This is a genomic window from Nocardia stercoris (genome assembly GCF_003696265.1).
Lineage (GTDB): Bacteria > Actinomycetota > Actinomycetes > Mycobacteriales > Mycobacteriaceae > Nocardia > Nocardia stercoris.
The window spans coordinates 1-57,671 of record NZ_RFFH01000013.1; the positions used below are offsets into that span (position 1 = coordinate 1).

The 57,671-nt window shown below is 69.0% G+C and carries 52 protein-coding genes and 4 tRNA genes (1 of these 56 running past the window's edge); 34 read left to right on the forward strand and 22 right to left on the reverse strand.

Annotation, left to right across the window (positions count from 1 at the left end; genetic code table 11):
* The first annotated feature begins 194 nt into the window (after positions 1-194).
* The 3 genes from EBN03_RS24550 (at position 195) to EBN03_RS24560 (ending at position 5,134) form a co-directional block, all read left to right on the forward strand.
* Entirely contained in the window at positions 195-2,414 is a 2,220-nt protein-coding gene (locus EBN03_RS24550) for a S9 family peptidase (RefSeq protein ID WP_122190497.1), read from the forward strand.
* A gap of 478 nt (positions 2,415-2,892) precedes the next feature.
* Positions 2,893-3,597, forward strand: coding sequence for a DUF2334 domain-containing protein (locus tag EBN03_RS24555; RefSeq protein ID WP_122190498.1), 705 nt, complete (start codon positions 2,893-2,895; stop codon positions 3,595-3,597).
* Between the two features lie 166 nt (positions 3,598-3,763).
* The gene (locus tag EBN03_RS24560) at positions 3,764-5,134 is read left to right on the forward strand and encodes a dipeptidase (RefSeq protein ID WP_122190499.1); all 1,371 of its coding nucleotides are present in this window, start codon (positions 3,764-3,766) and stop codon (positions 5,132-5,134) included.
* Positions 5,135-5,168: 34 nt separating this feature from the next.
* Here EBN03_RS24560 and EBN03_RS24565 read toward each other — a convergent pair whose 3' ends face one another.
* Positions 5,169-5,813 carry an MBL fold metallo-hydrolase gene (locus EBN03_RS24565; RefSeq protein WP_122190500.1) on the reverse strand — a complete coding sequence of 215 codons (645 nt, stop codon included), beginning with the start codon at positions 5,811-5,813 and terminating at the stop codon, positions 5,169-5,171.
* A 184-nt stretch (positions 5,814-5,997) separates the two neighbouring features.
* On the opposite strand from EBN03_RS24565, the gene purS reads away from it, so the two are divergent.
* The 4 genes from purS to EBN03_RS24585 all read left to right on the forward strand — a co-directional run bounded on the left by purS (position 5,998) and on the right by EBN03_RS24585 (position 9,147).
* Entirely contained in the window at positions 5,998-6,234 is a 237-nt protein-coding gene (gene purS / locus EBN03_RS24570; RefSeq protein WP_122190501.1) for a phosphoribosylformylglycinamidine synthase subunit PurS, read from the forward strand.
* A complete protein-coding gene (purQ, locus tag EBN03_RS24575; protein ID WP_122190502.1) occupies positions 6,231-6,905 on the forward strand; it encodes a phosphoribosylformylglycinamidine synthase subunit PurQ in 675 nt (224 codons plus the stop codon). The genes purS and purQ overlap by 4 nt, the downstream gene beginning before the upstream one ends.
* 377 nt (positions 6,906-7,282) lie before the next feature.
* Positions 7,283-7,720, forward strand: a complete 438-nt coding sequence (locus EBN03_RS24580) for a MarR family winged helix-turn-helix transcriptional regulator (protein WP_122190503.1) — start codon at positions 7,283-7,285, stop codon at positions 7,718-7,720.
* A gap of 131 nt (positions 7,721-7,851) precedes the next feature.
* On the forward strand, positions 7,852-9,147 hold the full coding sequence (locus EBN03_RS24585) for a M18 family aminopeptidase (protein WP_122190504.1): 1,296 nt from the start codon (positions 7,852-7,854) through the stop codon (positions 9,145-9,147).
* A 13-nt stretch (positions 9,148-9,160) separates the two neighbouring features.
* Here EBN03_RS24585 and EBN03_RS24590 read toward each other — a convergent pair whose 3' ends face one another.
* A complete protein-coding gene (locus tag EBN03_RS24590) occupies positions 9,161-10,459 on the reverse strand; it encodes a glycosyltransferase 87 family protein (protein WP_233608605.1) in 1,299 nt (432 codons plus the stop codon).
* A 194-nt stretch (positions 10,460-10,653) separates the two neighbouring features.
* Here EBN03_RS24590 and purL point away from each other — a divergent pair, with 194 nt between their 5' ends.
* Positions 10,654-12,948 carry a phosphoribosylformylglycinamidine synthase subunit PurL gene (gene purL, locus EBN03_RS24595; protein ID WP_122190505.1) on the forward strand — a complete coding sequence of 765 codons (2,295 nt, stop codon included), beginning with the start codon at positions 10,654-10,656 and terminating at the stop codon, positions 12,946-12,948.
* Between the two features lie 93 nt (positions 12,949-13,041).
* On the opposite strand, the gene EBN03_RS24600 is transcribed toward purL, so the two are convergent.
* Positions 13,042-13,335 carry a YiaA/YiaB family inner membrane protein gene (locus tag EBN03_RS24600; protein ID WP_122190620.1) on the reverse strand — a complete coding sequence of 98 codons (294 nt, stop codon included), beginning with the start codon at positions 13,333-13,335 and terminating at the stop codon, positions 13,042-13,044.
* 166 nt (positions 13,336-13,501) lie between these two features.
* Between EBN03_RS24600 and EBN03_RS24605 the strand changes: the two genes are divergently transcribed.
* The 3 genes from EBN03_RS24605 to purM all read left to right on the forward strand — a co-directional run bounded on the left by EBN03_RS24605 (position 13,502) and on the right by purM (position 16,965).
* Positions 13,502-13,888, forward strand: a complete 387-nt coding sequence (locus tag EBN03_RS24605; RefSeq protein ID WP_122190506.1) for a sterol carrier family protein — start codon at positions 13,502-13,504, stop codon at positions 13,886-13,888.
* 210 nt (positions 13,889-14,098) lie between these two features.
* The gene (purF, locus tag EBN03_RS24610) at positions 14,099-15,682 is read left to right on the forward strand and encodes an amidophosphoribosyltransferase (RefSeq protein WP_233608606.1); all 1,584 of its coding nucleotides are present in this window, start codon (positions 14,099-14,101) and stop codon (positions 15,680-15,682) included.
* A 164-nt stretch (positions 15,683-15,846) separates the two neighbouring features.
* Complete coding sequence (gene purM / locus EBN03_RS24615; protein ID WP_233608607.1) at positions 15,847-16,965, forward strand: phosphoribosylformylglycinamidine cyclo-ligase; 1,119 nt, start codon at positions 15,847-15,849, stop codon at positions 16,963-16,965.
* A gap of 174 nt (positions 16,966-17,139) precedes the next feature.
* Here purM and EBN03_RS24620 read toward each other — a convergent pair whose 3' ends face one another.
* The 5 genes from EBN03_RS24620 to ygfZ form a co-directional block, all read right to left on the reverse strand.
* Positions 17,140-17,355, reverse strand: a complete 216-nt coding sequence (locus EBN03_RS24620; RefSeq protein ID WP_122190508.1) for a DUF3073 domain-containing protein — start codon at positions 17,353-17,355, stop codon at positions 17,140-17,142.
* A 164-nt stretch (positions 17,356-17,519) separates the two neighbouring features.
* Positions 17,520-18,491, reverse strand: coding sequence for an asparaginase (locus EBN03_RS24625; RefSeq protein ID WP_122190509.1), 972 nt, complete (start codon positions 18,489-18,491; stop codon positions 17,520-17,522).
* Positions 18,488-18,616 carry a hypothetical protein gene (locus EBN03_RS35610; RefSeq protein ID WP_267899308.1) on the reverse strand — a complete coding sequence of 43 codons (129 nt, stop codon included), beginning with the start codon at positions 18,614-18,616 and terminating at the stop codon, positions 18,488-18,490. Before EBN03_RS35610 ends, EBN03_RS24625 begins: the two co-directional genes overlap by 4 nt.
* A complete protein-coding gene (locus EBN03_RS24630; RefSeq protein ID WP_122190510.1) occupies positions 18,613-19,290 on the reverse strand; it encodes an MOSC domain-containing protein in 678 nt (225 codons plus the stop codon). Before EBN03_RS24630 ends, EBN03_RS35610 begins: the two co-directional genes overlap by 4 nt.
* Complete coding sequence (ygfZ, locus tag EBN03_RS24635; RefSeq protein WP_407671235.1) at positions 19,287-20,399, reverse strand: CAF17-like 4Fe-4S cluster assembly/insertion protein YgfZ; 1,113 nt, start codon at positions 20,397-20,399, stop codon at positions 19,287-19,289. The genes EBN03_RS24630 and ygfZ overlap by 4 nt, the downstream gene beginning before the upstream one ends.
* Positions 20,400-20,584: 185 nt before the next feature.
* Between ygfZ and EBN03_RS24640 the strand changes: the two genes are divergently transcribed.
* From EBN03_RS24640 to EBN03_RS35875, 4 genes are all read left to right on the forward strand, one after another.
* On the forward strand, positions 20,585-21,499 hold the full coding sequence (locus EBN03_RS24640; RefSeq protein WP_122190512.1) for an aminodeoxychorismate lyase: 915 nt from the start codon (positions 20,585-20,587) through the stop codon (positions 21,497-21,499).
* A 117-nt stretch (positions 21,500-21,616) separates the two neighbouring features.
* Complete coding sequence (locus EBN03_RS24645; RefSeq protein WP_122190513.1) at positions 21,617-23,077, forward strand: cytochrome ubiquinol oxidase subunit I; 1,461 nt, start codon at positions 21,617-21,619, stop codon at positions 23,075-23,077.
* An 11-nt stretch (positions 23,078-23,088) separates the two neighbouring features.
* Complete coding sequence (cydB, locus tag EBN03_RS24650; protein WP_122190514.1) at positions 23,089-24,147, forward strand: cytochrome d ubiquinol oxidase subunit II; 1,059 nt, start codon at positions 23,089-23,091, stop codon at positions 24,145-24,147.
* Between the two features lie 44 nt (positions 24,148-24,191).
* Positions 24,192-28,880, forward strand: a complete 4,689-nt coding sequence (locus EBN03_RS35875; protein WP_407671230.1) for an ATP-binding cassette domain-containing protein — start codon at positions 24,192-24,194, stop codon at positions 28,878-28,880.
* Between the two features lie 229 nt (positions 28,881-29,109).
* On the opposite strand, the gene EBN03_RS24665 is transcribed toward EBN03_RS35875, so the two are convergent.
* From EBN03_RS24665 to EBN03_RS24700, 8 genes are all read right to left on the reverse strand, one after another.
* Positions 29,110-30,783 carry an FUSC family protein gene (locus EBN03_RS24665; RefSeq protein WP_147471687.1) on the reverse strand — a complete coding sequence of 558 codons (1,674 nt, stop codon included), beginning with the start codon at positions 30,781-30,783 and terminating at the stop codon, positions 29,110-29,112.
* 75 nt (positions 30,784-30,858) lie between these two features.
* Positions 30,859-31,365, reverse strand: a complete 507-nt coding sequence (locus EBN03_RS24670) for a protein-tyrosine phosphatase family protein (protein WP_199742952.1) — start codon at positions 31,363-31,365, stop codon at positions 30,859-30,861.
* 214 nt (positions 31,366-31,579) lie between these two features.
* A complete protein-coding gene (locus EBN03_RS24675; RefSeq protein WP_122190517.1) occupies positions 31,580-32,317 on the reverse strand; it encodes an FABP family protein in 738 nt (245 codons plus the stop codon).
* A 177-nt stretch (positions 32,318-32,494) separates the two neighbouring features.
* Positions 32,495-32,800, reverse strand: a complete 306-nt coding sequence (locus tag EBN03_RS24680; RefSeq protein ID WP_122190518.1) for a DUF1416 domain-containing protein — start codon at positions 32,798-32,800, stop codon at positions 32,495-32,497.
* Between the two features lie 5 nt (positions 32,801-32,805).
* Positions 32,806-33,639: a sulfurtransferase gene (locus EBN03_RS24685; RefSeq protein WP_122190519.1), complete on the reverse strand. Its 834-nt coding sequence runs from the start codon at positions 33,637-33,639 to the stop codon at positions 32,806-32,808.
* A 68-nt stretch (positions 33,640-33,707) separates the two neighbouring features.
* On the reverse strand, positions 33,708-34,190 hold the full coding sequence (locus EBN03_RS24690) for a DUF4395 domain-containing protein (RefSeq protein WP_122190520.1): 483 nt from the start codon (positions 34,188-34,190) through the stop codon (positions 33,708-33,710).
* 277 nt (positions 34,191-34,467) lie between these two features.
* Positions 34,468-34,908 carry a thioredoxin family protein gene (locus EBN03_RS24695; protein WP_122190521.1) on the reverse strand — a complete coding sequence of 147 codons (441 nt, stop codon included), beginning with the start codon at positions 34,906-34,908 and terminating at the stop codon, positions 34,468-34,470.
* Positions 34,905-35,855, reverse strand: a complete 951-nt coding sequence (locus EBN03_RS24700) for an LmeA family phospholipid-binding protein (protein ID WP_233608608.1) — start codon at positions 35,853-35,855, stop codon at positions 34,905-34,907. Before EBN03_RS24700 ends, EBN03_RS24695 begins: the two co-directional genes overlap by 4 nt.
* A 221-nt stretch (positions 35,856-36,076) precedes the next feature.
* Here EBN03_RS24700 and EBN03_RS24705 point away from each other — a divergent pair, with 221 nt between their 5' ends.
* The 6 genes from EBN03_RS24705 to pstB all read left to right on the forward strand — a co-directional run bounded on the left by EBN03_RS24705 (position 36,077) and on the right by pstB (position 41,884).
* Positions 36,077-36,844: a winged helix-turn-helix transcriptional regulator gene (locus EBN03_RS24705; RefSeq protein WP_122190522.1), complete on the forward strand. Its 768-nt coding sequence runs from the start codon at positions 36,077-36,079 to the stop codon at positions 36,842-36,844.
* Positions 36,841-37,752 carry a mycothiol synthase gene (mshD, locus tag EBN03_RS24710; RefSeq protein WP_407671231.1) on the forward strand — a complete coding sequence of 304 codons (912 nt, stop codon included), beginning with the start codon at positions 36,841-36,843 and terminating at the stop codon, positions 37,750-37,752. The genes EBN03_RS24705 and mshD overlap by 4 nt, the downstream gene beginning before the upstream one ends.
* A gap of 253 nt (positions 37,753-38,005) precedes the next feature.
* Positions 38,006-39,127 (forward strand): phosphate ABC transporter substrate-binding protein PstS, encoded by a 1,122-nt coding sequence (pstS, locus tag EBN03_RS24715; RefSeq protein WP_122190625.1) that lies wholly within the window; start codon positions 38,006-38,008, stop codon positions 39,125-39,127.
* Between the two features lie 85 nt (positions 39,128-39,212).
* Positions 39,213-40,184 (forward strand): phosphate ABC transporter permease subunit PstC, encoded by a 972-nt coding sequence (gene pstC, locus EBN03_RS24720; protein WP_233608609.1) that lies wholly within the window; start codon positions 39,213-39,215, stop codon positions 40,182-40,184.
* A complete protein-coding gene (gene pstA, locus EBN03_RS24725) occupies positions 40,184-41,086 on the forward strand; it encodes a phosphate ABC transporter permease PstA (RefSeq protein WP_199742953.1) in 903 nt (300 codons plus the stop codon). The genes pstC and pstA overlap by 1 nt, the downstream gene beginning before the upstream one ends.
* 21 nt (positions 41,087-41,107) lie before the next feature.
* A complete protein-coding gene (gene pstB, locus EBN03_RS24730) occupies positions 41,108-41,884 on the forward strand; it encodes a phosphate ABC transporter ATP-binding protein PstB (RefSeq protein WP_122190525.1) in 777 nt (258 codons plus the stop codon).
* Between the two features lie 70 nt (positions 41,885-41,954).
* Here pstB and phoU read toward each other — a convergent pair whose 3' ends face one another.
* The gene (phoU, locus tag EBN03_RS24735; RefSeq protein WP_122190526.1) at positions 41,955-42,620 is read right to left on the reverse strand and encodes a phosphate signaling complex protein PhoU; all 666 of its coding nucleotides are present in this window, start codon (positions 42,618-42,620) and stop codon (positions 41,955-41,957) included.
* Between the two features lie 217 nt (positions 42,621-42,837).
* Here phoU and EBN03_RS24740 point away from each other — a divergent pair, with 217 nt between their 5' ends.
* The 4 genes from EBN03_RS24740 to EBN03_RS24755 all read left to right on the forward strand — a co-directional run bounded on the left by EBN03_RS24740 (position 42,838) and on the right by EBN03_RS24755 (position 46,645).
* Entirely contained in the window at positions 42,838-43,605 is a 768-nt protein-coding gene (locus EBN03_RS24740) for an SDR family oxidoreductase (protein ID WP_122190527.1), read from the forward strand.
* A gap of 233 nt (positions 43,606-43,838) precedes the next feature.
* Positions 43,839-45,278 (forward strand): MFS transporter, encoded by a 1,440-nt coding sequence (locus EBN03_RS24745; protein WP_147471688.1) that lies wholly within the window; start codon positions 43,839-43,841, stop codon positions 45,276-45,278.
* Positions 45,279-45,365: 87 nt separating this feature from the next.
* Positions 45,366-45,686, forward strand: coding sequence for a hypothetical protein (locus EBN03_RS24750; protein ID WP_122190626.1), 321 nt, complete (start codon positions 45,366-45,368; stop codon positions 45,684-45,686).
* Positions 45,683-46,645: an RNA polymerase subunit sigma-70 gene (locus EBN03_RS24755; protein ID WP_122190529.1), complete on the forward strand. Its 963-nt coding sequence runs from the start codon at positions 45,683-45,685 to the stop codon at positions 46,643-46,645. Before EBN03_RS24750 ends, EBN03_RS24755 begins: the two co-directional genes overlap by 4 nt.
* Before the next feature lie 79 nt (positions 46,646-46,724).
* Here the strand turns inward: EBN03_RS24755 and EBN03_RS24760 are convergent, their stop codons facing one another.
* Positions 46,725-47,513 carry an ABC transporter permease gene (locus tag EBN03_RS24760; RefSeq protein ID WP_122190530.1) on the reverse strand — a complete coding sequence of 263 codons (789 nt, stop codon included), beginning with the start codon at positions 47,511-47,513 and terminating at the stop codon, positions 46,725-46,727.
* The gene (locus tag EBN03_RS24765) at positions 47,510-48,457 is read right to left on the reverse strand and encodes an ATP-binding cassette domain-containing protein (RefSeq protein ID WP_122190531.1); all 948 of its coding nucleotides are present in this window, start codon (positions 48,455-48,457) and stop codon (positions 47,510-47,512) included. Before EBN03_RS24765 ends, EBN03_RS24760 begins: the two co-directional genes overlap by 4 nt.
* 261 nt (positions 48,458-48,718) lie before the next feature.
* Here EBN03_RS24765 and EBN03_RS24770 point away from each other — a divergent pair, with 261 nt between their 5' ends.
* Together EBN03_RS24770 and EBN03_RS24775 are read left to right on the forward strand one after the other, a co-directional pair.
* A complete protein-coding gene (locus tag EBN03_RS24770; protein ID WP_158675731.1) occupies positions 48,719-49,096 on the forward strand; it encodes a VOC family protein in 378 nt (125 codons plus the stop codon).
* A gap of 106 nt (positions 49,097-49,202) precedes the next feature.
* A complete protein-coding gene (locus tag EBN03_RS24775) occupies positions 49,203-50,105 on the forward strand; it encodes a LysR family transcriptional regulator (RefSeq protein WP_122190533.1) in 903 nt (300 codons plus the stop codon).
* Positions 50,106-50,117: 12 nt separating this feature from the next.
* Here EBN03_RS24775 and dusB read toward each other — a convergent pair whose 3' ends face one another.
* The 3 genes from dusB to EBN03_RS24790 all read right to left on the reverse strand — a co-directional run bounded on the left by dusB (position 50,118) and on the right by EBN03_RS24790 (position 52,802).
* Entirely contained in the window at positions 50,118-51,236 is a 1,119-nt protein-coding gene (dusB, locus tag EBN03_RS24780) for a tRNA dihydrouridine synthase DusB (protein ID WP_199742958.1), read from the reverse strand.
* 161 nt (positions 51,237-51,397) lie between these two features.
* Positions 51,398-52,375: an acyl-ACP desaturase gene (locus EBN03_RS24785; protein ID WP_122190535.1), complete on the reverse strand. Its 978-nt coding sequence runs from the start codon at positions 52,373-52,375 to the stop codon at positions 51,398-51,400.
* Between the two features lie 354 nt (positions 52,376-52,729).
* Positions 52,730-52,802 (reverse strand) — tRNA-Lys (locus EBN03_RS24790).
* Positions 52,803-53,587: 785 nt separating this feature from the next.
* On the opposite strand from EBN03_RS24790, the gene EBN03_RS24800 reads away from it, so the two are divergent.
* The 7 genes from EBN03_RS24800 to EBN03_RS24830 form a co-directional block, all read left to right on the forward strand.
* Positions 53,588-54,247 carry a TetR/AcrR family transcriptional regulator gene (locus tag EBN03_RS24800; protein ID WP_122190537.1) on the forward strand — a complete coding sequence of 220 codons (660 nt, stop codon included), beginning with the start codon at positions 53,588-53,590 and terminating at the stop codon, positions 54,245-54,247.
* A gap of 122 nt (positions 54,248-54,369) precedes the next feature.
* A tRNA-Glu gene (locus EBN03_RS24805) sits at positions 54,370-54,442 on the forward strand.
* A 32-nt stretch (positions 54,443-54,474) separates the two neighbouring features.
* Positions 54,475-54,548, forward strand: a tRNA-Asp gene (locus tag EBN03_RS24810).
* A 38-nt stretch (positions 54,549-54,586) separates the two neighbouring features.
* Positions 54,587-54,660 (forward strand) — tRNA-Phe (locus EBN03_RS24815).
* An 801-nt stretch (positions 54,661-55,461) separates the two neighbouring features.
* Positions 55,462-55,935, forward strand: a complete 474-nt coding sequence (locus EBN03_RS24820) for a hypothetical protein (RefSeq protein WP_122190538.1) — start codon at positions 55,462-55,464, stop codon at positions 55,933-55,935.
* Positions 55,936-56,321: 386 nt separating this feature from the next.
* Positions 56,322-56,945, forward strand: a complete 624-nt coding sequence (locus EBN03_RS24825; RefSeq protein ID WP_122190539.1) for a hypothetical protein — start codon at positions 56,322-56,324, stop codon at positions 56,943-56,945.
* A 54-nt stretch (positions 56,946-56,999) separates the two neighbouring features.
* Positions 57,000-57,671 carry the 5' portion of a 1-aminocyclopropane-1-carboxylate deaminase/D-cysteine desulfhydrase gene (locus EBN03_RS24830; protein WP_122190540.1) on the forward strand. The gene runs 306 nt beyond the window's last position, so only the first 672 of its 978 coding nucleotides appear in the window; the start codon lies at positions 57,000-57,002; the stop codon falls past the right edge of the window.

Genomic DNA, 57,671 nt, shown 5'->3' on the forward strand with positions numbered 1-57,671 from the left:
ACAGCTGAACCAACTACCGGAGACCTCGCCTACATGCCAACGTGGACAGCAACTTTCGCTGAACATGCTGATGGGTTGGCACCGCACAGCGGTGCCAACCCATCATTCACTTCGAAACACTGCCTAGACCCCGGCCGCGGACTCCACCGGACCTGACGCGCCGCTACCGCGGCACCGCGCACTACGGTGGGGACATGTCTCTCGACAACAGCGTGTCCCCGTCCAGTACCGGCGCCGCGACCGATACGCCGCCGATCGCCAAGCGGGTGCCGACCGAACGCACGCATCACGGCGACACCTTCGTCGACCAGTACGAATGGTTGCGGGACAAGCAGAATCCCGAGGTCATCGCCTATCTGGAAGCGGAGAACGCGTACACCGAGGCCCGCACCGCCGGCCAAGCACCGTTGCGCGAGCGGATCTACGACGAGATCAAGGCCCGCAACAAGGAGACCGACCTGACGCTCCCCAGCCGGATGGGGGACTGGTGGTACTACCACCGGCAGTACGAGGGCAAGCAGCACCACGTCCACTGCCGGTGCCCGATCAGCACCGACCACCGTCGCGACGACCTCGCGGCGTGGGCGCCGCCGCGGCTGGACGCCGACGAACCGGTCGCCGGGGAACAGGTGCTGCTCGACAGCAACGAACTCGCGGAAGGGCACGACTACTTCGCGCTCGGCGCCTTCTCGGTCAGCCACGACGGCACCATGCTGGCCTACTCGTACGATACGGCCGGGGACGAGCGCTACGAGCTGCGCTTCAAGAATCTGACCACCGGTGAGGTGCTGCCCGATGTGATCCCGGGTGTGGCACCGGGTGCCACCTGGTCGCTGGACGGCGAGTACGTCTTCTATCAGACCTTCGACGACGCCTGGCGGGCCGACAAGGTGTGGCGGCACCGGCTCGGCACCGGCCGGGACGCGGACGTCCTGGTGTTCCACGAGACCGACGAGCGCTTCTCGGTGGGGATCGGCGCCACCCGTTCCGAGCGCTATCTGATGATCTGGCTGTCGTCCAAGATCACCACCGAGGGGTGGATCCTGGAGTCCGACAACCCGACCGGAGAGTTCCGGGTGTTGCTGCCGCGGCGCGAGGGCGTGGACTATTCCGCCGAGCACGCGGTCATCGGCGGGGTCGACAAGCTGCTGATCCTGCACAACGATGTCGTGCCCGGTCCGGACGGCACCCCGGTGAAGGCGGTGAATTCCGTGCTCGCCGAGGCCCCGATCGACGATCCGGCGGCCATGACCATCCTCATCGACCACGACCCGCAGGTCCGGTTGGAGGACATCGAAGCGTTCGACTCCTATCTGGTGCTGTCGTACCGGCGGGAGGCCCTGCCGCGGGTCGCGGTGTGGCCGTTGACCGAGACCGGCTACGGCGAGCGGACCGAACTCGATTTCGGCCTCGAACTGTTCGCGGCCGGGGTGAGCGCCAACCCGGAGTGGGACCAGCCGACGCTGCGGATCGTGGTGACCTCGTTCATCACGCCCTACCGGGTCTACGACTACGTCCCGGCCACCGGCGAACTGCTGCTGCGTAAGGAACAGGAGGTGCTCGGCGGCTACGACCCCGGCGAATACGAACAGCACCGGGAGTGGGCGCAGGCCGTGGACGGCACACGGATCCCGATCTCGGTGGTACGGCGCAAGGGAATTCCCGCCGGGCCGCGCCCGCTGCTGCTGTACGGGTACGGCTCCTACGAGGCGTCCATCGATCCGGGTTTCTCGCTGTCGCGGCTGTCGCTGCTGGACCGGGGCATGGTGTTCGCGGTGGCGCACGTGCGCGGCGGCGGTGAACTGGGCCGGGCCTGGTACGACAACGGCAAGACGCTGACCAAGAAGAACACCTTCACCGATTTCGTGGCGTGCGCCCGGCACCTGGTCGACACCGAGGTGACCGAGCCGGACCTGATGATCGCCGACGGCGGCAGTGCGGGCGGGCTGCTCATGGGCGCGGTCGCCAACCTGGCACCCGAGCTGTTCAAGGGCATCCTGACCAGCGTGCCGTTCGTGGATCCGCTGACCTCGATCCTGGATCCGTCGCTGCCGCTGACCGTCACCGAATGGGACGAGTGGGGCAACCCGCTCGAAGACCCGGAGGTGTACGCGTACATGAAGTCGTACTCCCCGTACGAGAACGTGGCGGCCGTCGACTATCCGGCGATCCTCGCCACCACCGGCCTCAACGACACCCGGGTGTACTACGTGGAACCGGCCAAGTGGATCGCCGCACTGCGCCTCACCGGGACCGGCCCGACGCCGCCGCTGCTGAAGGTCGACATGACCTCCGGGCACGGCGGGCCGAGCGGGCGGTACGAGCAGTGGAAGGAGATCGCGTTCGAGTACGCGTGGGTGCTCGACACCGTGGGTCTGGGTGACGCTCCGCTGCTGACGACTCCCGCGGCCTGACTCGCGACCGCGGCGGATCGGTTCGGGGGTGGCCGGATCGGTTCGCGGTCGCGGTCGTAGTCGTGGTCGTGGGTTCGGTTCGGGGTGGCTGGATCGGTTCGCGGTCGCGGTAGCGGTCGTGGGTTCGGTTCGTGGTCGTGGATCGGTTCGGTTCCCGCTCGCCGGATCTGATCGGATCGGGTCGCGGTCGCGGGATCTGTTCAGTTCGCGGTCGTCCGATCGGTCGGCTTCGGGTCGTCCGGTTCGCGGCCGCTCCACCGGGTCGGCCGCGCCGTCGTGCGTTCGGCCGTCGATCATGGCTGTTCATAGCGGCGTTCTATGGGAGGCGAACAATTCGCCGCGGCGTCATCCGCTGAGCACTCCGGCGACACCTCGCGCACCGACAGTTGAGTGATCAGCAAGTACCGCGTGGGCTGATCGGGTGCGGCGTACCTCGCAACACCCGGGCTCATGCTCTGCGAGGAAGACGAGCCGCACCATGAACGCACACGTGATCGTGTCGGTTTCCGGTATCCGGGACACGACCCGGGACGCGGCCGGATCTTTCGCCGCCGAAATGGACCGGCGCGGGGTGCCGCTGTCGCTGCTGGTGGCGCCCCGGCTCAAGGGCAAGTACCGGCTCGCCGCCGACCCGAGCACCCAGCAGTGGCTGCGGGAGCGGCGCGACGGCGGCGACTCGATCGTGTTGCACGGCTACGACCAGGCCGCGACCCGTTCACGCCGTTCGGAATTCGCGGCGCTGCCCAAACACGAGGCGCGGCTGCGGCTGATGGCCGCCGACCGGGTGATGGAGAAGGTCGGGCTGCGCACCCGGCTGTTCGCGGCGCCGCGCTGGAACGTCTCCGAGGGCGCGATGGCGGCCCTGCCGGATGTGGGTTTCCGGCTGGCCCTGACGCTGACCGGCATCGTCGACCTGGAGCGGGATGCGGTACAGCGGGCCTGGGTGCACGGCATCGGTGAGGGTTTCCGCGCGGAGCCCTGGTGGTGCACGGCACTGGTCATGACCGCGGCCCGCACCGTGCGCCGCGGCGGGACCCTGCGGCTGGCCGTGTCCGCGGCGCAGTTGGAGCGGCCCGGCCCGCGTCAGGCTGTGCTGGACGCGGTCGATCTGGCGCTGTTCCACAACGCCACCCCGGATGTGTACCGCTGGGAGCCGGCGGCCCGGCGGGCGGCTGCGGCATGATCGCGAAAGATGCTCGGCTGCAGGCAGATTGCGTAAGCGTTCGCCCGTAGGCGGATCGCGGCGAGAGATCGCCGCAGGGGCGCGGAAGTACCGCGGTCGTGGTATTCACCGTCGGCCGCGGCCGGTCGGGGGCGACATCACGGTGTGCTGGGTAGACTCGGGCGGCATGACGGGTGCTGGGGTCGAGCAATTGCGGTCGCGGGTGAAAGCACTGATGCCGCAAGCGGAGTCGGATCTCCGGACGCTGGTGGCGATGCGCTCGGTCGCCGACCCGCGCCAGTTCCCGCCGCAGGAGTGCCGGGCCGCCGCACAGTGGACCGCCGACGCCTTCGCCGCGGTCGGGCTGACCGACGCCGCGCTGTACGACACCGCCGACGGCAGTGCCGCCGTGGTCTGCCGGTATCCGGCGCCGGCCGGTGCGCCCACCGTCCTGCTCTACTGCCACTACGACGTGCAGCCGCCGCTGGACGAGGCCGCCTGGACGAGTCCGGTCTGGGCGCTGACCGAACGCGACGGCCGCTGGTACGGGCGGGGCGCGGCCGACTGCAAGGGCAATCTCGTCATGCACCTGACGGCGCTGCGCGCGCTGCGGGAAAGTTTGGGCGGCAATCCGTTTCCGGTCGGGATCACGCTGGTCGCCGAAGGGGCCGAGGAGATCGGCGGCGGCGGACTGGAGCAGCTGGTGCGCGACCGCCCGGACCTACTGCGCGCCGACACGGTCATCATCGGCGACGCGGGCAACTTCGCGCTCGGCGTGCCGACCCTGACCGAAACCCTCAGGGGCGCGGCCAATCTCGTCGTGACCGTCGAAACACTGCGCAGCGCACAGCATTCCGGCTCCTACGGTGGTGCCGCGCCGGACGCGCTGACCGCCCTCATCCAGTTGCTGTCCACCCTGCACGACGAGCACGGCAACACCACGATCGACGGCATGCCCGCCGACCAGCGCTGGACCGGCGTGCAGTATCCGCAGGAGCAGTTCCGTGCCGACGCCGAGGTGCTGGACGGTGTGAGTCTGATCGGCGGCGGCACGATCGCCGATCAGATCTGGGCCCGGCCCGCGGTGATCGTGATCGGGATCGACGCGCCCCCGGTGATCGGATCGGCGAATGCCCTGCAGCCCAGCGCCCGTGCCCGGCTCAATCTGCGGGTACCTCCCGGGCAGGACACCGGCGAGGCGGTACGTGCCCTCGTCGAGCACCTGCACGCGCACGTCCCGTGGCAGGCGAAACTCACCGTGGAACCCGAACCCGGTGCGGGCGAACCGTTCCGGTCACGCTCGGGCGGGCCGGCGCGAGCCGCCCTGGAACACGCGCTGCGCGAGTCCTACGGCCGCGCGGTGACCACGGCAGGCCAGGGCGGTTCCATCCCGCTGTGCACGGTGCTGGCCGACACCTACCCCGAGGCCGAGATCATGCTGATCGGCGTCGAGGAACCCGGTTGCCTGATCCACGCCCCCAACGAGAGCGTGGACCCGTCCGAGATCGAGCACCTCGCTTTGGCCGAGGCCCTGTTCCTGGCGAACCTCCACGCCTGAGCCGCATCGAGGTTCAGTCAGCGGGCCGAGGCGCTCAGAACTCCCGCGTGTCCTCGGGCTCGATCACCCGGAATTCCGTGTCCGGCGGACCCATTTCGGCGAACCGCCCGAAGTAGACGCCCTGCGCCTCGGGGGCGACGATGCCGAAGTGGATCGGCAGGGCAGCCCGGGGCGCGACCGCGCGCAGATAGTCGACCGCCTCGCTGATCTTCATCCACGGCGCCGCGGCCGGCAACGCCAGTACCCCGACCCGGGTCGACGGCACCCACAGCGAGTCGCCCGGGTGCACGAACTGCGCGGGATCGTCGGGTGTGCCCAGCTGGAAGACGGTGTTGTCGATCACCGGGATCTCGGGGTGGATGACGGCGTGCCGGCCGCCGCCACCGGTGATCTGCACGCTGCCGACATTGAGCACCTCACCGGCCCGCACCGGTTCCCAGCGGCCGGCCTGCTGCTGGGCGGTCTGCGGATCCGACAGCAGCCGGGCCTGCGGATTCGCCTCGACCAGCGCCTCGATCCGGTTGGGGTCGAGATGATCGGGATGCTGATGGGTGACCGCGATCACATCGACATCGGTGATGCCCTCGAATCCGTGCGAGAAGGTACCCGGGTCGAACAGCACCTTCGTACCGTCGAACTCCACCAGAACGCACGAGTGACCGAAATGGGTGATGCGCATGGGGTCCACGGTAGCCGGGTGAGCTTCGAAACGGGTGCTGCACGCGACAGCCGCACACCACCGGAAACCGTGTCGGCGCGCGCCACCGCCCGCCGCATCGCGCGCGGTGCTACCCGAGCCGGTGCACCCCGGGCGGTACGACTAATCTGTCCAGGTAATCCACCCGATTTTCAAGGAGCAACGCGTGGCACGAGTCGTGGTCGAGGTGATGCCGAAGGCCGAGATCCTGGATCCGCAGGGTCAGGCGATTGTCGGTGCGCTCGGGCGCCTGGGCTTCCCCGGCGTCTCGGATGTGCGGCAGGGCAAGCGGTTCGAGCTCGAGCTGGACGGCAGCGTCACCGACGCCGAGCTCGAGACGATCGCCGAGTCGCTGCTGGCCAACACGGTCATCGAGGACTGGAAGGTGGTGCGGGTGTCGTGAGCGCGCGGATCGGTGTCATCACCTTTCCCGGCACGCTCGACGACGTCGACGCCGCCCGGGCCGTGCGCCTGTCCGGCGCCGAGGCCGTCAGCCTGTGGCACGCCGACGCCGACCTGAAGGGTGTGGACGCGGTCGTGGTCCCCGGCGGGTTCTCCTACGGCGACTACCTGCGGGCCGGCGCCATCGCCCGGTTCGCGCCCGTGATGGGCAAGGTCGTCGAGGCCGCCGGTAAGGGCATGCCCGTGCTGGGCATCTGCAACGGCTTCCAGGTGCTGTGCGAGGCCGGCCTGCTGCCGGGCGCGCTGACCCGCAACGAGGGCCTGCACTTCATCTGCCGCGACGAGTGGCTGCAGGTCGAGCGCACCGACACGGTGTGGACCTCCCGCTTCGAGCCGGGTGCGCAGATCCTGATCCCGGTCAAGAACGCCGAGGGCCGCTACCAGGCGTCCCAGCAGGTGCTCGACGAGTTGGAGGGCGAGGGCCGCGTGGTGTTCCGTTACGCGGACAACCCGAACGGTTCGCAGCGCGACATCGCGGGCATCTCCTCGGCCGACGGCCGCATCGTCGGCCTGATGCCGCACCCGGAGCACGCCACCGAGGCGCTGACCGGCCCGAGCGACGACGGTCTGGGCCTGTTCCTGTCCGTCCTGGACGCGCTGGTCTCCGCCTGACCGGCTGATTCTCTGTGCCGACGGTCCCGTCGGGCGGTGCACCCGCCCGGCGGGACCGTTTCGCTTTCGCCACCTCTCATCCGAGCCGTCACTGTGACGGCTTTCACGTCCGGCCGTGGTTCGCGTTACGGGCCGTCGCGGGCCCGCGCGCCCGGACCGAACGGGCTCCTTACCCGTTCGGTCGATGAGAATTATTGCGCCGCTGATGTTTTCGAAGAGCCGGTAAAATTCCGGGTAGGACGCGACGACAAGTTTGCGGCCGCGGTACCGCTCGCGTGGAAGTACAGGATGTCGATCACATCTTTTCGACACTCGAGGTGGACCTACATTCCGGTACCCTCTTGACGTTCGAGCGAAAAATTGACGGGCGGAAAAAGATGTCGACCATTGCAAGCGGGCTTTCGACGCTTCATGGAGCCCTGCGTGCTGCGGAACGCAGTTGGCTGCGTCACCTGGACGCGGCCCTGGGTACCAGGCAACTGTCGGCTGACCAATGGGCGATGCTGTCCAACCTGTCCACCGAGTCCGGTGTGACGATGAGTGTCCTGGCCTCGAAGTCGCAGCTGCCGCCGTCGTCGGCGACCAGGCACGCCGACGCACTGGCCGAGCGTGGCCTGATCTTCCGGATCGCGGCCGAGGACGACCGGCGCCGCATCCTGATCGGTCTCACCAAGCGCGGCGCGGAACTGGTCGAGTCGGTGCAAGCCGACGAGCAGCAGTTCGAGGAGAGCCTGCGCAAGCGGATCGGCGCGCGCAGTCACGCCGAACTGTTGCGGTTGCTGGAACTGGTCGCCGAAGGTCCCGTCACCGATTGAGTTTGCGAATACCGGCGAATGATTCTTCGCCGGTTGCAAGCAAAATTATTGTGCGACCGGAATATTCGCATTCGGTAGTGGGTACTCCAGCGGTTCCGCCGCGCGCGTGCGGCGCTGGCTAGGATCCGGGTATGCCGGTATCCACTTCCGCGACGGCGTCCGGGCTGTGCGCCTTCATCGACGCCGCACCCTCGCCGTTCCATGTCTGCCGTACCGTCGCCACCGAACTCCAGGCGCGCGGTTTCACCGAGCTGGCCGAGTCGCGGCCCTGGCCCGCGGCGCGCGGCCGGCACTACGTGATCCGCGGCGGCTCGCTGGTGGCGTGGGCGGATGCCGACGACGCCGAGGTCACCGGCCCGTTCCGGGTGCTCGGCGCCCACACCGACAGCCCGAACCTGCGGGTCAAACAGCATCCGGACCTCGCGGTCGCGGGCTGGCAGCTGGTCGGGCTGGAACCCTACGGCGGCGCCTGGCTCAATTCCTGGCTCGACCGCGAGCTGGGGGTGTCGGGCCGGCTCAGCGTGCACGACGGCGGAACGGTCACCGAGCACCTGGTCCGCATCGACGAACCGCTGCTGCGCGTGCCGCAGCTGGCTATCCACCTGTCCGAGGACCGCAAGGGCGTCTCCCTGGACCCGCAGCGGCATGTGAACGCCGTATGGGGTGTGGGCGGGGAACCGCAGTCGTTCCTGGCGTACGTGGCCGAGCACGCGGACGTCGATCCGGACGCCGTGCTGGGCTGGGAGCTCATGACCCACGACCTGGCCCCGAGTCGCCTGGTCGGGCGGGAGCTGGATCTGGTCAGCGCGCCCCGGCTCGACAACCAGGGCACCTGCTACGCCGGCCTGCACGCCTTCCTGGCCGCGCTCGATCAGCCGGGCAACCCGACGCCGGTGCTGGCCATGTTCGATCACGAGGAGGTCGGCAGCCAGTCCGATCGCGGTGCCCAGTCCGGGCTGCTGACCGCCGTTCTGGAACGGATCGTGCTGGCCCGCGGCGGCGACCGCGCCGACTATCTCGCGGCGCTGGCCGGTTCGCTGGTGGCGTCCGGCGACATGGCGCACGCCACCCACCCCAACTACCCGGACCGGCACGAACCCGCGCACCGGATCGAGATCAACGGCGGCCCGGTGCTCAAGGTCAACCAGAACCTGCGCTACGCCACCGACGCGACCGGCGCCGGGGCGTTCGCCCTCGCCTGCGCGCAGGCCGGTGTCCCCATGCAGCGGTACGTGCACCGCGCGGACCTGCCGTGCGGATCCACCATCGGCCCGATGACCGCCGCGCGCACCGGCATCTCGACTGTGGACGTCGGCGCACCGCAGCTGGCCATGCACTCCGCCCGCGAATTGATGGGCGCCGCCGACGTGCGCTCCTACGCGGCGGCGCTGGCCGCGTTCCTGACCCCCGCGACCGCGGGCCGGTAGCCGCTCAGGGCGGTCAGCGGCCGGAGGCGGCAGCGGAGCGTGACCACGCAGGCCGCCCGCCCTGGGCCTGATGTGACAGCGCCGCCAGGACCACGATCGCGAACGTGACCAGCACATAGCTGCTGCCCACCAGCTGCTCCCACAGCGACCAGCCGGCCTCCCGGTTGCGGCTGTGCGGCAGCAGCCAGTGGGGTCCGATCGCGAACAGCACGGTGAGCGAGCCGACACCGGCGGTGAGCCCGCGCGCGGGCAGTCCGGCGGTCCGGCGGCGTGCGATCAGGTCGACGCCCACCAGTAGTGCGGGACCCACCCACACCCAGTGGTGCGACCACGACACCGGCGATACCAACAGCACCGCGGCCGCGTTCACCAGCAGCGCCGCCACGGTCTGCTGCCGCTCGAGCAGGCGCATCATCCACACCGCAGCCAGGGCCACGGTGGCCAGCGACAGCGCCGCCCAGATCAGGGTCGCCGTCGAATCCGAGGTGCCGAGCCGGAACGCGAAACCCTTCAGCGACTGGTTCCCCGCGAAGGACGGCGGGCCGATCCGGTCGGTGTCCCACAGGGTGTGGAACCAGTAGCTCGACGAATCCTTCGGAAACAGCAGGAAACCCAGCCCGATCGCGCCGGCCGCGGACACCACGAGCGTCGCGGCCGCCTTCCAGTCCTTGCGCAGCAGGAAGTACAGCAGGTATCCGGCCGGGATCAGCTTCACCGACACCGCGATCCCGATCAGCATGCCGCGCGGCCAGAACGGCTTGCGGACCAGCGCGTCCAGGGTGATCGCGGCCAGCAGGACCAGGTTGATCTGGCCGAAGTTGAAGGTCTGGCGGACCGGTTCCAGCAGGTCGATCAGGGCCATCAGGGCGACGATGAGCGCCAGCCGGGCGCGCGGATCCAGCTCCGGCCGCAGCCTGTCCGACACCACCCAGAGCGTCACGCCCAGCGCGGCGAGCGAGCTGAGCAGTACCACCGTCTCGGCGGCCGCCAGATGCATCAGCGCGAGCGGGGCGAAGAACAACGCGGCCAGCGGGGGATAGGTGAACGGCAGCCCGAGCCCGTACACCTGCGGCATCGGGCCGTACAGATCGCCGCCGTCCAGCCACACTCGGGCGCCGTTGCGGTAGACCTGTAGATCGATGTAACCGTGCCACTGTTTCGCGGCCACCGACACGATCGCCGACAACAGGAACAGGACCGCCGCCGTGGTGAGCGGACGCCGTCGCCACACCGCGCCCGGACCGGATTCGGCAGCAACGATGCTGGTCGGCGAGATCTCGTCCGGATCCGCGACCCGGGATCGGTTGTTCACAGCGCCAGCGTATCCGCTGCGACCGGCGCTCTCCGGCGGTGGCGGCCCGCACGGTCGTGGGTCACATGTGCGGGGGTCACGGTTCCGGCCGGGTATTTGCCACAGATTAGACTCACGGACGTATATCGCCGCTTCCCAGCACCAGGGCTCGTTTGCTCTCCCATGCCCGGCCGAAAGGAATCCTGGTACTCACCGTGACCGTCCACGTCGATACCGTCACCGCCGCCGCAGCCACGCCCGATGCTCCCCAGCCCTATCGTGAGCTGGGCCTCAAGGACGACGAGTACGCCCGTATCCGGGAGATCCTCGGTCGCCGCCCCACCGACGCCGAGCTGGCGATGTATTCGGTGATGTGGAGCGAACACTGCTCCTACAAGTCTTCCAAGGTGCACCTGCGCTATTTCGGCCAGACCACCACCGACGCCATGAAGGCGTCGATGCTGGCCGGGATCGGCGAGAACGCCGGTGTCGTCGACATCGGCGACGGCTGGGCGGTCACCTTCAAGGTGGAGAGCCACAACCACCCGTCCTATGTGGAGCCGTACCAGGGTGCGGCGACCGGTGTCGGTGGCATCGTGCGCGACATCATGGCGATGGGTGCGCGGCCGATCGCGGTCATGGACCAGCTGCGTTTCGGTGCGGCCGACCATCCCGACACCCGGCGCCTGGTGGACGGCATCGTGCGCGGTGTCGGCGGCTACGGCAATTCGCTGGGTCTGCCGAATGTCGGTGGTGAGACCGTGTTCGACGCCTCCTATCAGGGCAACCCGCTGGTCAACGCGCTGTGCGCGGGTGTGATGCGGGTCGAGGACCTGCACCTGGCGTTCGCGTCCGGCACCGGCAACAAGATCATCCTGTTCGGTGCGCGCACCGGCCTCGACGGCATCGGCGGCGTGTCCGTGCTGGCCTCGGACACCTTCGCCGGGGACGAGTCCGGCGCCGGCCGCAAGAAGCTGCCGGCCGTGCAGGTCGGTGACCCGTTCGCGGAGAAGGTGCTCATCGAGTGCTGTCTCGAGCTGTACCACGCGGGGCTGGTCGTGGGCATCCAGGACCTCGGCGGTGCCGGACTGTCCTGTGCCACTTCGGAACTCGCGGCGGCCGGCGACGGCGGCATGCACATCGACCTGGATCGGGTGCCGCTGCGCGCCGCGGGCATGACCGCGGCCGAGATCCTGTCCAGCGAGTCGCAGGAGCGCATGTGCGCGGTTGTCACCCCCGAGAACGTGGACGCCTTCATGGCCGTCTGCAAGAAGTGGGACGTGCTGGCCTCGGTCATCGGTGAGGTCACCGACGGTGAGCGCCTGGTCATCACCTGGCGCGGCGAGACCGTGGTGGACGTGCCGCCGCGCACCGTCGCCCACGAGGGCCCGGTCTACGAGCGGCCCGTCGAGCGGCCCGCCGACCAGGACGCGCTGAACCTGGCCACCACCGACTCGCTGCCCCGGCCCAAGACCGGTGACGAGCTGCGCGCCACCCTGTTCCAGATGCTGGCCAGCCCGCAGCTGTGCAGCCGCCGCTGGATCACCGAACAGTACGACCGCTACGTGCGCGGCAACACCGTGCTCGCCGAGCACGCCGACGCCGGTGTGGTCCGCATCGACGAGGAGTCCGGTCGCGGTATCGCGCTGGCCACCGACGCGTCCGGCCGCTACACCCGTCTCGACCCGTACACGGGCGCGCAGCTGGCGCTGGCCGAGGCGTTCCGCAACGTGGCCACCACCGGCGCCACCCCGAAGGCCGTCACCAACTGCCTGAACTTCGGTTCCCCGGAGGACCCGGGCGTGATGTGGCAGTTCCAGCAGGCCGTGCGCGGCCTCGCGGACGGCTGTGTGGCCCTGGGCATTCCGGTCACCGGCGGTAACGTCAGCTTCTACAACCAGACCGGGCAGACCGCGATCCTGCCGACCCCGGTGGTGGGTGTGCTCGGCGTGATCGACGACGTGCACCGCCGCATCCCGACCGGTTTCGGTACCGAGCCGGGCGAGACGCTGATCCTGCTGGGCGAGACGCACGACGAGTTCGGTGGCTCGATCTGGGCGCAGGTCGCGCACGACCACCTCGGTGGCCTGCCGCCCAAGGTCGACTTCGCCCGCGAGCAGCTGATCGCCGACGTGCTGTCCATCGGTTCCCGCGACGGCATGATCAGCGCCGCGCACGACATCTCCGAGGGCGGCCTGATCCAGACCGTCGTCGAGGCCGCGCTGGCCGGGGAAACCGGTGTGCGCCTGGTCCTTCCGGAGGACGCCGACCCGTTCGTGGCGTTGTTCTCCGAGTCCGCCGGTCGGGTGCTGGTGGCGGTCCCGCGCAACGAGGAGATCCGCTTCACCCAGATGCTCTCGGCCCGTGAGCTCCCGTGGACGCGCATCGGCGTGGTCGACGAGGGTTCGGACGAACTCGAAGTGCAGGGCCAGTTCTCGGTCGCGCTGACCGACCTGCGCGACACCTTCGAGGGCACCCTGCCGAAGCTGTTCGGCAACGCGGAGCACTGATTCGGCGGAGCACTGATTCGATCGAGCGTTCGCCCCTGGCGCCGGAAGGTGGCCGGGGGCGAATCTCGTTGTGTGGCGGGCGCGTTCGATACCTCACACGCCCGGAACCCGGAACGGATCGTGCTCGGCCATCAGCTTCTCCATCCGCGCCTCGTCGATCCGGTGGGTGACCCGGCTCGACTCGTGTTGGTCGCGAACCACTTTGGCGAGGGTGAAGGTACTGCTCACCAGGAACAACAGCGTGATGATCAGGAACCCGCGTTGCCAGATGTCCAGTGGCAGGTAGGCGACCCCGAAAACGGATGCGGCGAAACTGATTCCGAACGCGATCGCGGCCTGCGCCAGGAACGCGCCGGAACTCTTGGGCTGTGCGGCTGCGGTACTCATGGGAAAAGTGTCCGCTGCCAGCGTCTTTCGCACCCGAGTGGAATTACTCGAGTGCACTGCGTAGTTCCGGAGCCGGCGGCCGAACAGCCGCATCGGGTCGCAGCGCCCGGCCGAGCGAACGACCGCGGCCGCACCGCACCCGCCGGCCGTTTCGTAGGCTCGAATCGTGGCAGCACGTGGAGCGGTCGATCCCGCACAGGTACGAGCAGCGGTGACGGCCATCGGGGACTGGCTGCGGGACGCGGATCAGCCCGCCCCGGCGCGCGCCGAGCTGGCGGCCGCGGTGCGCGGTACGGCCCGCACGCTCGCCGCCAATGCGCCCGGGCACTCGGTCGAGGTCCGGGTCCCGCCCTTCGTCGCGGTCCAGTGCATCGAGGGCCCCCGGCACACTCGCGGCACCCCGCCGAATGTGGTGGAGACCGACCCCCGCACCTGGCTGCTGCTGGCGACCGGGCTGCTGTCCTATTCCGACGCCGTCGACTCCGGCGCGCTCACCGTCTCCGGTTTGCGCGCCGCCGACCTCGTCCATTGGCTTCCGCTGCTGCGGTTGTGAGCGGTGGTGGCCCGCCCAGCCGGATCGAGCGTGTGACGAACCCCTCCGGCCGCTGAGGTGGACGTATGACCATGAATGCGCCGCTGAGCTCGTGAGTTCGCCCACAGATACAGCAAACGCCGGGGTAACGGGGTACATCCGGAGGGTGTGTCGGGTACGACTACCCGTAGAATGATCGTTGCCCCCCGCCCGCCGAACTGGGAGCAAACGGTGACGCACGCTGATCTACCGGTTGACCGCTCTACCCCGCCCTCCGCATCCGCTCAGGACGCCCCCGAGAACGAGCCACGCGAAGAATGCGGTGTGTTCGGAGTCTGGGCGCCCGGTGAGGACGTGGCCAAACTGACCTACTACGGGCTGTACGCGCTACAGCATCGCGGGCAGGAAGCCGCGGGTATCGCCGTGGCCGACGGCCAGCAGGTCCTCGTCTTCAAGGATCTGGGTCTGGTCAGTCAGGTCTTCGACGAACAGACCCTTGCCGCCATGCCCGGGCACATCGCGATCGGGCACTGCCGCTACTCCACTACCGGTGGGGTGACCTGGGAGAACGCGCAGCCGATCTTCCGGACCACCAGCGTCGGCACCGGCCTGGCTCTGGGCCACAACGGCAACCTGGTCAACACCGCCGAGCTCGCCGCCCGTGCCCGCGACCTGCGTCTGGTCAACGGCCGCAACGATGTCGCCGCCACCTCGGACTCCGATGTCATCACCGCGCTGCTGGCCCACGCCGCCGCGGACAAGAGCATCGAGCAGGCCGCCATGGAACTGCTGCCCACCCTGCGTGGCGCGTTCTGCCTCACCTTCATGGACGAGCACACCCTCTACGCCGCCCGCGACCCGCAGGGCGTGCGCCCGCTGTGTCTGGGCCGGCTGGACCGCGGCTGGGTCGTCGCCAGCGAGACCGCCGCGCTCGACATCGTCGGTGCCGCGTTCGTGCGGGAGATCGAGCCCGGTGAGCTGCTGGCCATCGACGCCAACGGCGTGCGGTCCTCCCGCTTCGCCCACCAGGAACCCAAGGGCTGCGTCTTCGAGTACGTGTACCTGGCTCGCCCCGACTCCACCATCGCGGGCCGTTCCGTGCACGCCACCCGGGTCGAGATCGGCCGCCGCCTGGCCGCCGAGCACCCGGTCGAGGGCGACCTGGTGATTCCGGTGCCGGAATCCGGTACGCCCGCGGCCGTCGGTTACGCGCAGGGCTCCGGCGTTCCCTACGGCCAGGGCCTGATGAAGAACGCCTACGTGGGCCGCACCTTCATCCAGCCGAGTCAGACCATCCGCCAGCTCGGTATCCGGCTCAAGCTCAACCCGCTGCGCGACGTGATCCGGGGCAAGCGCCTGATCGTGGTCGACGACTCCATCGTGCGCGGCAACACCCAGCGCGCCCTGATCCGCATGCTGCGGGAGGCGGGCGCCCTGGAGATCCACGTCCGGATCGCGTCCCCGCCGGTCAAGTGGCCCTGCTTCTACGGCATCGACTTCGCGTCCCGCGCGGAGCTGATCGCCAACGGCGCGGGCCCGGCCGACGCGGCCGATTCCATGGAGGAGATGGTCGAGATGGTCCGCCGCTCGATCGGCGCCGACTCGCTCGGCTACATCTCGCTCGACGGCATGATCGGCGCGACCGAGCAGCCGGCCTCGCGGCTGTGCTGTGCGTGTTTCGACGGCAATTACCCGATCCCGCTGCCGGAGGAGGAGGCCATCGGCAAGAACCTGCTGGAGGGCATCCTCACCGGCAAGTCCGAGACGGAGTTGTTGAGCGACAACGCGAACGCGAGCGCGCTCAGCCGCCCCTGACCCGGATGCCGGCGGCCTCACCGCCGCCGGCGCCCCCTCTCCGATGCCCCGATCGGCAGTCGCGCGGTCCAGGGGACTTGAACCGCGCTGCAGTCCTGTTATCCGATTCGGGTAGCGTGAGCAGGCATCTATCCGCCCGATTCGGTTTGGAGCTTTCCCCGACAATGACTGAGCAGACCCCGAGTGGTGCCGGTGTGACCGACAGCGACAGCCAGGTCGCCGCCCCCGGCCGAGCGTCCTACGCCGCCGCCGGCGTGAGCATCGAAGCCGGTGACCGCGCGGTGGAACTGTTCGCGCCACTGGCCAAGAAGGCCGGCCGGCCCGAGGTGCAGGGCGGGCTCGGCGGTTTCGCCGGTCTGTTCGCGCTGAAGGGCGGTTACCGCGAGCCGCTGCTGGCCGCCTCCACCGACGGCGTCGGCACCAAGATCGCGGTCGCGCAGGCGATGGACAAGCACGACACGGTCGGCCTGGACCTGGTCGCCATGGTCGTCGACGACCTGGTGGTCTGTGGCGCCGAGCCGCTGTTCCTGCAGGACTACATCGCAGTCGGCAAGGTCGTGCCCGAGCGCGTCGCCGAGATCGTGGGCGGCATCGCCGACGGCTGTGTCCAGGCCGGTTGCGCGCTGCTCGGTGGCGAGACCGCCGAGCACCCGGGCCTGATGGGCGCCGACGACTACGACCTGTCCGCGACCGGTGTCGGCGTGGTCGAGGCCGACGCGGTGCTGGGCCCGGACCGGGTGCGCCCCGGTGACGTGGTCATCGCCATGGGTTCGTCGGGTCTGCACTCCAACGGCTACAGCCTGGCCCGCCACGTGCTGCTCGACATCGACCGGATGTCGCTGACCGGCCACGTCGAGGAGTTCGGCCGCACCCTGGGCGAGGAACTGCTCGAGCCCACCAAGATCTACGCCAAGGACTGCCTGGCCCTGGTCGCCGAGACCGACGTGCGGACCTTCTCCCACGTCACCGGCGGCGGGCTCGCGGCCAACCTGGCGCGCGTGCTGCCCACCGGCCTCGTCGCCGAGCTGGACCGTGGCACCTGGAACCCGGCGCCGGTGTTCAAGCTGATCGCGCAGCGCGGCCGGGTCGAGCGGGCCGAGATGGAGAAGACGTTCAACATGGGCGTCGGCATGGTCGCGATCGTCGCGCCCGAGGACGCCGACCGGGCGCTGGCGGTGCTGACCGCCCGCCACATCAATTGCTGGACACTGGGAACCGTCAAGAAGGCCAAGGACGCCGACGCCGACCGTGTCGTGCTGCTGGGTGACCACCCGCGGTTCTGACCCGCGCACAGCCGAATTGCTGATGCCCCGATCGAAATGATCGGGGCATCAGCATTTTCGGATATCGGATCGCGGCTGGAATTCGAATCCGGGCCCGGTCGTCATCTACCCGGGAACGACGTTTTGAGGGGAAGGCCTCAGGCCTTCCCCTCGAGAGCATCCGATATGACAGAGTCAGCCGCGCCAGTCGTCGTCATAGTCGTCGTCGCTCCAGCGCGGCAGCGAGTCTTTCGCGTCCTGCTCATCGGACATCACACGGCCGCCGAACGGCGATTCGTGCGCTGGTCCCGACAGCTCGCGCTGAAGGCTCGCGAAGTCGGTCGGCGTCGAGCTGTACTTCAGCTCGCGCGCAACCTTGGTCTGCTTTGCCTTAGCCCGGCCACGGCCCATGGCTGACCCCCTCGCGTCACTGCGGGGCGGCCTGGGGTGGTTGGCGGCCCCGTTCGAATTAAACTCTTCCTGACAGACACTTTAGCGTGTGTCCGGCCGTCTTGCTTCCGCGAGTGTCGATTGACTCCGCAACCGCGACTGTTTGCCGGGACTTCGCCCGAAAGTCAGCCGGGGGCCAGGGCGCCCGGGATCGTCCGGATCACGCCCACCCGGCCGCCGCCGCCGAGCACCGGCTGGGCCGCCAATTCGGCGTGCGCATCGGTCCACTCGACCCCCATCCGCTGCAGAATCGCCTGCGTCAAGGGCATCCGCGCACGGTCGTGGCCGTCGTCGATCTTGTACGCGAAGGCGCGTCCGTCGGGCAGCGCACCGGCGTGGACACCGTCCGCGCCGATCTTGCACAGCAGTCCGGGGGTCGTGGACATGGTGAGCAGATCGGGTCCGTCCGTGCCGGAAATCACTCGCGGATGCGCGCGGATCGCGTCGGCGACCCGGCGTTCGGGCGTCCCCGGCTCAGCCGTGACCAGCCGGGCGTAGGCGCGGGCCAGATTCACCAGCGCCACCGGCACGATCGGCAGTCCGCAGCCGTCGATGCCCAGCTCGGTCTCCGGCTCCCCGGTCAGATCGGCCACGGTCGCGGTGACCGCCTGCTGCAGCGGATGCGCCGGATCCAGGTAGTCCGTGAGCGGCCAGCCGTTGATCACGCAGGTCGCGAGCATGGCGGCGTGCTTGCCGGAACAGTTCATGTAGATCCGCCGGGACGCGCTTGCCCGGTCGTGGCCGGCCAGCACCTCGGCGCGCGCCCGCTCGTCGAACGGTAGATCCGGCGGGCAGCCCAGCTGGTCCTCGTCGAAGCCGTAACGGTCGAGCAGGCGGCGGACCAGCGCGATCTGGTCGGGTTCGCCGAAATGCGAGGCGGTGGCGATGGCCAGTTCGGCGTCGTCGACCGGGTCGAAACCGTGCCGCAGCAGGGTGACCGCCTGCAGCGGCTTGTTGGTCGAGCGCGGGAAGATCGGCAGATGCACTGTGCCGAGGGCCAATTCGGGCTCGCCGCCGGCGCCCAGAATCACCACCGACCCGCGGTGCACGCACTCGCGCACCCCGGACCGCACCACCTCGACCAGTTCCACACTCACAGCCGCACCTCGCCGCTCGGCTCGGTCCCGCGCCGCCGGGTTCGCTCGCGCACCGTGGCGACCTCGGTGCCCGGCACTCGCCCGGTTCGCTCACGCACCAGCGCACCCCCTCGAATCCGTGTCACGCTTCCACCTCGCCGGCGCTCACTCGGGCCCGGCGCTTCGCATGGCGCTCGATCTGCATGCGCACGTCGTCGGAGATCGTCGGCTCGGTCGCGGCCAGCAGCTGCAGCCGGTCGGGGTCGGTGCCGGTGAACAGATCGCGGACCGTGACCCCGTGCGCCGGGCGATGGTCGACGACCACCGAATCGCCCGCCCCGATCGAACCCTCGACCAGGACACGCAGGTAGGCGCCGGTATCGGCCTGCTGGGTGAACCGCTTGACCCAGTACTGCTCACCGGCGTGGAACTGGAACGTCGCGCACGGGACGCGCGGCGCGCTCACCTCCAGCACGGTGTCGCCGACGACCCAGCGTTCCCCGATCACGGCGTCGCTGACGGGAAGCCCGCTGATCCGGAGGTTCTCCCCGAACCAGCCCGCGGGCAGTTCCCGGTTCAGCCGGGCACCCCAGCTCGCGGCGTCCTCGTCGGCGTAGGCGTACACGGCCTGGTGGACGCCGCCGTGATCGACGGTGTTGCAGACGTAGTCGCCGGCCAGGCCGAGCGGCCCGACCGGGATCCGGCCCGGCCGCGGCCGCTTGTCGATCGCGGTCCGGCCCACCTTGCCTACGGTGGGCGGCAGCTCGAGTTCGGCGTGGACCACGCAGACCGCGAGGACCCGCCCGACGGTCGCGGTCATCGCCCGCGCAACCGGTCGACGGCGGCCCGACCGGCCTGCGGCTCGTCGTCGGCCGGGACCGACGCCGGATCGATGGCCGCGGCCATGGGCCCGGCTTCCAGCTGGGTGTCGGCGGGGATCGTCCGTTTGATCAATGCCAGTGCGATCGGGCCCAATTCGAAGTGGTCGATCACGGTGCCGAGCCGGCCGACCGCGCGGCCGCCGGCGGTGACCGGGTCGCCGGTGGCCGGGCGGGAGTCGGCGGAGCCGTCGAGGTGCAGCAAGACCAGGTGGCGCGGCGGCTTCCCGAGGTTGTGCACCCGGGCGACGGTCTCCTGGCCGCGGTAGCAACCCTTGTTCAGGTGTACCGCGCCGTGCGCGCCGATATCGCCGATCCAGCGGGCTTCCTGCGGAATGGTCCGGTCGTCGGTGTCGATGCCGATCCGGGGCCGCAGCGCCGCCACCCGCAGCGCCTCGAACGCCCACAGCCCGGCCGGGCGGGCGCCGGCGGCGGTGCCGCGCTCCCACCACCGGGCGAGTTCGGCGCGGGGGACGATCAGATCGAAGGAGTCGGCGGTGGGCCACGGCATGCGGCGCACGAACCCGTTCGTGCCCGGCAGCGGCACGGCCTCGTAGACATCGGGGACGGTGTCGACGCCGAGGGCGGACAGGACGGCGGCGGCCTTCGGGCCGATCAGGGTGAGCACCGCGAAGTCCGGGGCGGCTTCGGGTTTCGCGTCGGCCCAGAACACCATCTTGCGCAGGAAGTCGAGGAGTCCGGGGCCGCGCTCGGCCTCGGTGTCGATCCAGGTGGTGCCGGCGAGGTCGGTGAGGACGAAGTGGTTGAGCACCCGCCCGTTGAGGTCGAGGTCGAGGTTCTCGGCGGAGCGGCCGTCGCCGAGTTCGGCGATGTGCTGGCTGGAGATGGTGTGCAGCCAGGTCAGCCGTTCGGCGCCGGTGATCGTGAGGACGAACCGATGCGAGCGGTCGATGATCGCCGCGTCCTGCGCCGCGGCGCGCTGTTCGACGAAGGGATCCCCGTAATGCCAGGCCACGGCCGCGTCCGGGCCTTCCGGCACACCGGCGACGGCCCCCGGAACGGCTAGCAGCGGGCTGGGCACAAGATCCACGGGCACGCCTCCACTGTAGGCAACACCGCCCGCTCGCGCTGCTGTCGGGGACCGGGCGTCCGGATTGCCGTGCCCCGGCGATCCACGCGAACCTCGCTCAAACCCCGAATCGGCGGATGGCGCATACGAGCAAGCTGCCTGTTCGGAGGAGGCATCCGACCGACCGGCTCACCTAGGCTGAGGTAATGGCTGATCGAGTGCTGGTGACGCTGGACGCGGAGGTGCGTGACGCGGAGGCGCCACTGCTGTACGCCGACGATATCGGCGCGCTGCGGGGGGACGGGATCTTCGAAACCGTGCTGTTGCGCGGCGGTTCGGCGTGTGCGCTCGAGTTACATCTGGCCCGCTTGGCCCGGTCGGCCGCGGCCCTCGAACTTCCGGCTCCCGATCTCGACGCGTGGCGGTTCGCGGTCGAGGTGGCCGCCGACGCCTGGGGTGGCGACCGCGAGGGCGTGTTGCGCATGATCTGCACGCGCGGCCGCGACGGCGCCCATCCCTCCGGGCCGGCGGGGAAGGGTGATCTGGCTGGGCCGCAACCGGATACGACCGGCTACGTCCTGGTGACGCCGGTGCCGGAACGGGTGGCGGCGGCGCGGGCCGACGGCATCTCGGTGATCACGTTGGCGCGCGGACTGTCCGATCAGGTGGCCGATACCGCGCCGTGGCTGTTGCTGGGCGCCAAGACGCTCTCCTACGCGACGAATATGGCGGCGTTGCGGTTCGCGGCCCGGATGGGCGCCGACGACGCGATCTTCACCAGTACCGAGCATCGGGTGCTGGAGGGTCCGCGGTCGTCGGTGGTGATCCAGCGTGGCAAGACGCTGATCACGCCGCCCGCGCGGAGCGGGGTGCTGCCGGGGATCACCCAGCGGGCGTTGTTCGCGGAGGCCGAGCGGGCGGGCTGGGACTGCCGCTACGAATCGTTCTTCACCGCGGATCTGATTACGGCGGACAGTATCTGGCTGCTGTCGAGTGTGACGTTGGCGGCACGAGTGAACCGGCTGGACGGGTTGCGTTATTCGCTGCCGGAGAGCGCCGCCGAGATCCCCGCGCTGGTCGACCGGGGAATCGCGCGGGAGTGGAGTGTCACTGACTGGTAGCTGAGACCCGCGGCGCTAGGGTCGGTGCCAGATTTGTGTGATCCGGGTCTCGTCATCCGGCGGCTGGTGCGGCGTTAGTCTTACTACGATCCGTAGTAGATCGGGCGAGGAGGCCAGGTGAGCGTCGTCGATGTGTCTCGGTGGCAGTTCGGTATCACCACCGTCTATCACTTCATTTTCGTCCCGCTGACCATCGGTCTGGCGCCCCTGGTGGCGATCATGCAGACCGTCTGGACGGTCACCGGGAACCAGGCTTGGTACCGGCTGACGAAGTTCTTCGGCAAACTGTTCATGATCAACTTCGCGCTCGGGGTGGTCACCGGACTGGTCCAGGAATTCCAGTTCGGGATGAACTGGAGCGAATACTCCCGCTTCGTCGGCGACGTGTTCGGCGCCCCGCTCGCCATGGAAGCACTGGTCGCCTTCTTCCTGGAGGCGACGTTCCTGGGCCTGTGGGTGTTCGGCTGGACCCGGCTGCCGAAACTCGTGCACCTGGCCACGATCTGGCTGGTCGCCGTCGGCGTCAACGCCTCCGCCTACTTCATCATCGCCGCCAACTCGTGGATGCAGCACCCCGTCGGCGCCCACTACAACGCCGACACCGGGCGCGCCGAACTCGACTCGATCTGGTCGGTTCTCACCAATGTGACTGCGCTGGCGGCCTTTCCACACGTCGCCTTGGGCGCACTGCTCACCGCCGGCACGTTCGTCGCCGGCATCGGCGGCTGGTGGATGGTCCGCTCGGCGAACTCGAGCGACCCCGGCGCCGTCGACGACGCGTCCGGCATGTGGCGGCCCGCGGTCCGGCTCGGACTGTGGATGATCGTGCTGTCGACCGTCGTCATCGCCGTCACCGGTGATATCCAGGGTAAGCTGATGTTCAAACAGCAGCCCATGAAGATGGCCTCCGCGGAATCGTTGTGCCACACCGAAACCGACCCCGACTTCTCGGTGCTCACGGTCGGGACGCACAACAACTGCGACAGCGTCACCCACGTGATCAAGGTGCCCTACGTGCTGCCGTTCCTGGCCGAGGGCAAGTTCTCCGGCGTCACCTTGCAGGGCGTCAAGAACATTCAAGCCGCCAACGAATTGCGTTACGGGCCAGGCAATTACCAGCCCAACCTGTTCGTCACCTACTGGACCTTCCGCGCCATGATCACCTGGCTCGCCGGATCGCTGCTGCTCGCCGCCGTCGGCTTCTATATGACGAGCAAACGCCGGGTTCCCAAGGCGCGCTGGTTCGCGATCCTCAGCCTGCTCATGATCCCGACCCCGTTCCTGGGCAACAGCGCCGGCTGGGTGTTCACCGAAATGGGCCGCCAGCCTTGGGTAGTCGCGCCAAACCCGACCGGCGACCCCGGCATCCATCTCACCGTCGCCCAGGCGGTATCGGCGAATACCGCAGGGACCGTGTGGTTGTCGCTGATCGTGTTCACCCTGCTGTACGGCGCGCTCGCGGTCGTGTGGTTCTACCTGATGAAGCGCTACACCGAACACGGGCCCGAAGCACCCGCGGCCGCCGGCGCCGCCGCGGGCGACGACACCGCCGTCGAACAACTGTCGTTCGCGTACTGAGGAGTCCGGTCATGTCACTGCAGGTTTTCTGGTTCGTGCTGATCGCCGTGCTGTTCACCGGCTACTTCGTCCTCGAAGGCTTCGACTACGGCGTCGGGGTGCTCATGCCGGTCCTCGGCCGCGGCGACGAGAAACGACGCCGCGCCGTACTCAACACCATCGGCCCGGTCTGGGACGGCAACGAGACCTGGCTGGTCACCGCCGGCGGTGCCCTGTTCGCGGCCTTCCCCGAGTGGTACGCCAGCCTGTTCTCCGGCTTCTACCTCGCGCTGCTGCTCATCCTGGTGGCGCTCATCGTGCGCGGCGTGGCCATCGAGGTGCGCGGCAAGATCGACGACCCGCGCTGGCGGCTGGTGTGCGACACCGCCATCGGATTCGGCTCGTTCGTTCCGGCCGCCGCCTGGGGGCTGGCGTTCGCGGCGCTGGTGCACGGCGTCCGGCTGAACGGGCACCGGCACATGGAAGGCGGGCTGTGGGGAGTCGTCTCGCCGTACACGCTGCTCGGCGCGCTCGCGTCCCTGCTGCTGTTCCTGCTGCACGGCGCCGTGTTCGTCACCCTGAAGACCGGCGGTTCGGTGCGGCTCGACGCCAACCGGCTGTCCAAGGGACTGCTGCTGCCGACCGTCGCGGTCGCGGCGGTGTTCGGGCTGTGGACGCAGGTCTCCTACGGCAAGGGCTGGACCTGGATCCCGTTGCTGCTGGCCGTGATCTGCCTGGCGGTGGCGGCGGCCGCTATCACCGTGGGCCGCGACCTGGTGGCCTTCCTCGGAACCGCGCTGACCATCGGCTCGGTGTCGGTGCTGCTGTTCGGTTCGCTGTTCCCCTTCGTGATGCCGTCCACGATCGATCCGGCTTTCGGCCTGACCGTCGACGGCCGCATCATCGACGGTCACACCACGGTCGCGGCCAGCTCCACCCACTACACGCTCACCGTGATGAGCTGGGTCGCGGTGGCAATGGTTCCGGTGGTGCTGCTCTACCAGGGCTGGACGTACTGGGTGTTCAGCAAGCGCATCACGGTCGAGCAGATCCCCGAACCCACCGGCCTGCCGCTGGTGCCGTCCGTGTAGTGCTGCTCGCCGGGCCCGGCCCGGTGTGGAGGAGTTGATCGACAATGGCTCGGCCCGTCGACCCGCGGTTGTGGCGGCATGCTCGTTCGGCCCGGAAATATCTCGCGGTCAGCGTGCTGACCTCGCTGGTCACCACGGTCTGCGTGATCGTGGCGGCGCTCGCCGTCGCGAGCGTGCTGGCCGGGGTGATCACCGACCCGGCCCGCCGCACCCTCGGCGCCTGGACCGCCACCTTGACGGTGCTGGCGGCGGCCGTCGCGGGACGCGGCGTGGCGACCTGGTGGCAGGCCCGCCTGGCGCATCGCGCCGGCGCGTCCGTGGTCACCGAACTCGAGACCGCCGTCCTGTCCGCCGGCGCCCGGCTCGGCCCGCGTGAACTCGATACTCGCCGTGCGGAACTCGCGGTCCTGGTCACCAGCGGCCTCGCCGGCCTGCGCGCCTACCTCGCCGGTTACCTCCCGGCCTTGCTCCTCGCCGTGGCCGCGCCCCCGACCGTCCTGCTGGTGATCGCGGTGCACGACCCGGCATCCGGGCTGATCATCGCCCTCACCCTGCCGCTGGTACCGGCCTTCATGATCCTCATCGGCCTGGTCACTCAGGGCCGATCGGCCGCCACCTTGACCGCGACCACCCGGCTCACCGACCAGGTCCTCGACCTGTTCGCGGGGATGCCCACCCTGCGTGCGCTCGGCCGGGAAACCGGGGATCGACCTGTCGGCGGCATGCTCGGCCGCGCCGAAGCGGAGACCGGCAACGCGGGCCCGACCATGCGCGGCCGCGTCCGAGCCCTCAGCGAGAACCTCCACCACCGCACCATGTCCGCCCTCCGTATGGCGTTTCTCTCCGCCGCGACCCTCGAACTCCTCGCCACCCTGTGCGTGGCCCTGGTAGCCGTATCCGTCGGCATGCGCCTCGTTTTCGGCCACATGGCGCTCTACCCGGGGTTGGTGGCCCTGATCCTGGCCCCGGAGGTCTATCTGCCGCTACGCCAGCTGGGGGAGCGGTTCCACGCCGCCCAGGACGGAATCGCGGCTGCGGAACGGGCTTTCGCCGTGTTGGATCCCGGATTGCGCCCGGTGCCGAGGGATTCCGCCGGCGCCGTGAGTGGAATCGATTCTCCTGAACGCACGTCCGTTGTGCTCGAGTCGGATCATGAGGGCAACGAATCATTCTCGGCCCCACCGAACTCCGGGTCGGGCAGACCGCAGTGCGTCCCGGTGGGTAGCCCGATGCCGCAGGCCGGTAGGAGCGAGTGCCGGGTGAGTAGCCGGATGCCGCAGGCCGGTAGGAGCGAGTGCCCGGCGGGTAGCCCGATGCCGCAGCCCGGTAGGAGCGAGCGCCGGGCGAATAGCCCGACGCCGCAGGCTCTCGCGAGCGAGTGCTGGGCGGGGGTACCGGCAGCCCGAGACATGGTCGGGGACATCCGGATCGACGGGCTGACGGTGCTGGGGCGTGGCGGAGCCGCACCTGACGGGCTCACGGCGGAATTCGCGGCCGGGCGGCTGACGGTGCTGGCGGGGGCGAACGGGTGCGGGAAATCCACTGCGCTGCTGGCGATTCTGGGGCTGATCCGCGCCGACGCCGGACGCGTCACGGTGGGCGGTGGGCCGGTCGTGGGTGAGTCGTGGTGGTGGGATCGAGTCGTCTGGCTGCCGCAGCGCCCGGTATTGCTGCCGGGGACCTTGCGGGCGAACTTGGAGCTGTTCGGGGTGCGCTCGGGGGCGGCGTTGGAGGCCGCCTGTACCGCAACGGGATTCGATGACGTTCTCGCGGACCTGCCAGACGGCTGGGACACGATCGTCGGGCCGGGTGGACACGGTCTGTCGCTCGGGGAGCGCCAGCGCCTGGCGCTGACTCGCGTACTGGCCGCCGACCGCCCGGTGCTGTTGCTCGACGAGCCGACCGCCCACCTCGACGCGGCCACTGAGGCAACGGTTCTCGACTCGCTGGTCGCCCGGGCGCGGGCGGGATCGGTGGTCGTCGTAGTCGCACACCGGCCTTCGATCCTGGTGCGGGCGGATCGAGTCGTGACGATCGGTGACGGCAGACCGGTCGATCGGGACTGCGGCCCCGTGGAGCCGGCGAATCCGAGTCCGGTCGAGTGCAGCTCGCTGCCGGGTGCGGTTTCGCAACGAGCGCGTTCAGCGAATCCGAACCTGGCTCGCGCGCACGGTTCCGGTCCGGTCGCGGCAAGTCCGACCCCCCTGTGGCCGGCCGAAACTGATGCCGCGCAATCGGAATCGCCGGGGCGCGATCACCTGGACATTCCGAATGCGTTGTATGCGAACGGGTCTGACTCTGCTGCCCGGAGCCCGAAATCGCAGCGGACCGCAGGGCAAGAGGACTGCACGGACTTCGGCGATACCGCCGAATCGGGCCTGCCGAACGCGGCCGGTTCCGGTCGCAGCCACGGCGGCAGTTCGCAGCCGGTGGGCTCGCACGGTTCGGGACCCGTCCGCGCGGCCGGTACCGAGCAACGAGCATCGGTCGGTTCGGAACGTGGTGAAGCTGTCGCGGCGAACAGGTTTCGTGGGATACCGGCTGGCACCGGTCTCGAGCGCGGCACCCATTCGGGAGGAAATTCGCTGGCACGCGCGGGCGGCGTCGAGCCGGTGGGCGCACGCTCGAGCGCTTCCGGGTTGCGGGATGAGCTGCGACAGTTGGCCGGTTTGCTGCGGGTGCCGCGGTGGCGTGCCGCTGCGTCGGTCGGGTGGGGGACGCTGGCGCTGGGCAGTGGCCTGGCGTTGGCGGCGGTCGCGGCCTGGTTGATCGCGCGGGCGTGGGAGATGCCGCCGGTGCTGTACCTGAGCGTGGCCGCGGTCGGGGTTCGGGCGCTGGGTATTTCGCGCGCGGTGTTCCGGTATGTGGAGCGGCTGGCCACACATGACGTGGCGTTGCGGGCCATGACTTCGGCTCGGGTGGCGGTGTATACGGTGCTGGCGAATGTCGGGTACCGCTCGTTGCGCCGGGCAGCCGGCACACCGGCCGACCCAACGGCCCCGCGTATGCCGGATTCGACACCGGCGGATTCGGTTGCCGCACCCGTGGAGGGATCGGTGCTGGCGAACGCCGGGTACGGCTCGGTGCGCCGGGCAGCGGGCACACCGGCCGACCCAGCGGCCGTACCCGTGCAGGAATCGATACCGGCGGTTTCGGTGGCTGTGCCCGTAGCGGGTTCGATACCGGCGGTTTCGGTGGCTGTGCCCGTAGCGGGTTCGGTGTCGGCGGTTTCGGTGGCTGTGCCCGTAGCGGGTTCGATACCGGCGGTTTCGGTGGCTGTGCCCGTAGCGGGTTCGGTGTCGGCGGTTTCGGTGGCTGTGCCTGTAGCGGGTTCGGTGCCGGTCGATTCGGTAGCCGTTCCCGTGGTGGGGTCGGCACCGGCTAGCCCAGCAGCCGCTCCCGAGGGCGATTCGAACAGTGCCATGCGGCGCGGGGACCTGCTGACCCGGATCGGTACCGACATAGACGATCTCGGTGCGGTCGTGGTGCGTGCGGTAGTCCCGGTGGCTGTGGCGTTGATCCTGTCCGTGGCGGCGGTCGGTGTGCTGCTTGCGATCTCGCTGCCCGCGGCCGCGGTGCTGGCGGTCGCGCTGCTGGTGAGCGGGGTTGCCGCGCCTTGGTTGTCGGCCCGTTCGGCGCGGGCGGCGGAGTCTGCGATCCGGGCGGACCGGATCGAATTCGCTGCCGAATCACTCACCGTGCTCGACCACGCACCGGAATTGCGGGTCGCCGGTCGCCTCGACGCCGCCGTGGACACCGCCCGCGCCGCCGCTCAGCGGGCGGTGGCAGCCGAGGACCGGGCCGCTCGCCCGGGTGCCTGGGCCGCGGCGGCGCTGCCGGTGTCGATCGGCGCGTCGGTGTTCGCGGCGCTGGTCGCCGGAATTCTGTTGTACGGCAATGGAACCGGAGCCTCGACTGCTGATCTGCCCGGGGTGCTGTCCGGCGGAATCACCCCGATGGCTTTGGCGGTGCTGGTGCTCGTTCCGCTGTCGTCGTTCGAGGCAGTCGCCGTACTACCCGCTGCCGCACAATCATTGACCCGTGCCCGAGCCGCCGTGCGCCGCTTCACGGCCTTCCGCGCCGAAGCCGAAGCGGCCGAGCCGACGCAGCGTGCATTCACGCCCATGCCTGCGGGCCACCGCATCGTCGTGATCGGTCCCAGCGGTGCCGGCAAGACCACCCTGCTGACCGAATGGGCCGGCCTGACCGGCACCCCACGCACCGACACCACCTTCTTCGCCGAAGACGCCCACCTCTTCTCCACCTCCGTGCTGGAGAACCTGCGGGTCGCGCGGCCCGATCTGACCGAGGCCGAGGCGGAGGGCGCGCTGCGCGCCGTCGGCGCCGGGCCCTGGCTCGACTCGCTGACCGACGGTGTCCGGACCGAGCTGACCGGAGGCGCGGCCGCGGTGTCGGGCGGTCAGCGCAGGCGGATCCTGCTGGCTCGCGCGCTCGTCGCCCCGGCCCGCGTTGTGCTGCTCGACGAGCCCACCGAACATCTGGAGGCCGCCGCCGGAGCCGAACTCCTGCGGGCCCTGCTCGATCGGGACAGCGGCCTGATCGACGCCGACCGCACCGTGGTGGTGGTGACCCACCAGCTGCCCGCGGACCACCGCGCCGACACCGTCGTAACCGTGGCCGCGGACGGTCGCGTCACCATCGCCCCCGGCCCGGCGGGCAGCGCCGTGACCAGCGTCTTTGCCCAGCGCGAAAATCCGTTGCCCGCCCGCTGACCGGGGACTACCTTTGTCCGTACACGGAAAGGAGGTGGTTCGAAGAATGTATGTTCATAGGACTTGTGAGGTGGCTGTCCGCTAGCGTTCTCGCAGCAGACGGATAGCCGTCCGCGTGGGAACGCGGCGAATTCCAGCAGTCACCCGGCCCCCGAGCCCCCGGTGTAAGTCCAACCGGGACCGCGATTTTCGCGGTAAGGCTCGGGGGCTGCCTGCGTTCTCGGGACGGTCATTCGACGGCCGCGCGCAACGCTCTCTCCCACCGCTGCGGATTCGGCAGCTGTCCGCCGTCGGGTATCGACCAGCATTCGGCCAGCACACCGAACCCGACATGTTCGAGCGCGGCCGCCGTATCACCGTTGGCCCGCGCCCAGTCCCGGTCGTCGTGGGCGGCGGTGACACTGCTGCGCGCCAGGCCGGCGAGTTCGAAGCGCAGCAGGCGGCGCAGCGCCCAGGTGTCGTTCGACGCGGGATCGGCGCGCAGCGCGGCCAGCAGTTCCGCTGTCGTGTCGGCGACCCGGCGCTGGATCAGGGCGAGGGTGGCGCGGTGGGCGTGCGGCAGCACCACCCACAGGACGACGACCGCTGTCACGACCCCGATCGTGGTCTCGGCCATGCGTTCCCCGAGCAGCCGCGGCACCGAGCTGTGTGCCCCCGGCCCACCGAGCAGCAGTGCGAGCGGCGTGATGAAGACGACCGCCAGTCCGTAGTTGCCGGCGACGAACAGTTCGACCAGGAACTGCAGGGTGACGAGCACGAGAATCAGCGCCACACCGCTGGGTGACAGCCACTCCAGACCGCCCAGCAGCACCAGCCCCAAGGCGGTTCCGCCGAACCGTTGCAGCGCCCGCACGACCCCGCGCGGCCGATCCGGGCCCATGTTGAGGACGAGGGTCGCGGCCAGCAGCGCCCAGTCGGGCCGGCCCAGACCCAGCAGCGTCGCGATCGTCGCGGCGGCCACGGCCGCGACGGTGACCCGTACCGCGGTCACGGTGGCGTGCGAGGCCGGCGCCCACGACCAGCGCAGGCGCTGCCGCAGCGTCGGCCGGGCCATGGGCAGGTGACCGGGATCCGCCATCACCCGCTGGTCGGGGCCCGCGCCCGTGCGGTCGGTGGTGTGGGTGAAGTCGCGATGCGCCACCATCAGCTGGACGACCAGCGCCGACTTCGCCGACAACCCCGCGTCGTGGACGGCCGCCCACGCGGCCCAGATCGCCTCCGCCGCCGCGCGCCGTTCGGTCACCGGATGCGGCCGCCCGGCTCCGGCCGCCTGGTACGCGGCGACCGCGCGTGCCGCCGCGCCTACCGCGGACCGTTCCGGTTTACGCCGGTCGATCAGGGCCGGCACCAGGCCGACGATCACGCTGGACAGCACACCCGCCGCGGTCGCCGGCACGATCGACCGCACCGGCATCCCGCCGGACGACATCACAAGTGCCGCACCGCAACCCAGCACGATGAAGTACGAGCCCGGCGGTGGCAGCCCTACCGCGTCGGCGACATAGGTGCTGACCCCCGCCACCGCGGCCAGCACAGTGATCTCCAGGATCCGCCCGGACGGCGATCCCACCGGCAGCACCCGCGCGGTCACCGCCCCCAGCGCCACCACACCGATCAGGACCAGGCCCACGGTCGCGATCAGCCGCCCGCGCATCCGGTACGGCCGGCCCTCCCCGTAGAACGCCGCGAACGTGCCGAGCGCGACGATCAGCGCCTCGTGCCGGAACCCGAGCGCATACGCCAGCATCGCCGGAATCCCCAACGCCAGCCCGGCCCGCGTCGCCGCGGCATATCGGGGCGGTCCCGCGAGCCGCCACAGCACCTGCCGCCGCCGCAACCGCGCCGGCAACGTGTGGGCTGCGGACGGAAATGACGGCTCGCCGTTGATCCGGTCCGATGACACCACTCGATTGCAGCACAACCCGGTATGCACCGATCGGTGACGCACAGGTTCCGCGCGCAACCCGCGCTGTGGTTCCTAGTCCCGCAGGTCGGTCAGCAGCCGGGCCAGGTCCAGCCCGCTGGTCAGATAGTCGACGAACAGCCGGTTGTGCAGCGCCCAGGGGGAGCGGCGGGCGCGGATCCGGTCGATCGCGTCCTTCGGGGTGTGGCCCAGCTGGATGAGGGTCTGCCCGGCGACCAGCCCCGACCGGTTGTACCCGGCGTAGCAACGCACGAGAACCCGGCGCCCGCCGTGGATGGCGGTGGCCGCGATCCCCGCGAGCTCGCGAACCCGGTCGATCTGTCGGGTGGTCAGCGGGCCGTCCGGCATCAGCGCCACATGATGTTCGACCTCGGGCGCCGGCCCGTGCCCGGCCTGCTGATACAGGCTGATCACCACATCGAATTCGGAGCCGACCAGCACCGGAACCAGGCCACCGCCGGTCCCTTTGCGCTGATGCCCGCCCATCCACAACCCGGAAGCGATCTCGTCCCAACCTGTTTCGGCGAACGGTACGCCCGGGCCGCTGGTCCAGGTGCTCACTGCCATGCCTCCCGGTCCGCCGCCACGCGGTGGACGTGTCCCACGATGTTCGACCTGCCAGCCTACCGGCCTAAACGGTCGAAAGGGACAGGTCGATGCTGAGAACTTCCCGGGAACCATGGCGAAACGGAAGCCAACGGCAAAGCGCCGCAACGATTCTCGTGTTCGACGAGCGACCGCACCCGGCTGCCACAACGTCGGAGCGGGGGAGCTCCTAGCCGATGTAGCGCTGGAGGCGCGCGGACAGCCGCGGCTGCAGGGCACCGTCGGCGGCCACCCGCTCCTCGACGTAACCGAGGTCGCCGCCCTCCACGATGCCGTAGAGGCGCTTGGCGCCGCCGACCACCACACCGGACTGGCTGCGGATCACCACATCGGTGGCCAGTTCCCACGACGACTGCGACAGCGCCGTGCCGTAGAACAGCTCCACCACACCCGAACTGTGGGTCAGCAGCAGCTCGATGACCTCGTCGTCGGCATCGGTGCCGACCCGCCAGAACCCGCTCTCGCGCAGGTCCGGGCCGTCGTAGTTGCCATCGGCGTCGAGACTCCAGGAACGCGAGTTCCAGGCCAGATAGTCGCCACCGTCGTGCGAGACGATGATCTGCTGCCCGAAGTGGTAGTCCCCGCGCTCGGGGTCGTTGCCCTCGCCCTCACCGCGCCACACACCGACCAGCGGCAGCAGCGCCAGCAAGGCGGGATTCAGGTCCGGCCCGAGCCGCAGGTTCGCGGTGTCGTCGGGCAGGGGGAGATCGGGAAGCTGCTCGATATTGCGGCCGGCCGTTTCGCGGGCGCGCTCGGCAGCGTCGGCGACCGCCTGGTCACCACTGCGGCGCGCGGCGGCGGGGCCGGAGGCGGACTGGGCTTCGAAAGCCGGTTCCGCGGCGTCCGCGGCACTCCCCTGGGAAGTGCCGTTGGTGGACTGCTTGTCGTGCTCTCCCGACGGGCTCACGACTCGGTGAACAGCCGGTACAGGACGTACAGACCGAACCAGGCGATCAGCGCCGAGCAGAGAACCAGCAGAATCTCGAAAGTTGCGACCACGATCCGCAGTCTAGCGAGCCGTCGACCGGAATACGAAAACGGCCCCGGGTTGTCCCGGAGCCGTTTTCGTCACACGCGGTATCGCCTACTTGGCGACGGTCACGTCCACATTGTGGATGCCGGCGCCCTCGGGCGTCACGGTCGAGGTGCCGTTACCGGACGCGGACAGCGCCCGCAGCGTCCAGGTGCCGGGCGCGGCGAAGAACCGGAAGTCACCGGTACCCGACGCCACGACCTCGGCGGTGAACTCACCGGCGCCGTCCAGCAGGCGGACGAACGCGCCACCGACGGTGTTGCCGTCGGCGTCCAGGACACGGCCGGTGATGACCGTCTCCTTCTCCACGTCGACGTTGGCGGGCAGGGCCTGACCCTGGGTAGGTGCAGCACACATATTGATTACGCTCCCAATTCGATCGGTGCACCGACGAGGGAGCCGTACTCGGTCCAGCTCCCGTCGTAGTTCTTGACGTTCTGGTGGCCCAGCAGCTCCTGCAGCACGAACCAGGTGTGCGAGGAACGCTCACCGATGCGGCAGTAGGCGATGGTCTCCTTCGAGCCGTCCAGGCCCGCGTCCTTGTACAGCTCGGCGAGCTCGGCGTCGGACTTGAAGGTGCCGTCCTCGTTCGCGGCCTTGCTCCACGGCACGTTGATCGCCGAGGGGATGTGGCCGGGACGCTGGCTCTGCTCCTGCGGCAGGTGGGCCGGGGCCAGGATCTTGCCGGAGAACTCGTCGGGCGAACGCACGTCGACCAGGTTCTTGACGTTGATGGCGTCGATCACCTCGTCGCGGAAGGCGCGGATCGACAGGTCCTGCTCGGAGGCCTTGTAGGAGGTGGCCGGGCGCACCACGGCGTCACGGGACAGCTCACGGCCGTCCAGCTCCCACTTCTTGCGGCCACCGTCGAGCAGCTTCACGTCCTGGTGGCCGTACAGCTTGAAGTACCAGTAGGCGTAGGCGGCGAACCAGTTGTTGTTGCCGCCGTACAGCACGACGGTGTCGTCGTTGCCGATGCCCCGCTGCGACAGCAGCTCGGAGAACTGCTCCCGGTTCACGAAGTCGCGACGGACCTGGTCCTGCAGGTCCTTCTTCCAGTCGAGCCGGATGGCGTTGGGGATGTGACCCGTCTCGTAGGCGGAGGTGTCCTCGTCGACCTCGACAATGACGACGCCGGGGGTGTTGAGGTTCTCTTCGACCCAGTCTGCGGAGACCAGGACATCGGCGCGAGCCATGTTGTTCCTTTCGTATGAACCTTGCGGGGGAGCATGTCCCGCCTGGGAGGGCGGGGGTGGAGAAGTTGTCAGGCGGTCTTGGGGGTGAGCCGCTGGATCAGCGGATACAGCTCGCAGCCCAGGCAGATGCCGAAGGCCGCGTTGAGGAAAGCGGCGAACAGAGCGAACCCGGTGAACACCGAGCCGATCGGCGCGCTGCCGGCCAGGAAGCCCATCAGGCCCCCGACCGCGAAGATCAGGCCGACCAGCTGGGCGAACCGCAGCGGAGCGACGGGTTCCAGCTCGCTGGGCGGCGACAGCCGCGGCGCCACGAGGGTGCCGTACAACCGGCCGTACGGGCTGCGCCGCGGGCCGGTCAGCGCGCCCAGCGCGAACGCCAGCGCCTGCAACGCCAGCAGCACGGCCGCCAGCGCGGTCGAGAAGGTGGCGGCGATCAGGACGAGGACCAGCGCCGCGGTGGTGATCCAGGCGGCGAATCGGGGACCGCGAATATCGACCTGGCCGGACGGACCGGGCGACACAGGCCGGGTGGTATCGGTGGTTTCGGACATGGTGCGAGCTCCTGCGCGAATGGACTTCGATCAGACGGAATGTCGGTCGGACGTCGGGCGTAGCGCTGAGTAAGAGGTTCAGCGGGCGCCATCAACCGGTCGGCGCGAGAAGACGCGGAAAGGCCGACCGGCTACCGGCACAGGCAGCAACAACCGCCGAGGCGGCACAGGTCTACTGTGCGGCGTCGGGTGAGCATCAGCTCTCGGCAGGTTTGCACGTCGAGAAGTTTACCCGGTTCGTGCCGGGAATAGGACCCCGGGTCCACCGCGACGGTGATCACGCCGCTTTTCGGTCCGCGAGCGGGGACAGCGCCGACCGCAGCTCGGCAGCCTTCGGAACACCGGAAATGCGGAAGCGCTCCTGCCCGGCACCGTCGAACACGAACGTGGTCGGCAGCGACAGCACGTTCAGTTCCCTTGCCAGATCGGGCTCGGCGTCGATGTCGAGTTCCACGTCCAGCGGCGGCGCGGGACTGTCGGCGAGGTCGGCGGTCACCGCCGCGACCACGCGCCGCACCGCGGCACAGGGACCGCACCAGGTCGCCGAGAAGTGCAGCACCACCGGCACTCCGGCGCCGACCCCGGCACCCGCGAGCAGGGAAGCGCGGGCCGATTTCGCGGGATCGCTGGGCCGGATCCGGCCGTTGCGGCGGCGCAGCAACAACCCGGCCGCGGTCGCCGCCACCAGGAATACCGCCGCGAGCAGAAGTGGAGTCATGAGCGGGCGAACCGATTCAGATCGACGGTGGTGTGGTCGGCGTTGCCGGTGACGGTGATATCGCCGCCGCGCGCCCGCACGGTCTCCGGGCGCACCCCGAACGGCATGTTCCGAGTGTCGATGGTGCGGGTGAACCGGGCGAACACGTTCGGTTCCTCGGCGGGCGGCACGGTGACCGCCTTCTGATGCTTGTCGGCGGCGTCGGCTTGGCCGGTGGCCACGATCCGGACCTGATCACCGTCGAGCAAAAGGTCGGCGTACACACTGACCGTGGTGGTGGGCTTGGTCTCGCCTTCGAGCGGGATACTGCCGGTCAGGACCAGCGGGCCGGACGTGGTGGTACCGGATCCACCCGATCCGCCGGACCCGTCGGACTTGTCACCGGCCGGGGTGTTCACCGACAGGTCCGCGATGCCGAAGATCCGGCTCAGCTCGGTCGGCTGGATGGTCATGGTGCTCACCACCCGGTCGACCGGGACCGCGCGGATATTGCCGCTGTTGAGGTCCCGCCAGGACAGGTGGACGCCGTAGAGGTCCGCTTCGAGCGCGATCTGGCCCGGGATGTCCGGCCGCATCATGCGGGCGCCGATACGCACCTTCTTGAACCGGTCACCGAGCGCTTGCACCAGGAACGACCGCCAGCCGTCCTCCACGGTGACGCCCGGGTCGGCGTCGAGCTGGGTGTCCACCCGCAGCGCCCGCGACATCCGGTACTCGGTGAACGCGGCGGCGGTGAAATCGCTCACTACCGCCAGCCCGACCACCAGCAGCAGGGCGATCAGCACGGTCCGGCGGGTGAACCGAGGTTTGGTCCGGCCGGCGGGGTCACCGGCGACCATGTCCGCACCGAGCGTCCCGGTCGCGCCGTCGGTCGGCACCCCGGCGTCGACACCGGGGTCACGGCTCGGAACGGGCCGGCTGGTGGGCGTGCCCGGTGAGTTACCCATAGGGGCACGATATCTGTTCCCACCTCGGGTGACGAACGGGTGTGACGAGGTGCTTCCCCGTCGGCGCGCGGCCCGGGGCGGGGCGGTTCGCGGCCGTGAGTTTGCCGTGGTCGCCGCCGACCGAGCCGGGTCGCGGGACTGGAGTGCGTGGTGAAGGGTGATCAGGCGCTAATGTAGGGCTCGAGATTTCTTGTGCACATGCCAGATGGGAGGAGTGCCGCGTGGAGCTGCTCCTGCTGACCTCCGACTCGAACCCGGAGTCGGTGCTGCCGTCGTTGTCGTTGTTGCCGCACAATGTCCGGCCCGCGCCCACCGAGGTGTCGTCGTTGTTGGAGGCGGGTACCGCCGACGTCGCATTGGTCGACGCCCGCACCGACTTGGCCGCGGCTCGTGGGTTGTGCCGGTTGCTGGGTAGTACCGGTACGTCGGTGCCGGTCGTCGCGGTGTTGACCGAGGGCGGACTGGTGGCGGTCAACGCCGACTGGGGTCTGGACGACATCCTGCTGCCCGGTACCGGTCCCGCGGAGCTGGACGCCCGGCTGCGCCTGCTGGTCGCCCGCAACGGCGGCTCGGCGAGCCCGGAGAACACCGGCAAGATCACCCTGGGCGAGCTCGTGATCGACGAGGGCACCTACACCGCGCGGCTGCGCGGTCGCCCGCTCGACCTGACCTACAAGGAATTCGAGCTGCTCAAGTACCTCGCGCAGCACGCCGGCCGGGTTTTCACCCGCGCGCAGCTGCTGCAGGAGGTGTGGGGCTACGACTTCTTCGGTGGCACCCGGACCGTCGACGTCCACGTGCGGCGACTGCGGGCCAAGCTCGGCACCGAGTACGAGTCGCTGATCGGTACCGTGCGCAACGTCGGCTACAAGGCGGTGCGCCCGGCCCGGACCACCACGGCCAAGGGCGAGTCCACCACCACGTTCCCCGACGACGACGCCGACGGCAGTGATACCGCGCTCAGCGCGGCGAACGGACTCCGTCCGTGACCGTGCAGTCGCAGTCCGGTACCGCCTGGCTCACCGAAGTTTCCGCCGACACCGCCGCGCAACTGCGGTCGCTGTTCGAGCGGGCCACCGAAACCGACTCGGTGGCACCGATTTCCGAGCAGGCCGTGCTGTCGCTGAACGGCGGGACGCATGCCCGGCACCTGATCGCCACCGACGCCGGCCGAATTGTGGGTTACGCGAATCTTGCGCCCGGGCACGGCCCGCACCCCGCCATGGCCGAGGTGGTCGTCGACCCGCCGTCGCGGGGTCGTGGCATCGGAAACGGCCTGGTCGCAGCGGCTTTGGCCGCCGGGGGCAGCGATGCCCGGGTGTGGGCGCACGGCAATCTGCCGGCAGCCCGCGCGGTCGCCGGCCGGCTGGGGCTGACGGTCGCGCGCGAGCTCTGGCAGATGCGGGTGAACCTGGCAGAATCCGGGCTACCGGAACTGCCCGCCCGCTCCGACGTGGTCCTGCGCACATACGCCGGGCCGGAAGACGACGCCGAACTGTTGCGGGTGAACGCCGCCGCATTCGACTGGCATCCCGAGCAGGGCGTCTGGACCGAGGCCGATGTGGCGGCCCGGCGCGAGTCCGAGTGGTTCGATCCGGCCGGCCTGATCATCGCCACCGACGCCGCCGATCCGGCCCGCGTCCTGGGCTTCCACTGGACCAAGATCGAGCCGGCGGCACCCGGCGAGGGCGAGGTCTACGTGGTCGCGGTGGATCCGGCGGCGCAGGGGCGCGGCCTGGGCCGGTTGCTGACCGTGGCCGGGATGGCGCACATGCGGGCGCGCGGCGCGGACCGGATCCTGCTGTACACCGAGGCCGACAACACCGCCGCCGTGCACACCTATTCGCGGCTGGGTTTCGCGGTGGCGCATGTGGATGCCGCATACCACCGTCCGTGAGCGCCGGAACCGCCGCAACGCTGTGACGCGCGCTACTTCATAGCAAATATCACACATCGGGCGCGGAATTGGGCCGGGTTGTTCACTCGGCGTTCACCGACCCAGGTCCAAATGTCAACCGGTCGAACTTACGTTGAGTTCGGGCGGTACACACATCGCCTGGTGCGCAAGTTCCCTGCGAACGGCACACCGCCAAGCACCCGTCCGGTCGTTGAGGGATCGGGCGTGTACTAAGCGATTCCCGGAGGAATTGGTGAATCTCAAGCGCAACAGTGCTCTCCTCGGTGTGCTGGCCGCCACTGCGGCCCTGACCCTGTCGGCCTGCGGTAGCGACAACAACACCTCGACCTCGGCGTCCGACGCCCCGGCCGCGCACGTCGACTGTGGTGGCAAGAAGGCCCTGAAGTCGAGCGGTTCCACCGCGCAGAAGAACGCGATGGACCGTTTCGTCGCCGCCTACCAGAAGAACTGCGACGGCTACAACCTCGACTACACCGGTAACGGTTCCGGTGCCGGTGTCAACGAGTTCATCGGTGGCCAGACCGACTTCGGTGGCTCCGACTCGCCGCTGGACCCGTCCAAGCAGGAGCCGGAAAAGGCTGCGGCGCACTGCAACTCGCCCGCGTGGGACCTGCCGACCGTGTTCGGCCCGATCGCCGTCGCCTACAACCTGAACGGTGTCGACGGCCTGGCCCTCGACGGCCCGACCCTGGGCAAGATCTTCACCGGCCAGATCACCAAGTGGAACGACCCGGCCATCAAGGCGCTGAACACCGGCATCGCCGACAAGCTCCCCGACCTGGCCATCGGCGTGATCTACCGTAGCGACCAGTCGGGCACCACCGACAACTTCCAGAAGTACCTGAAGGCCGCCTCGAAGGGCTCCTGGGGCAAGGACGCCGGCAAGGACTTCCAGGGTGGCACCGGTGAGGGCGCCAAGGGCAGCGACGGCACCTCCGCCGCGGTCAAGAACACCGTCGGCGCGGTCACCTACACCGAGTGGTCGTTCGCGCAGTCGAACAACCTGAAGACCGCCGGCATCGTGACCGACGCGTCGGTCAAGCCGGTCGCGCTGTCCATCGACTCCGCGCAGAAGGCCGTCGCCGGTGTGAAGGTCAAGGGCGACGGTAACGACCTGGTGCTCGACACCAGCTCGTTCTACAACCCGACCGACGCCGCCGCGTATCCGATCATGCTGGCCACCTACGAGATCGTCTGCTCGAAGTACGCCGACGCCGACACCGGCAAGGCTGTCAAGGCGTTCCTGAGCTCGGCCATCCAGAACGGTCAGGTCGGCCTGGACCAGTCCGGCTACGTGCCGCTGCCGGACTCGTTCAAGGCCAAGCTGACCACGGCCGTCGCCGCGATCAACTGATAAACCGATGACACTGCACAACCAGCTTGCCGCGGGGGGCCGGACCGATGTGTCCGGTTCCCCGCGGGGCGGAGATACTGATCCCATGCCGAGCACACAGACTCCGGCCGCGTCGGCGCCCGCGCTTCGTGGTCACAGCAAGACTCCGGAGCTCGTCTTCCGGTCCCTGGCGACCGCCGCAGGTGCGACGATCGTCGTCGCCATCGTCGCGATCGCGGTGTTCCTGCTGGTTCGTGCAGTGCCATCGATCAACGCCAACGAGGCGAACTTCTTCACCAGCGCCGACTTCAAGACCGGCGACGCGCACCACCTGCAGTTCGGTATCCGCGACATGTTCATGGTGACCGTGCTCAGCGCGGTGTTCGCGCTGGTGCTGGCGGTTCCGGTCGGTGTCGGCATCGCGCTGTTCCTGACCCAGTACGCGCCCAAGCCGCTGGCGCGCCCGTTCGCCATCCTGGTCGACCTGCTGGCGGCGGTGCCCTCGATCGTGTTCGGCCTCTGGGGTTTCCAGGTGCTGGCCGGGCACATCAAGCCGCTGCAGCATTTCCTGAACGACAATCTGGGCTGGCTGTTCCTGTTCAAGAACGGCAACGTCCTGATCGACGGTGGCGGCACGATCTTCACCGCCGGCGTGGTGCTGGCGATCATGATCCTGCCGATCATCACCTCGGTCAGCCGCGAGGTCTTCCAGCTGACCCCGCGGTCGCAGATCGAGGCCGCGCAGGCGCTCGGCGCGACGAAGTGGGAAGTCGTGCGGATGACCGTGCTGCCCTACGGCCGCAGCGGTGTGATCGCCGGTTCGATGCTCGGCCTGGGCCGCGCGCTCGGTGAGACCATCGCGGTCCTCATCGTGCTGCACACCGCGACCAAGCCGGGTAACTGGTCGCTGTTCGACGGAGGTTTCACCTTCGCCTCCAAGATCGCCGCGGCGGCTTCGGAGTTCACGCAGCCGCTGCCGACCGGCGCCTACATCGCCGCCGGTTTCGTGTTGTTCGTCCTGACCTTCGTGGTCAATGCCCTGGCCCGTCTGGCGGCCGGTGGAAAGGTGAACGGCTGATGGCCACCACGACTCTCGACCAGCCGGTCAAGGCACCCACGTTCCGTCAGGTGAGCCCCGCTCGCCGGCTGAAGAACCAGATCGCGACCGTCGTGATGTGGCTGTCGTTCCTGATCGCGCTGATCCCGCTGGGCTGGGTGCTGATCACCGTGATCCAGAAGGGCGCGCCCGCCCTGATGCGTAGCGGCTGGTTCACCAAGTCGCAGAAGGGCATCCTGCCCAACCAGTTCGGTGGCGGTGTGTACCACGCCATGTACGGCACCATCGTGCAGTCGGCGATCGCGGCGGTCATCGCGATCCCGCTCGGCGTGCTGGCGGCGATCTACCTGATCGAGTACGGCCGCGGCTGGCTCGCCAAGACCACCACCTTCATGGTCGACATCCTGGCCGGTGTGCCCTCGATCGTCGCGGCGCTGTTCATCTTCGCGCTGTGGATCTCCACGCTCGGCATGCAGCAGAGCGCCATCGCGGTCTCCTTCGCCCTGGTGCTGCTGATGCTGCCGGTGGTGGTGCGCAGCACCGAGGAGATGCTGAAACTGGTCCCGGACGACCTGCGCGAGGCCTCCTACGCGCTGGGTGTGCCGAAGTGGAAGACGATCGTGCGGATCGTCGTGCCGACCGCCGCGCCCGGCATGATCAGCGGCATGCTGCTGGCGATCGCCCGCGTCATGGGTGAGACGGCGCCGGTGTTGGTGCTCGTCGGCTACTCCAAGGCGATCAACACCGATATCACCAGCGGAAACATGGCTTCGCTGCCGCTGATGATCTATCAGGAGCTGACCAATCCGTCGCCGGCCGGTGTCGAGCGGGTGTGGGGTGCGGCGCTCACCCTGATCCTGATCATCGCCATCCTGTACCTGGCCGCGGCGGCCGCCAACAAGTTCCTCACCCGGAACCGATAGCAGCGAACGGAACATCGACTCATGGCCAAGCGGATCGACGTCAAAGATCTGAACATTTTCTACGGGCAGTTCCACGCCGTCGCCGACGTGTCGCTGACCGTGCTCCCGCGCAGTGTCACCGCGTTCATCGGTCCGTCCGGTTGCGGTAAGTCGACGGTGCTGCGGTCGCTGAACCGCATGCACGAGGTGACGCCGAACGCGCGGGTCGCCGGTGGCGTGCTGCTCGACGGTGAGGACATCTACGGCGCGAACATCGACGCGGTCGGGGTGCGGCGCACCATCGGCATGGTATTCCAGCGCGCGAACCCGTTCCCCACCATGTCGATTCGCGACAATGTGGTGGCCGGCCTGAAGCTGCAGGGTGTGCGGAACAAGGCTCAGCTCGACGAGGTCGCCGAGCGTTCGCTGCGCGGCGCGAACCTCTGGAACGAGGTGAAGGACCGCCTGGACAAGCCGGGCGGCGGCCTCTCCGGTGGTCAGCAGCAGCGACTCTGCATCGCGCGGGCCATCGCGGTGTCGCCGGACGTGCTGCTCATGGACGAGCCGTGTTCGGCGCTGGACCCGATCTCCACGCTGGCGATCGAGGACCTGATCTCGGAACTCAAGCGGGACTTCACGATCGTGATCGTGACCCACAACATGCAGCAGGCGGCGCGCGTCAGCGACCAGACCGCGTTCTTCAACCTGGAGGCGCAGGGCAAGCCGGGCCGGCTGATCGAGATCGACGAGACGGAGAAGATCTTCTCCAACCCGGCGCAGAAGGCGACCGAGGACTACATCTCCGGCCGCTTCGGGTAACCGTTCGGCACGGAAAAGGCGTGTGGCCCCGGATAATCCGGGGCCACACGCCTTTTCGGGTTTCGCGGTGCTACTCCGTAGCCGGATCGGTGTCGGGCGGCAGCACACCGGTGACGAGGAAGACGACTCTCCGGCCGATCTCGACGGCGTGGTCGGCGAAACGCTCGTAATAGCGGCCCAGCAGCGTGACGTCGACCGCGGCGGCGACGCCGTCCTTCCACTCCCGGTCCATCAGCAGCGTGAACAGATGCTTGTGCAGGTCGTCCATCGCCTCGTCGTCGACATTGAGCTGCGCCGCGCGGTGCGGGTCGCGGGACTCCAGCACCTCCTTGGCGGCGGCACCCATGTTGACCGCGATGCGGCCCATCTCCGCGAAGTAGCCGTTGACCGACTCGGGTAGCGCGTGGTTGGGGTGGCGGCGCCGGGCGACCTTGGCCACGTGCAGCGCGAGCACACCCATGCGGTTCACGTCGCCCACGATCTGGATGGCGGACACGACCTGGCGCAGATCACCGGCCACCGGCGCCTGCAGGGCCAGCAGCGCGAACGCCTTCTCCTCGGCGAGCGTGTTCATCTCGGCGATGCGGTCGCCTTCGCCGATCACCTGCTCGGCGAGCGGCAGATCGGCTTCGAGCAGGGCCTGGGTGGCCTGCTCCATCAGGGTGCCGGCGACACCGGCCATCTCGCCCAGCAGACCCGCGAGATCGGCCATTTGTTCGTTGTAGATGACACGCATGAAATCAGACATTAGTGGGTCGCCCTGACCAAGTCACGAATTTCAAGTGAACCGGGGGTGCTGGCCATCAGGGGTCCAAACCCTGAGGTGAGAGCCGTATCACGGCAATCCGCCGGACTCCGGCCCGATACCGTCCGGACGGTCCGCGTGTGTGACGAAAACAGTCGCGTCCGATTGCCGCCGGATCCGGGACGCCCGGATCGGTTGAATCGACCGCATGGCACAGACGACAACGAACAAGACAGCGCTCGTGACCGGGGCGGGACGGGGTATCGGCCGCGCGGTGGCGCAGCGGCTCGCACAGGACGAGGTGGTCGTGGCCGTGCACTACGGACACGACGACGCCGCCGCGAAGGAGACGGTGGCGAGCATCGAGCGCGGGGGCGGCAGCGCCTTCGCGGTGCGGTTCGATCTGGCCGGGACCGACTCCGTCGAGCCCCTGCTGGACGCGGTGGACGACGGATTCCGGTCCCTCGGCCTGCCGACCGGACTGGACATCCTGGTCAACAATGCCGGGATCGCGTTGCCCGGCGGTGTCGACACGATGACCGGCGCCGACTTCGACCGGCTGTTCGCGGTCAACGTGCGGGCGCCGTTCTTCGTGACCCAGGGCGCGCTGGCCCGGATCCGCGACGGTGGCCGGGTGATCAATCTGTCCTCGGCGGTCACCCGGATCGCGATCCCGGACATCGCCGCGTATTCGATGACCAAGGGTGCGATCGACGTGTTCACCCGGGTCCTCGCCCAGTCGGTCGGCGCCCGGGGCATCACCGTGAACGCGGTCGCGCCCGGCTACGTGCTCACCGACATGAACGCGTGGCTGGTGGGCAATCCGGCGGGCCAAGCCGAGGCCGCCGCGAACGTGGCACTGGGCCGAATCGGTGAACCCGGCGATATCGCCGACATCGTCGCCTACCTGGCGAGCGACGACGCGCGCTGGATCACCGGCCAGATCCTGGACGCCAGCGGCGGCACCGCACTCTAGGAGGTACTCGGTCGGCGTCGATCCGTCGGCGCCGACCGTGATCATCGGGGCCGCAAGGGATCTCGGCCCACCCATGTCCTGCGGTCTCGCCGCCGCTCGCAGCTGGGACCGGCGGGTATCGGACGCGGTGCGGTGACCGTCGTGCACCGCCGTGTCGGCCCCGGGCAGATGAGTTCGGCGGCCGGTTCGCCTCTGTATCGGTGAGAAGTCTCGCGATACGAAAGGACCGGACAGTGACCAGTTCTGTGGAGGATTTACGGGAATCACCAGTGCGGGTACGCAATCCGTATCCGATCCTGGCGTTGGCGTGTGCGGCGATGTTCATCACTGTGGTGGATCTGACGGTGGTCAACGTGTCGTTGCCGCACATGGCGATCGACCTGCGTCTGGGGCAGGCCACGTTGCAGTGGGTGGTCATCGCCTACGCGGTGCCGTTCGGCGGGCTGCTGCTTCCGGCGGGGCGCTTCGGTGACGTGTGGGGGCGGCGGCCGGTGCTGCTGACCGGGCTCGCGGTGTTCACCGCGGCGTCGTTGAGCGCCGGGCTGGCCGGTACCAGCGCGGTTCTCATCGGCTCGCGGGCGGTGCAGGGAATCGGCGCGGCGTTGATCGCGCCGTCGGCGCTGGCCGTCGTCGCGGACGTGTTCCCGGCCGGGAAGACCCGAGAGGCGGCGTTGGGCATCTACGGCGCGATCGGCGGCGCGGCGGCCTCGGTCGGAGTGCTGGCCGGTGGTCTGCTCACCGACGGTCCCGGCTGGCCGTGGATCTTCTACGTGAACGTGCCGATCTGCACGGTACTGCTGGTGGCGGTCGTGATCCTGCTCCCCGCTCGGACCGCCGCGGCCGCCGGGAGCCGGGTGGACGTGCGCAGCGCGGCGGCCGTCACCGGCGGGCTGGCCGCCGGAATCTACGCGCTCGACCGCGGGGTGGTCGACGGCTGGACGAGCCTGTCCGCGCTCGGTCCGGCGGTGCTCGCGGTCGCGCTGCTGGCCACGTTCGTGGCGGTGGAACGGAACACGACCGGTCCGCTGATGCCGGTCTCGCTGCGGCGGAACCGCGCCGCGGTGCTGGCCGATCTCGTCGCGCTGGCCGGCTTCGGCAGCTTCTACGGGTTCATCTTCCTGACCACGCTGCTGATGCAGCAGCAGCTGGGATATTCGCCGACCCGAACCGGGCTGGCCTGGCTGATCACGTCGTTGACCGCATTCGTGGTGGCTGGGCTGACCGGCGCGCTGCTGGCCCGGGTCGTCGGCGGCCGGGTGCTGATGCTGGTCGCGTCGGGGCTGATGGTCGCTGCCGCGACCGTCCTGCTGGGCAGTCCCGCACACCCGTCCTTCCTGACCTGGGTGCTGCCCGCGCTGGTGTGTGCCGGGATCGCGGTGGGCCTGATCGCGCCCTCGATCCAGATCACGGCGCTCGACTCGGTCGGCGAGCGGGATTTCGGGACCGCGTCGGGGCTGTTGGAGACCGCCCGGGAATTCGGCGGATCGACGATCATCGCGCTGGTCTCGACCGTGATGGTGTCGGGCGGCCGGAGCGCGACGGACGGGATGCACTCCGCCTTCGGGGTGATCGCGGCCGCCGCGGCGTTCAGCGTGGTGGTGGGGGCGTTCGGGCTGCGGGCCATCGGCAGCGGGCGGGCCGTCCCGGAGGTCCCGGTGCCGGTCACGGCCTGAATGTGCGTCGGCCGGCTCGGCGAACCTCACCCGGCACCGATGAGTTTCGGGCGTGAGCTCGCTCTGTACATACAGGAGGTGGTCGAGATGACCGGAGCGGTCGTGGTGCGATACGAGACCCGGGACGAGGCGGCGGCGGAACTGAACCAGCGGCTCGTCGAGGACGTCTTCGCGGAACTGAACAGCCGGGACCCGGGTGGCCTGCGCTACCTGGCGTTGCGAGCCGAAAACGGGACGGGGTTCGTCCACGTGGCGATCTTCGACGGCAGCGGTGACCCGTTCGCGGACTGTGCCGCGTTCCAGCGGTTCCAGGCCGATGTCGGAGCCCGCCTGTCGAGCCCGCCGACGGTGACCCGGGCGCAAGTCGTCGGCACCTACCTGCCGCAGCAGCCCGGGGTCCGGGCATGACGACCGCCCGGATCCCCGCGGAGCGTTCGGATTTCACGACCGCGACCGAACCGCTGCGGCACGAGCTGCTCGTGTACTGCTACCGGATGCTCGGTTCGATCCACGACGCCGAGGAGGTGCTGCAGGACGTCTATCTGGACGCCTGGCGCGCCTACGACCGCTTCGAGGGCCGGGCCTCGGTGCGCACGTGGATGTACCGGATCACCAGCCGGGCGGCGGTGCGGGCCGCCGAACGGCGGGGGCGCCGGCCGCTGCCTTCGGAGCTCGGACCCGCCGTCGACCCCTCTGACGGGTTCGTCCGGTCCGAGATCGCTTGGCTGGAACCACTTCCCGATGCCTCGGCTGCGGACCCGGCGGTGACCGCGGTGCGGCGGGAGGGGGTGCGACTGGCGTTGATCGCGGCACTGCAGCACCTTACGCCCCGGCAGCGCGCGGTCCTGATCCTGCGGGAGGTGCTGGAGTGGTCGGCACGGGAAACCGCTGTGGCGCTGGACATGTCGGTTCCAGCGGTGAACAGTGCGCTGCAGCGCGCCCGGGATCGGCTGCCGGCGGCCGACGAGCATCGCGCCGAACCCGGCGAGGCCCGGCAGCGCGAACTCGTCGACCGGTACGCGGCGGCCTTCGAGAACGCCGACGTGCGGGCTCTGGTGGATGTGCTCACCGCCGACGCGGCCTTCGAGATGCCGCCGTATCGCCTGTGGCTCACCGGCCGTGACCGCGTGATCGCCTTCCTGACCGACCGGGTTGCCGAGCTCGGCACCTTGGCGACGGTGATCACCTCGGCCAACGGGCAACCTGCCGTCGCGGTGTACCGGCAAGGCGCGGACGGGGCCTGGCACGCGCACGCGCTCAACGTGCTGACCTGTACCGCGGGCGGGGTTTCGCGCACGGTGGCGTTCCAGCAGCCGGATCTGTTCCCGGCCTTCGGATTACCGATGCACAGCGCACTGCGGCCGTAGCGGAGCTCGACTTCGCCGACGACGGAGCCGGGTCGCTGTGGTCGCGACACCGGCTCCGTTGTGGACGATTGTGGATGAATCAGCCCTTGGGCTCCCGGTTCAGCAGCGTGGTCGCCCCGGCGAACGCCGCCGCCGTGATCGCCACACACCACGCCACCGCGATCCAGCCGTTGTCACCGACCGGCGTGCCCATCAGCAGCCCGCGCAGCGTCTCCATGATCGGCGTGAACGGCTGGTGCCCCGCGATCCAGCCCAGCCACGCGGGCATGGAGTCGGTGGGAACGAAACCGCTGCCGAAGAACGGCAGGATCATCAACAGCATCGGCAGATTGCTCGCGGTCTCGACACTGTCGCTGACCAGACCCATGAGCACCGCCACCCAGGTGATCGACACGATCAGCAGTGTCAGCATACCGACGACGCCCGCCCAGCCGAGAACGCCTGCGGTGGGCCGGAATCCGATCAGCACCGCGACGCCCACCACCGCGGCGACACCGAGGAAGGTCTGCACCAGGCCGCCGATCACGTGCCCGGTGAGCAGTGCGGGCCGGAAGATCGCCATGGTGCGCAGCCGGGCCACCAGGCCCTGGGTCATGTCGGTGGCCACCGCCACCGCCGTGGAGGTGGCGGCGCCCGCCACGGCCAGCAGCAGGATGCCCGGGGTCACGTAGTCGACGTACTCGTGCCGGCCACCGGAGTGGCCGAGCCCGGCACCGAGGGTGCCGCCGAAGACGTACACGAACAGCAGCAGGAAGACGATGGGGGACACGATGATCGGGACGGCCATCGACGGATAGCGCACGATGTGCAACAGGCTGCGGCGCACCATCATCGACGAATCGGTCAGGGCATTCTTCAGGGTGCTCATCGCACGGACTCCTTGGTTCCGGTCAGGGTGAGGAAGACGTCGTCGAGATCGGGTGTGCGGATGGACAATTCGGCCGAGCGCAGCGAGGCGGCGGCCAGCCGGTCGAGCAGCGTGTGCACCGATTCGACAGTGCCGTCGCTGGGTACCCGCAGGGTCAGCTCGTCGTCGTCTCGGGTGGTGGCACCGAGAATCCTTGCGGCCGCGTCGAGTTCGCGGGGTTCGCGGAAGCGCAGATCCACCGAGCCGCCGGGGATCAGCCGTTTCAGTTCCTCCGGGCTGCCCTCGGCCACGACCGTGCCGTGGTCGAGCAGTGCGATCCGGTCGGCCAGCTGATCGGCCTCCTCCAGGTACTGGGTGGTGAGAAAGACGGTGGTGCCGCCGGCGACCAGCTCTCGCACCAGCTGCCACACCGTGCGGCGGCTGCGCGGGTCCAGCCCGGTGGTGGGTTCGTCGAGGAACAGCACCTCGGGCCGGGCGACCAGGCCCATCGCGATGTCGAGCCGGCGGCGCATCCCGCCCGAGTAGGTGGAGGCCGGCTTGTGGGCTGCGTCCACCAGGTCGAACTGTTCCAGCAGCTCCGCGGTTCGCACCCGCCGCTCCCGGCGCCCGAGGTGGTTGAGGGTCGCCATCATGGCGAGGTTCTCGGCGCCGGTGAGCAGATTGTCCACGGCGGCGAACTGGCCGGTCACCCCGATGGCGGCGCGCACGGCGTCGGGTTCGGCGCGGACGTCGTGCCCGGCCACGATCAGCTCGCCGGCATCCGCGCCGATCATGGTGGACAGGATCTGCACGGTGGTCGTCTTGCCGGCGCCGTTGGGTCCGAGCAGGGAGAAGATCGTGCCCGCCGGGACGCGCAGATCGACGCCGTCGAGTACGAGGTGGTCACCGTAGGACTTGCGCAGCCCGGTCGCGACGATCGCGGGTGGGCGAGGGTCGGTCGTCATTGTCGTTCCTTACTTCTCGTCGATTCGGCCCGTCCGGATCGGGCAGCACAACCAGATTCGGCTTTCGGCGTGGGCGGAACAATGCGCAACCTCGAAAGGCTCGTTAACTCAGGGGTTCACGAATGTGTTCGAAGTACTTCGTAAACCCCGGGGTTAACGAGCGTTGCGAAAAATGTTGTTGTTCAACGGTTATCGGGTTCCCAGACTCGAATGGTCGGCGCCACCGCGTGCGATGTCGGAGAACTGCGAAGGGTGCCGGAGATGAACGTGATCGGGTCTGTGATCAGCTTGACCGTGGCCGATGTCGCGGCCTCCGCCGAGTTCTTCGCCGACTGTCTCGAGTTCCGGACGGTGGTGGCCGGGGAGGGGTTCGTCTGCCTCGCCCGCGACGACGCTGCCGCCGATATCCTGCTGGTGCAAGGCGACTCCGATCCGACCGCGGGACCGGCCGGGCTCGCGGGGGTGACCGTATCGTTCCTGGTCACCGACCTGGCCGACGAGGTGCGCCGACTGCAGGGCGCGGGTGTCGGCACCACTCGGTTGCGCCGGGAACCCTGGGGCGAGTGGGTGTTACGGCTCACCGACCCCAACGGGGTGCGGATCCGTCTCGCGGAATGGCAACCGCCGGGCGGCTTCTGAGCCCGCACCGAAGACTTCCCAACCGTGGGAACCGGTTTCGCTACCGCTAAAATCGTCCAGCTCGCCGGACGATTCGACGAGTTCGGTTGTGGAGCGGAGTTGGCCGGTGGAATTACGGGACATCGAGATATTCCTCACCCTGGCCGAGGAACTCCATTTCGGCCGTACCGCGGAAAAGTTACGTATTTCCCCGGCCCGGGTCAGTCAGGCGATCAAAAAGCAGGAGCGGCGAATTCAGGCCACCCTGTTCGATCGCACCAGCCGCTCGGTGAGCCTGACCCCGATCGGCCGCCAGCTCTACGACGACCTCCGGCAAGCCCAGGATCTGATCGACAACGGCCTGAACCGCGCCCGCGCGGCGAGCCGCGGTGTCCAGGGCACGCTGCGGCTGGGTGTGATGAGCGTGCTCGGCCTGTACCTGCGCCCGGTGGTCGAGGCGTTCACCGACCGCTACCCCGACTGCAGTGTGGAGATGGTCGACTTCCCGCACAGCACCCCCTTCACCGCCCTGCGCACCGATCAGGTCGATCTCCAGCTGATCTGGCTGCCGGTGCGGGAACCGGATCTCACCGCCGGCCCCGTCGTCATGACCGAGGGCCGGGTACTCAGTGTCGCGGCCACATCGGAACTCGCCGGCCGCGGATCGCTCACCATGGAGGATCTCGGCGGCGCCGTCTTCCCGGACCTGGGCCCCGAGGTGCCGGACTACTGGGCCGAAGCCATGCTCCCCGCCCACACCCCCAGCGGCGTCCCCATCACCCGCGGCCCGAAGGCGGCTTCCTTCTTCGAGGTTCTTCCGCTGGTCACCTCCGGCGCCGCGGTCTGCCCGATGAACGCCCACGTCGCCTGGACCTACGCCGCCCGCGACATCGTCTACCTCCCGATCGTCGACGCCCCCCTGACCGAATGGGCCCTGGTGTGGCGCACCGCCGCCGAAACCCCGGCGGTACGTGCCTTCGTCGACATCGCCGACGACCTCGGAGTCCGCCCGATCACCCCGGAAATGTGAACCGCCCGAAGGCTATCCGCCGGAGTGCATGACGTCGGCGGCCGCGGGGACGGTGGCGTCCTCGGGGTCGTCGAGCCAGCCTTCGGGGAGGGCGACCTTCTTCTGCGGGGAGCCCTGGCGGCCGCGGGGGCCGGTGGCGGCGTCGACGGGGAAGGGGACATCCGGATCCAGTTGTCCCACAAGGTCTTCGATCTGGTGCAGGCCGGTGACGGTGGCGAAGCGGCGGCGCAGTTCGCTGCCGACCGGGAAGCCCATCAGGTACCAGGCCATGTGTTTGCGGATGTCGCGCATGGCCTTGTCCTCGCCGTCGTGTTCCACGAGCAGCGACGCGTGGCGGATCAGGATCTCGCCGACCCGGCCGAGCGTGGGGCCGTTCGGAATCGGCTCCCCGCGCAGGGCCGCCGACAGTTCCGCGAACAGCCAGGGCCGGCCGAGACAGCCGCGGCCGACGACCACGCCGTCGCAGCCGGTCTCGGCCATCATGCGCAGGGCGTCGTCGGCGGTGAAGATGTCGCCGTTACCGAGGACGGGGATGGTGGTGACCGCTTCCTTGAGCCGCGCGATCGCCGACCAGTCCGCCGCGCCGGAATACAGCTGTGCCGCCGTGCGGGCGTGCAGGGCCACGGCCGCCGCGCCCTCGGCCTCGGCGATCCGACCGGTGTCGAGGTAGGTGTGGTGGTCGTCGTCGATGCCGATGCGGAACTTGAAGGTGACCGGTACCTCGCCGGCCACCGCCACCATCTCCCGCACGATGTTCGCGAACAACCGGCGCTTGTAGGGCAGCGCGGAACCGCCGCCGAGCCGGGTCACCTTCGGCACCGGGCACCCCAGGTTGACGTCGACGTGGTCGGCCCAGCCCTCACCGACCACGATCCGCACCGCTTCGCCGAGCGTCTTGGGGTCCACCCCGTACAACTGCATGGACCGCGGGTGCTCGTCGGCGCCGAACGCCATCATGTGCAGCGTCTTCTCGTTGCGTTCCACGATGGCCCGCGCGGTGATCATCTCGCACGTGTAGATGGCTGTCGAACTGCCGAACTCCCGGCACAGCGTCCGGAACGCCACATTCGTGATGCCCGCCATCGGCGCGAGCACCACCGGCGGATCGACCGGGTAGGGGCCGATACGCAGGGCGGGTTTCACGTCGGACAGGGTCGTGGTCACGCCTCCAGTGTCTCATCCCGTGATCAGCGGATCCGCGCCCTGACCGGGACTGTGCCGAGCATCGCAGGAAGACGCGGAAACGAGAACGGCCCGGCCTGTGCGGGCCGGGCCGTTCTGGCGAGTCGAAATCAGCTGACGGTCGCCATGTCGCGCTCGGCCTTGGCGGCCTCGCGGGCGAGCATGCGGTCGCGCTGCTCCTCGAACTTCACCACGTCGCGCTCGAGCTTCTCCAGGAAGAGGCCGAGCTCCTCGCGGGTCTTCTCCCCGCGGGCGGTGAAGTCGGTGCGCTCGAAGACATTCCACTTCTTGAGCACCGGGGTGACCACCTCTTCGAGGTGCTGGCGCAGGTCGTAGATGCCGTGCTTGGCCATCAGCACGCCGTTGCGCCGGAAGTTGGGCATGCCGGCGCCGGGCATCTGGAAGTGCTGGATGATCAGGCTGATCGACTCCAGGGCCTGGTCGGGGGTCAGGTCCAGGGCCGCGCCGCACAGGTTGCGGTAGAAGATCATGTGCAGGTTCTCGTCGGCGGCGATGCGCTGCAGCATGCGGTCCGCGATCGGGTCGTCGCACACCTTGCCGGTGTTGCGGTGGCTCACGCGGGTGGCGAGCTCCTGGAAGGTCACGTACGCGACCGAGTAGAGGAAGCTGGCCTCGATCGCCTCACCCAGCGGCTTCGGCGAGGCGTAGCCGTTGGTCATGTGGATCATGCGGGCCTGTTCCAGCGCCACCGGGTCGACCCCGCGGGTGACGGTCAGGTAGTCGCGCATGACGATGCCGTGCCGGTTCTCCTCGGCGGTCCACCGGCCGACCCACGTGCCCCAGGCGCCGTCCTGGGAGAAGTTCTCGGCGATCTCCCGGTGGTAGGAGGGGAGGTTGTCCTCGGTGAGGAGGTTGGTGATCATCGCGGCCTTGGCGAGCTCGCTGAGCCGCGACTGCCCGGGCTCCCAGTCGACGCCACCCATGGCGGCGAAGTTGCGGCCCTCGTCCCACGGCACATAGTCGTGCGGGTGCCATTCCTTGGCCATCGACAGATGGCGGTCGACATTCGCGGCGGCGACCGGCTCCAACTCCTGCAGTAGTTCGAGTTGAGTCAGATCCCTTGCCATGTAGTGCGCCCTTCGATGTCTTCGCTAGTCCCGACGGTCATTACCTACGCCATCGTAGGTGTGACCCGCGACCCAATGCGAGTCCGAATTGTGACATGTGAGGTACGCCACCGCAACCCTGTGATCAGCCTGTGCACCAGGTAGAGGGCGGTTGTAGAAGTGTCCTCGTCACCCTGTCGAGATCTGAGCCGCTTCCGTTACGTACCCGACTTCCCGGTCGGTAACCCTCGGCCCGCCCCGTCCGCGCCGGAGCTGGGGTGATGATGAAACAGCGGGGATGCGATGGCTCATGGACGTCGATGTCCGATATACGGCTGCGGCCGGTCCCGAACTCCGAGACCGGCCGCAGCGCAGTGCCCCCACCAGGGCTCGAACCTGGGACCTGCGGATTAAAAGTCCGTAGCTCTACCAACTGAGCTATAGGGGCGTGGCCCGCAAGTGTAGTGGGCGTGCCGGGGAGTTGTTAAGCCGGTATCGGTCCGGTGTGGCGCCGCAGGTCGGTGCGGGTGCCGCCGGGGCGGTGGCGGGCGGGGTGGGGCGCGGGCGGAGGTATGTGATCGATCATGTTGTCCGCCAATTTGTTTCCGGGCCGAAGTAATGTGACCATCGTCAAGTATATTGAGCGGCAATGTAATTGGGTTGGAGGTGCCGGACGGATGTCCAGGCGGGACGTGGCGCGGGGGGCGTGCCGGGTTCCCGGCGCTGCACCGGCAGCCGGTCGCGCGGTTCGTGGACTGCGTTGGCCGCCTTGTGGATCCGGCGGAAATGACCGTCCGGCGCAATCGTTACGAAACGCCGTCGAACGAACTGACTTTCCGGTACGCATCCCGGCGAGTGTCGAATCGCGGTACGGTGACCGCTCGGTGAATTCCGGTTGGGCCGGGGGTGCCCGGCGGGACCGGAATCAGCTGTCGGCCGACGTATCCGACGGTGTCCCGACCGGTCCGGCCGTACGCGACCCGGGCTGGGCGGTGCTGCCGGCGCAGGGGCCGAGACGAGTGAACATGCCTGGTCGAGCCCAGTGCGGCGCGGTCGGGCGCGGTGGTCCACAGGGGGTGTACTGCGGGATTCCGGCCAATTTCCGATACGAATGTATGCAACATCTGGGCCATTAGCCCGGATTCGGTTCCATGACAATCTCATAACTCGCGTCGAGGGCTGGTCCTAACGGGGGGTCCGAGAGCGGTAAGTAGCTTCGGAGGCGTTACGAGCATGGCACGGCAGCAAGAACGGGCCCGCCGGACACGAGCGGCGATCATCAGATCCGCGGCCGTCGAATTCGGAAAGAGCGGATATGCGGCGGCATCACTGAATCGGATACTCGAAGGTTCGCGGGCGACCAAGGGCGCGATGTACTTCCACTTCGACTCCAAGGAGGATCTGGCCCGCGCCGTCCTGGAGGCGGCGGTCGAGCGCTATCGCGCCACCACCGAGCGATGGCTCGCCCGAACGGATCTCGGTCCACTCGACGTGCTGCACGGGATGATCGACGAGATCGCGTTGCGGCTCGAGCACGACATCATCATCCAGGCCGAGTTCCGGCTCATCATCGAGCCCGAGTTCTTCTCCGACGTCCATTCCGGCGGCGGCCGGATCCTCGCCCGCGCCACCCGCATGCTCGCGACCCGCGCCGTCGAACACAAGCAGCTGCGCCTCGACGCCGACGCCGACCGCTTCACCCGCACCCTCACCGCCGCGCTGGCCGGCCAGCGCTACAGCGTCGACCTGCCGATCGGTGGCCTCGATCTGCGCACCCGGTTCACCGAGGCGCTGGAGGTGATCGCCGAGTCGATGGCGACCCCCGAATGGCTCGACGAGTTCCGGCGCACCGGATGGCGCGCCGAGGCCCGCCTGGAGGACCTCGACTCCTGACCCGCCACAGACCCCCATTCGTGCCGCTGACCAGGCGATTTGGGATTAACGACTCCGGTGTCATAAGCTATCGGAGCTCCCAACGGAAGCCGTTGAGAAACGGTCCGGAGAGATCCGGCCGAGCCCCCTTCGTCTAGCGGCCTAGGACGCCGCCCTTTCAAGGCGGTAGCGCGGGTTCGAATCCCGTAGGGGGTACGGTGGTGACACCGGGAGTGATAAAAGAATATGGCCTTGTGGCGCAGTTGGTTAGCGCGCCGCCCTGTCACGGCGGAGGTCGCGGGTTCGAGTCCCGTCAAGGTCGCAATATTTGCCATGGGTATTCAGTTCGGGTGCCCGCCCGGCCAGGTAGCTCAGTTGGTACGAGCGTCCGCCTGAAAAGCGGAAGGTCGCCGGTTCAATCCCGGCTCTGGCCACCCTCCAAAGACCAGCCATTGTGGCTGGTCTTTGTGCGTTTCTGGAGTCGTTCGGTGCTGACCGTGGCATACCGCTCCGGACCGCGATTCACCCCGTTTTCCGCTCGTAATCGCACGCTAATCGCACGGCCGATCCGGCCTCCGAAGCTGGAGACCTGACCGCGAATGTGATTTTGGACACTCGCCAGATGTCCTTCCACATCTGAGCGGAGCGACGACTCTGGCGGGGCGGTATCAGGGATGCATGCCGCCGGCTGAGAGTCCGCCGGGTGGGCAGCTCCAGTCGCCTCCTCCGTCGCCGACACCTGCTGCCCAGGCTTCGTATTGCGGGTGCGGAGGGCAGACGATGCGGGCACCGGTGTCGGCGGCTTTCGCATCGGTCAGCGCTGTTGGCGTTGCGTCTGGGTGCCTGAACCGACCAGCGGCCGTGAAGGGGCGTGTCCCAGTGGCTACTTCGGTAGCCAGTGGGTAGGGACGGAGGCTATGGAATTGCCTATTGAACTGAGTTGTGGGGACTTGGGTGGGGACTGAACGTTTTGGACCGGCAGGAGAGTGACCGGCAATGGGGGAGGATTCGGCGGGTTGCTGGTTGGCGTTGCCGAGTGGCGGGGCCCTGGCGTCGGCGAAATCCCTTTGATCTGTGTAGATCCTAGGGATTTTCGGGTTGTGAAAGGTCGGGATTTCGGATAGCGTTCCGATCTTGTCGCCCTGGTAGGGGTATTCGCCCACGACTGTCGACCCTGGCTAGAGTCAGCTGCCGGCACGAGCCTGTGTCACACATCATCACCGAAAGACGTACTTGTGTACAAGATCAATCGACGTACCGCGGCGCTGGCAGGGTTGACCGCGGTTGCCTTACAGGGCGTCGCTGCCGCGACTGCCTCCGCGACCGAAACCGCGATCTACCCGGGATGCGTAGCCTTCCAGACGGGCCAGCCCTGCTACACCTACGTCGTGACAACTGGTGCGGACGCATTGAGTCCGGTGACTGTGACAGTCAATGGCGTCACTAAGGGAACGGCGACGCCACAGGCGATGTCGGGCGGCCCCGCTGCCGTTGTCGAGTGGTCTGCGCCCGGGCCTGGCGTGTACCAGATCACCGCGACGCAGGGCACCTCCACCTTGTCGCAGACCCTCTATCTGTGCCCGTTGCCGATCATCAATGGCCCCGAAGGTATGTCCTCGGGCTGCATGCAGGATGCGGGGAGCGCGCAGAGCCCTAGCATTCTGGGCCTTGTGGGTTCCCTGCTGTTCCCGCTGTCTGAGTATTCCTAGGCCAGGGAAGGGTTCCTGGCCAACCGAACTGGTCGCTTCTCGGCAGCCTGGCCGAGCGAATGGGTCCCTTCGCTGCGCGGCTGGTGAGGGAGCTCTCAGGGGGTGAACTGGATGCGATGCTCGCCAGATTCGACGAGTTCGTGGCAGGCCTGGCGACTTTCGTGACGCCGACCGGCGAGTGATGTTGGTAGTCGAAGAATCCTGTCAGCAGGGCGCGCTGACTCCGGCGCTGGCTCGAGTGCGTCAGTGCGCAGTTCCGCATCGGTGCGCACATTCTTGTGGCTTCCTGGGAAAGTTGTGAAAACGGACAGTTTCCGACTCGCTGCTGGTCTACTGGCTGCGGAAAGCCGCACTGGCAGAGGCGGTTCGGTATGCGGAGGTGGACAGTGACCAAGAAAACGATGCTCGCTCGGTGGGGTGCCGGTGCTGCTGGGATCGCCACGCTGGGTATGGCGGGGGTTGTGGCGGCGACGCCTGCTTCGGCCGCGCTCGGGATCGTCGCGTCGACCGCATACTGCGCCGGGAGCACATATACCGTGACCGTGCCGGCGGCTGATGCCGCGGCCATGGCTACCGCGGCCGGCGCCAGCTCCTTCGAACTGTTGACTCAGTCCACTCCGAGCGGTAGCACGGCCCAGTCGACGCCGGTGACCTACACCGCGGGCCAGGATGTCAGCTTCCAGTGGACTGCCCCGGCCGCGGGGACGGTGAACCTGTACGTGATGCCTGTGTCCGCCAACGGTGCCGGCGGGGAAGGGCCGTTGGCGGTCACGGTCGTACAGCCGGATGCCTCCGGCACCGGCTGCGTACCGGGCGCGGCGGCCACCACGACCGTGACGCCCACGAGCACCGCGGCGGTCCCGACCACGTCGGCGCCGACCCCGGCGAGCTCCGGCTCCGGAATTCTGGGCAGCAGCACCGGAAGTGGGCTGATCAACAGCCTGGTCTACGCGTTCGGTGCTGTGCTGAACGTCGGCTCCAGTGCGTCCAGCACGGGTTCCGGCCGGTAGTCCGGCCGAGACCCCGGGCTGCCGGCGGCCGGGGGCGTGCGGTGGAGTGGTGATATGACTCCCGTTCTGCACGAACGTTTCCCGCAGCTGCGCGACACGCTGCCCTGGCTGCGGCTCGGCACCGCGCCGTCCCCGGTGCGTGAGCTCACCGACCTGCCGGTGCGAGTTCCGGTGTGGCTCAAGGACGACGGTGTGTTCGGCGACGGCGGCTGGGGTGGCAACAAGGTCCGCAAGCTGGAATGGCTACTGGCGGAGGCGATCCGGCGGCGCAAGCGAACTCTCGTCACCGTGGGCGGGCTGGGCACCAACTGGGGACTGGCGACCGCGCGGTACGGGCGGGAGCACGGGCTGCGGACCGCGATCGCGCTGGTGGACCAGCCGGTCGACGACCATGTGCGGGCTCAGTTGCAGCGGCTGCGCGAGTCGGGTGCCACGCTGCACTTCACCCACACCAAGGCGCGCACGGTGCTCGCGGTGCCGTATCTGCTTGCGCGGCACCGGCGTCCGTATGTGATCCCGCCGGGCGGTTCGACCCCGATCGGGGTGCTGGGCTATGTCGAGGCCGCGTTCGAACTGGCCGCGCAAGTGGCGGCGGGCGAGCTGCCCGAGCCGGCGCACATCGTGACCGCGGTCGGCTCCGGCGGCACCGCGGCCGGACTGCTGCTGGGCCTGGAACTCGCGGGCCTGCACCGCACCGAGGTGGTCGCCGTGGTCGTCAACGACACC

Coding starts and splice junctions, on each gene's coding strand:
- EBN03_RS24740 (WP_122190527.1), top strand. CDS start 42,838: ATGGCACAGACGACAACGAACAAGACAGCGCTCGTGACCGGGGCGGGA.
- EBN03_RS24640 (WP_122190512.1), top strand. CDS start 20,585: ATGGCTGATCGAGTGCTGGTGACGCTGGACGCGGAGGTGCGTGACGCG.
- EBN03_RS24765 (WP_122190531.1), bottom strand. CDS start 48,457: ATGACGACCGACCCTCGCCCACCCGCGATCGTCGCGACCGGGCTGCGC.
- EBN03_RS24630 (WP_122190510.1), bottom strand. CDS start 19,290: ATGACCGCGACCGTCGGGCGGGTCCTCGCGGTCTGCGTGGTCCACGCC.
- EBN03_RS24700 (WP_233608608.1), bottom strand. CDS start 35,855: ATGGGTAACTCACCGGGCACGCCCACCAGCCGGCCCGTTCCGAGCCGT.
- pstA (WP_199742953.1), top strand. CDS start 40,184: ATGGCCACCACGACTCTCGACCAGCCGGTCAAGGCACCCACGTTCCGT.
- pstB (WP_122190525.1), top strand. CDS start 41,108: ATGGCCAAGCGGATCGACGTCAAAGATCTGAACATTTTCTACGGGCAG.
- EBN03_RS24565 (WP_122190500.1), bottom strand. CDS start 5,813: ATGCGCATCACCCATTTCGGTCACTCGTGCGTTCTGGTGGAGTTCGAC.
- EBN03_RS24785 (WP_122190535.1), bottom strand. CDS start 52,375: ATGGCAAGGGATCTGACTCAACTCGAACTACTGCAGGAGTTGGAGCCG.
- EBN03_RS24680 (WP_122190518.1), bottom strand. CDS start 32,800: ATGTGTGCTGCACCTACCCAGGGTCAGGCCCTGCCCGCCAACGTCGAC.
- EBN03_RS24770 (WP_158675731.1), top strand. CDS start 48,719: ATGAACGTGATCGGGTCTGTGATCAGCTTGACCGTGGCCGATGTCGCG.
- phoU (WP_122190526.1), bottom strand. CDS start 42,620: ATGCGTGTCATCTACAACGAACAAATGGCCGATCTCGCGGGTCTGCTG.
- EBN03_RS24560 (WP_122190499.1), top strand. CDS start 3,764: ATGACGGGTGCTGGGGTCGAGCAATTGCGGTCGCGGGTGAAAGCACTG.
- EBN03_RS24685 (WP_122190519.1), bottom strand. CDS start 33,639: ATGGCTCGCGCCGATGTCCTGGTCTCCGCAGACTGGGTCGAAGAGAAC.
- EBN03_RS24750 (WP_122190626.1), top strand. CDS start 45,366: ATGACCGGAGCGGTCGTGGTGCGATACGAGACCCGGGACGAGGCGGCG.
- EBN03_RS24620 (WP_122190508.1), bottom strand. CDS start 17,355: ATGGGCCGTGGCCGGGCTAAGGCAAAGCAGACCAAGGTTGCGCGCGAG.
- EBN03_RS24555 (WP_122190498.1), top strand. CDS start 2,893: ATGAACGCACACGTGATCGTGTCGGTTTCCGGTATCCGGGACACGACC.
- EBN03_RS24585 (WP_122190504.1), top strand. CDS start 7,852: ATGCCGGTATCCACTTCCGCGACGGCGTCCGGGCTGTGCGCCTTCATC.
- purM (WP_233608607.1), top strand. CDS start 15,847: ATGACTGAGCAGACCCCGAGTGGTGCCGGTGTGACCGACAGCGACAGC.
- EBN03_RS24690 (WP_122190520.1), bottom strand. CDS start 34,190: ATGTCCGAAACCACCGATACCACCCGGCCTGTGTCGCCCGGTCCGTCC.
- pstC (WP_233608609.1), top strand. CDS start 39,213: ATGCCGAGCACACAGACTCCGGCCGCGTCGGCGCCCGCGCTTCGTGGT.
- EBN03_RS24695 (WP_122190521.1), bottom strand. CDS start 34,908: ATGACTCCACTTCTGCTCGCGGCGGTATTCCTGGTGGCGGCGACCGCG.
- EBN03_RS35875 (WP_407671230.1), top strand. CDS start 24,192: ATGGCTCGGCCCGTCGACCCGCGGTTGTGGCGGCATGCTCGTTCGGCC.
- EBN03_RS24800 (WP_122190537.1), top strand. CDS start 53,588: ATGGCACGGCAGCAAGAACGGGCCCGCCGGACACGAGCGGCGATCATC.
- EBN03_RS24755 (WP_122190529.1), top strand. CDS start 45,683: ATGACGACCGCCCGGATCCCCGCGGAGCGTTCGGATTTCACGACCGCG.
- cydB (WP_122190514.1), top strand. CDS start 23,089: ATGTCACTGCAGGTTTTCTGGTTCGTGCTGATCGCCGTGCTGTTCACC.
- EBN03_RS24580 (WP_122190503.1), top strand. CDS start 7,283: ATGTCGACCATTGCAAGCGGGCTTTCGACGCTTCATGGAGCCCTGCGT.
- EBN03_RS24760 (WP_122190530.1), bottom strand. CDS start 47,513: ATGAGCACCCTGAAGAATGCCCTGACCGATTCGTCGATGATGGTGCGC.
- EBN03_RS24550 (WP_122190497.1), top strand. CDS start 195: ATGTCTCTCGACAACAGCGTGTCCCCGTCCAGTACCGGCGCCGCGACC.
- EBN03_RS24600 (WP_122190620.1), bottom strand. CDS start 13,335: ATGAGTACCGCAGCCGCACAGCCCAAGAGTTCCGGCGCGTTCCTGGCG.